At 65.9% G+C, this 57,671-nt stretch carries 53 protein-coding genes and 4 tRNA genes (1 of these 57 only partly in view); 10 read left to right on the top strand and 47 right to left on the bottom strand.

The features are described from left to right. Window positions 1-324: the 3' portion of an ArsR/SmtB family transcription factor gene (locus ACPXCG_RS14970; RefSeq protein ID WP_425792728.1), read on the top strand. 60 nt of this gene lie to the left of the window's left edge; only the last 324 of its 384 coding nucleotides appear in the window; its start codon lies off the left edge, out of view; the stop codon is at window positions 322-324. A 14-nt stretch (window positions 325-338) separates the two neighbouring features. Here the strand turns inward: ACPXCG_RS14970 and ACPXCG_RS14965 are convergent, their stop codons facing one another. The 6 genes from ACPXCG_RS14965 to ACPXCG_RS14940 all read right to left on the bottom strand — a co-directional run bounded on the left by ACPXCG_RS14965 (window position 339) and on the right by ACPXCG_RS14940 (window position 7,539). Next, entirely contained in the window at window positions 339-1,292 is a 954-nt protein-coding gene (locus tag ACPXCG_RS14965) for an esterase/lipase family protein (RefSeq protein WP_425792727.1), read from the bottom strand. Then, complete coding sequence (locus tag ACPXCG_RS14960) at window positions 1,289-2,422, bottom strand: DNA polymerase IV (protein WP_425792849.1); 1,134 nt, start codon at window positions 2,420-2,422, stop codon at window positions 1,289-1,291. The genes ACPXCG_RS14965 and ACPXCG_RS14960 overlap by 4 nt, the downstream gene beginning before the upstream one ends. Before the next feature lie 135 nt (window positions 2,423-2,557). Further along, window positions 2,558-3,769: an esterase/lipase family protein gene (locus ACPXCG_RS14955; RefSeq protein ID WP_425792726.1), complete on the bottom strand. Its 1,212-nt coding sequence runs from the start codon at window positions 3,767-3,769 to the stop codon at window positions 2,558-2,560. 147 nt (window positions 3,770-3,916) lie between these two features. Further along, a complete protein-coding gene (locus tag ACPXCG_RS14950) occupies window positions 3,917-4,648 on the bottom strand; it encodes a hypothetical protein (RefSeq protein WP_425792725.1) in 732 nt (243 codons plus the stop codon). 378 nt (window positions 4,649-5,026) lie between these two features. Beyond that, window positions 5,027-5,764 carry a carbon-nitrogen hydrolase family protein gene (locus tag ACPXCG_RS14945; protein WP_425792724.1) on the bottom strand — a complete coding sequence of 246 codons (738 nt, stop codon included), beginning with the start codon at window positions 5,762-5,764 and terminating at the stop codon, window positions 5,027-5,029. A 71-nt stretch (window positions 5,765-5,835) separates the two neighbouring features. Further along, entirely contained in the window at window positions 5,836-7,539 is a 1,704-nt protein-coding gene (locus tag ACPXCG_RS14940; protein ID WP_425792723.1) for a flavin monoamine oxidase family protein, read from the bottom strand. A gap of 120 nt (window positions 7,540-7,659) precedes the next feature. Here ACPXCG_RS14940 and ACPXCG_RS14935 point away from each other — a divergent pair, with 120 nt between their 5' ends. Next, window positions 7,660-8,025 (top strand): VOC family protein, encoded by a 366-nt coding sequence (locus ACPXCG_RS14935; RefSeq protein ID WP_425792722.1) that lies wholly within the window; start codon window positions 7,660-7,662, stop codon window positions 8,023-8,025. A gap of 114 nt (window positions 8,026-8,139) precedes the next feature. Here the strand turns inward: ACPXCG_RS14935 and ACPXCG_RS14930 are convergent, their stop codons facing one another. The 19 genes from ACPXCG_RS14930 to rplJ all read right to left on the bottom strand — a co-directional run bounded on the left by ACPXCG_RS14930 (window position 8,140) and on the right by rplJ (window position 32,779). Next, window positions 8,140-8,400, bottom strand: a complete 261-nt coding sequence (locus tag ACPXCG_RS14930) for a hypothetical protein (RefSeq protein ID WP_425792721.1) — start codon at window positions 8,398-8,400, stop codon at window positions 8,140-8,142. Between the two features lie 558 nt (window positions 8,401-8,958). Further along, the gene (locus ACPXCG_RS14925) at window positions 8,959-9,672 is read right to left on the bottom strand and encodes a hypothetical protein (protein WP_425792720.1); all 714 of its coding nucleotides are present in this window, start codon (window positions 9,670-9,672) and stop codon (window positions 8,959-8,961) included. Continuing rightward, the gene (locus ACPXCG_RS14920; RefSeq protein ID WP_425792719.1) at window positions 9,669-10,757 is read right to left on the bottom strand and encodes a hypothetical protein; all 1,089 of its coding nucleotides are present in this window, start codon (window positions 10,755-10,757) and stop codon (window positions 9,669-9,671) included. The genes ACPXCG_RS14925 and ACPXCG_RS14920 overlap by 4 nt, the downstream gene beginning before the upstream one ends. Before the next feature lie 9 nt (window positions 10,758-10,766). Then, entirely contained in the window at window positions 10,767-11,126 is a 360-nt protein-coding gene (locus ACPXCG_RS14915; RefSeq protein WP_425792718.1) for a WXG100 family type VII secretion target, read from the bottom strand. A 179-nt stretch (window positions 11,127-11,305) separates the two neighbouring features. After that, window positions 11,306-15,262: a DNA-directed RNA polymerase subunit beta' gene (locus ACPXCG_RS14910; RefSeq protein ID WP_425792717.1), complete on the bottom strand. Its 3,957-nt coding sequence runs from the start codon at window positions 15,260-15,262 to the stop codon at window positions 11,306-11,308. 45 nt (window positions 15,263-15,307) lie between these two features. After that, complete coding sequence (locus tag ACPXCG_RS14905) at window positions 15,308-18,796, bottom strand: DNA-directed RNA polymerase subunit beta (protein ID WP_425792716.1); 3,489 nt, start codon at window positions 18,794-18,796, stop codon at window positions 15,308-15,310. A 354-nt stretch (window positions 18,797-19,150) separates the two neighbouring features. Then, window positions 19,151-20,155 (bottom strand): hypothetical protein, encoded by a 1,005-nt coding sequence (locus ACPXCG_RS14900; protein ID WP_425792715.1) that lies wholly within the window; start codon window positions 20,153-20,155, stop codon window positions 19,151-19,153. Next, the gene (locus ACPXCG_RS14895; protein ID WP_425792714.1) at window positions 20,155-20,811 is read right to left on the bottom strand and encodes a hypothetical protein; all 657 of its coding nucleotides are present in this window, start codon (window positions 20,809-20,811) and stop codon (window positions 20,155-20,157) included. Before ACPXCG_RS14895 ends, ACPXCG_RS14900 begins: the two co-directional genes overlap by 1 nt. A gap of 76 nt (window positions 20,812-20,887) precedes the next feature. Further along, window positions 20,888-22,129: an MCE family protein gene (locus ACPXCG_RS14890; RefSeq protein WP_425792713.1), complete on the bottom strand. Its 1,242-nt coding sequence runs from the start codon at window positions 22,127-22,129 to the stop codon at window positions 20,888-20,890. Between the two features lie 67 nt (window positions 22,130-22,196). Then, window positions 22,197-23,585: an MCE family protein gene (locus ACPXCG_RS14885; protein WP_425792848.1), complete on the bottom strand. Its 1,389-nt coding sequence runs from the start codon at window positions 23,583-23,585 to the stop codon at window positions 22,197-22,199. A gap of 2 nt (window positions 23,586-23,587) precedes the next feature. Further along, window positions 23,588-24,925 (bottom strand): MCE family protein, encoded by a 1,338-nt coding sequence (locus ACPXCG_RS14880; protein WP_425792712.1) that lies wholly within the window; start codon window positions 24,923-24,925, stop codon window positions 23,588-23,590. Next, window positions 24,925-26,028, bottom strand: a complete 1,104-nt coding sequence (locus ACPXCG_RS14875; protein ID WP_425792847.1) for an MCE family protein — start codon at window positions 26,026-26,028, stop codon at window positions 24,925-24,927. Before ACPXCG_RS14875 ends, ACPXCG_RS14880 begins: the two co-directional genes overlap by 1 nt. A 78-nt stretch (window positions 26,029-26,106) precedes the next feature. Then, window positions 26,107-27,189, bottom strand: a complete 1,083-nt coding sequence (locus tag ACPXCG_RS14870) for an MCE family protein (protein ID WP_425792711.1) — start codon at window positions 27,187-27,189, stop codon at window positions 26,107-26,109. After that, the gene (locus ACPXCG_RS14865) at window positions 27,186-28,520 is read right to left on the bottom strand and encodes an MCE family protein (protein WP_425792710.1); all 1,335 of its coding nucleotides are present in this window, start codon (window positions 28,518-28,520) and stop codon (window positions 27,186-27,188) included. Before ACPXCG_RS14865 ends, ACPXCG_RS14870 begins: the two co-directional genes overlap by 4 nt. 3 nt (window positions 28,521-28,523) lie before the next feature. After that, complete coding sequence (locus ACPXCG_RS14860) at window positions 28,524-29,396, bottom strand: MlaE family ABC transporter permease (RefSeq protein WP_425792709.1); 873 nt, start codon at window positions 29,394-29,396, stop codon at window positions 28,524-28,526. A 2-nt stretch (window positions 29,397-29,398) separates the two neighbouring features. Further along, complete coding sequence (locus tag ACPXCG_RS14855; RefSeq protein WP_425792708.1) at window positions 29,399-30,205, bottom strand: MlaE family ABC transporter permease; 807 nt, start codon at window positions 30,203-30,205, stop codon at window positions 29,399-29,401. Between the two features lie 2 nt (window positions 30,206-30,207). Continuing rightward, window positions 30,208-31,437 carry an ABC transporter ATP-binding protein gene (locus ACPXCG_RS14850; protein WP_425792707.1) on the bottom strand — a complete coding sequence of 410 codons (1,230 nt, stop codon included), beginning with the start codon at window positions 31,435-31,437 and terminating at the stop codon, window positions 30,208-30,210. Window positions 31,438-31,774: 337 nt separating this feature from the next. Then, window positions 31,775-32,164, bottom strand: coding sequence for a 50S ribosomal protein L7/L12 (gene rplL / locus ACPXCG_RS14845; protein ID WP_425792706.1), 390 nt, complete (start codon window positions 32,162-32,164; stop codon window positions 31,775-31,777). A 90-nt stretch (window positions 32,165-32,254) separates the two neighbouring features. Further along, window positions 32,255-32,779 (bottom strand): 50S ribosomal protein L10, encoded by a 525-nt coding sequence (gene rplJ / locus ACPXCG_RS14840; RefSeq protein ID WP_425792705.1) that lies wholly within the window; start codon window positions 32,777-32,779, stop codon window positions 32,255-32,257. Between the two features lie 304 nt (window positions 32,780-33,083). On the opposite strand from rplJ, the gene ACPXCG_RS14835 reads away from it, so the two are divergent. Then, window positions 33,084-34,268: a glycoside hydrolase family 76 protein gene (locus ACPXCG_RS14835; protein WP_425792704.1), complete on the top strand. Its 1,185-nt coding sequence runs from the start codon at window positions 33,084-33,086 to the stop codon at window positions 34,266-34,268. A gap of 173 nt (window positions 34,269-34,441) precedes the next feature. Next, window positions 34,442-36,466 (top strand): CocE/NonD family hydrolase, encoded by a 2,025-nt coding sequence (locus ACPXCG_RS14830; RefSeq protein ID WP_425792703.1) that lies wholly within the window; start codon window positions 34,442-34,444, stop codon window positions 36,464-36,466. A gap of 15 nt (window positions 36,467-36,481) precedes the next feature. Here the strand turns inward: ACPXCG_RS14830 and ACPXCG_RS14825 are convergent, their stop codons facing one another. From ACPXCG_RS14825 to ACPXCG_RS14805, 5 genes are all read right to left on the bottom strand, one after another. Further along, window positions 36,482-36,991 carry a TIGR04338 family metallohydrolase gene (locus ACPXCG_RS14825; RefSeq protein ID WP_425792702.1) on the bottom strand — a complete coding sequence of 170 codons (510 nt, stop codon included), beginning with the start codon at window positions 36,989-36,991 and terminating at the stop codon, window positions 36,482-36,484. Continuing rightward, a complete protein-coding gene (locus tag ACPXCG_RS14820; RefSeq protein ID WP_425792701.1) occupies window positions 36,988-38,628 on the bottom strand; it encodes an ABC transporter permease in 1,641 nt (546 codons plus the stop codon). Before ACPXCG_RS14820 ends, ACPXCG_RS14825 begins: the two co-directional genes overlap by 4 nt. After that, window positions 38,625-39,572: an ABC transporter ATP-binding protein gene (locus ACPXCG_RS14815; protein ID WP_425792700.1), complete on the bottom strand. Its 948-nt coding sequence runs from the start codon at window positions 39,570-39,572 to the stop codon at window positions 38,625-38,627. The genes ACPXCG_RS14820 and ACPXCG_RS14815 overlap by 4 nt, the downstream gene beginning before the upstream one ends. A 62-nt stretch (window positions 39,573-39,634) precedes the next feature. Beyond that, window positions 39,635-40,912 carry a methyltransferase family protein gene (locus tag ACPXCG_RS14810; RefSeq protein ID WP_425792699.1) on the bottom strand — a complete coding sequence of 426 codons (1,278 nt, stop codon included), beginning with the start codon at window positions 40,910-40,912 and terminating at the stop codon, window positions 39,635-39,637. A 5-nt stretch (window positions 40,913-40,917) separates the two neighbouring features. After that, entirely contained in the window at window positions 40,918-42,051 is a 1,134-nt protein-coding gene (locus ACPXCG_RS14805; RefSeq protein ID WP_425792698.1) for a hypothetical protein, read from the bottom strand. Between the two features lie 140 nt (window positions 42,052-42,191). Here ACPXCG_RS14805 and ACPXCG_RS14800 point away from each other — a divergent pair, with 140 nt between their 5' ends. Next, window positions 42,192-43,160 (top strand): YhjD/YihY/BrkB family envelope integrity protein, encoded by a 969-nt coding sequence (locus tag ACPXCG_RS14800; protein WP_425792697.1) that lies wholly within the window; start codon window positions 42,192-42,194, stop codon window positions 43,158-43,160. Between the two features lie 4 nt (window positions 43,161-43,164). Here the strand turns inward: ACPXCG_RS14800 and ACPXCG_RS14795 are convergent, their stop codons facing one another. From ACPXCG_RS14795 to ACPXCG_RS14775, 5 genes are all read right to left on the bottom strand, one after another. Next, window positions 43,165-43,995: a DUF2786 domain-containing protein gene (locus ACPXCG_RS14795; protein ID WP_425792696.1), complete on the bottom strand. Its 831-nt coding sequence runs from the start codon at window positions 43,993-43,995 to the stop codon at window positions 43,165-43,167. A gap of 113 nt (window positions 43,996-44,108) precedes the next feature. Continuing rightward, entirely contained in the window at window positions 44,109-44,570 is a 462-nt protein-coding gene (locus ACPXCG_RS14790) for a VOC family protein (RefSeq protein ID WP_425792695.1), read from the bottom strand. Continuing rightward, window positions 44,567-45,031, bottom strand: a complete 465-nt coding sequence (locus ACPXCG_RS14785; RefSeq protein ID WP_425792694.1) for a helix-turn-helix domain-containing protein — start codon at window positions 45,029-45,031, stop codon at window positions 44,567-44,569. Before ACPXCG_RS14785 ends, ACPXCG_RS14790 begins: the two co-directional genes overlap by 4 nt. 22 nt (window positions 45,032-45,053) lie before the next feature. After that, the gene (locus ACPXCG_RS14780; protein WP_425792693.1) at window positions 45,054-45,323 is read right to left on the bottom strand and encodes an excalibur calcium-binding domain-containing protein; all 270 of its coding nucleotides are present in this window, start codon (window positions 45,321-45,323) and stop codon (window positions 45,054-45,056) included. A gap of 81 nt (window positions 45,324-45,404) precedes the next feature. Next, window positions 45,405-46,379 carry an L-lactate dehydrogenase gene (locus ACPXCG_RS14775; RefSeq protein ID WP_425792692.1) on the bottom strand — a complete coding sequence of 325 codons (975 nt, stop codon included), beginning with the start codon at window positions 46,377-46,379 and terminating at the stop codon, window positions 45,405-45,407. Between the two features lie 153 nt (window positions 46,380-46,532). Here ACPXCG_RS14775 and ACPXCG_RS14770 point away from each other — a divergent pair, with 153 nt between their 5' ends. Further along, on the top strand, window positions 46,533-46,997 hold the full coding sequence (locus ACPXCG_RS14770) for a hypothetical protein (protein WP_425792691.1): 465 nt from the start codon (window positions 46,533-46,535) through the stop codon (window positions 46,995-46,997). After that, complete coding sequence (locus tag ACPXCG_RS14765) at window positions 46,994-47,302, top strand: transcriptional regulator (RefSeq protein ID WP_425792690.1); 309 nt, start codon at window positions 46,994-46,996, stop codon at window positions 47,300-47,302. Before ACPXCG_RS14770 ends, ACPXCG_RS14765 begins: the two co-directional genes overlap by 4 nt. A gap of 215 nt (window positions 47,303-47,517) precedes the next feature. Here the strand turns inward: ACPXCG_RS14765 and rplA are convergent, their stop codons facing one another. The 6 genes from rplA to ACPXCG_RS14735 form a co-directional block, all read right to left on the bottom strand. Then, on the bottom strand, window positions 47,518-48,234 hold the full coding sequence (rplA, locus tag ACPXCG_RS14760) for a 50S ribosomal protein L1 (RefSeq protein WP_425792689.1): 717 nt from the start codon (window positions 48,232-48,234) through the stop codon (window positions 47,518-47,520). A 130-nt stretch (window positions 48,235-48,364) separates the two neighbouring features. Continuing rightward, complete coding sequence (rplK, locus tag ACPXCG_RS14755) at window positions 48,365-48,799, bottom strand: 50S ribosomal protein L11 (protein ID WP_164310977.1); 435 nt, start codon at window positions 48,797-48,799, stop codon at window positions 48,365-48,367. A gap of 86 nt (window positions 48,800-48,885) precedes the next feature. Further along, window positions 48,886-49,755: a transcription termination/antitermination protein NusG gene (nusG, locus tag ACPXCG_RS14750; protein WP_425792688.1), complete on the bottom strand. Its 870-nt coding sequence runs from the start codon at window positions 49,753-49,755 to the stop codon at window positions 48,886-48,888. Between the two features lie 71 nt (window positions 49,756-49,826). After that, the gene (gene secE, locus ACPXCG_RS14745) at window positions 49,827-50,273 is read right to left on the bottom strand and encodes a preprotein translocase subunit SecE (RefSeq protein WP_425792687.1); all 447 of its coding nucleotides are present in this window, start codon (window positions 50,271-50,273) and stop codon (window positions 49,827-49,829) included. A 38-nt stretch (window positions 50,274-50,311) separates the two neighbouring features. After that, a tRNA-Trp gene (locus ACPXCG_RS14740) sits at window positions 50,312-50,384 on the bottom strand. A 234-nt stretch (window positions 50,385-50,618) separates the two neighbouring features. Continuing rightward, entirely contained in the window at window positions 50,619-52,019 is a 1,401-nt protein-coding gene (locus ACPXCG_RS14735) for a PLP-dependent aminotransferase family protein (RefSeq protein WP_425792686.1), read from the bottom strand. Here ACPXCG_RS14735 and ACPXCG_RS14730 point away from each other — a divergent pair. Then, a complete protein-coding gene (locus ACPXCG_RS14730; RefSeq protein WP_425792685.1) occupies window positions 52,018-52,989 on the top strand; it encodes a DMT family transporter in 972 nt (323 codons plus the stop codon). The genes ACPXCG_RS14735 and ACPXCG_RS14730 overlap by 2 nt on opposite strands. Window positions 52,990-53,006: 17 nt before the next feature. Here the strand turns inward: ACPXCG_RS14730 and ACPXCG_RS14725 are convergent, their stop codons facing one another. From ACPXCG_RS14725 to ACPXCG_RS14705, 5 genes are all read right to left on the bottom strand, one after another. Continuing rightward, window positions 53,007-54,089, bottom strand: coding sequence for a fused (3R)-hydroxyacyl-ACP dehydratase subunits HadA/HadB (locus ACPXCG_RS14725; protein WP_425792684.1), 1,083 nt, complete (start codon window positions 54,087-54,089; stop codon window positions 53,007-53,009). Window positions 54,090-54,342: 253 nt separating this feature from the next. Then, the gene (gene rpmG / locus ACPXCG_RS14720) at window positions 54,343-54,510 is read right to left on the bottom strand and encodes a 50S ribosomal protein L33 (RefSeq protein ID WP_003929651.1); all 168 of its coding nucleotides are present in this window, start codon (window positions 54,508-54,510) and stop codon (window positions 54,343-54,345) included. A gap of 82 nt (window positions 54,511-54,592) precedes the next feature. Continuing rightward, window positions 54,593-54,666: transfer RNA gene (locus ACPXCG_RS14715), tRNA-Met, on the bottom strand. Window positions 54,667-54,687: 21 nt separating this feature from the next. Further along, window positions 54,688-54,760, bottom strand: a tRNA-Thr gene (locus ACPXCG_RS14710). Window positions 54,761-54,883: 123 nt separating this feature from the next. Continuing rightward, window positions 54,884-54,964: transfer RNA gene (locus ACPXCG_RS14705), tRNA-Tyr, on the bottom strand. A gap of 196 nt (window positions 54,965-55,160) precedes the next feature. On the opposite strand from ACPXCG_RS14705, the gene ACPXCG_RS14700 reads away from it, so the two are divergent. Next, window positions 55,161-55,652: a YajQ family cyclic di-GMP-binding protein gene (locus ACPXCG_RS14700; protein WP_267630108.1), complete on the top strand. Its 492-nt coding sequence runs from the start codon at window positions 55,161-55,163 to the stop codon at window positions 55,650-55,652. 91 nt (window positions 55,653-55,743) lie between these two features. On the opposite strand, the gene ACPXCG_RS14695 is transcribed toward ACPXCG_RS14700, so the two are convergent. Then, on the bottom strand, window positions 55,744-56,403 hold the full coding sequence (locus ACPXCG_RS14695; RefSeq protein ID WP_425792683.1) for a hypothetical protein: 660 nt from the start codon (window positions 56,401-56,403) through the stop codon (window positions 55,744-55,746). A gap of 97 nt (window positions 56,404-56,500) precedes the next feature. Here ACPXCG_RS14695 and ACPXCG_RS14690 point away from each other — a divergent pair, with 97 nt between their 5' ends. Further along, a complete protein-coding gene (locus ACPXCG_RS14690; protein WP_425792682.1) occupies window positions 56,501-57,430 on the top strand; it encodes an oxidoreductase in 930 nt (309 codons plus the stop codon). The last annotated feature ends 241 nt before the right edge of the window (window positions 57,431-57,671 follow it).

Genomic DNA, 57,671 nt, shown 5'->3' with positions numbered 1-57,671 from the left:
GCAAACCTGTTCAAAGCACTCGCCCACCCCGCACGCATCCGGGTTCTCGAGGTACTGAGCGCAAACGGGGACCCGACGGCGGTGAGCGAGTTGCTCACGATCACCGAGATAGAGCCGACCCGGTTATCGCAGCACCTTGCCGTGCTGAAGCGACATCACGTGGTGGCGACCGAACGGGTGGGCAATGCGGTGTTCTACGAGCTCGCCCATCCGGAGATCGCCGAACTCCTGGTGATCGCCCGGACCTTCCTCGCCGCCACGCTGGGCGCCCGCCGCGACCAGCTCGAAGCCATCGCATCCTTGCCGCCCCTGACCAGGTCGTGAGTGACCCAGCGGGGTCACGCACCGGTGAAGGGCGGGACGTAGAGACATGGGATCGGCGCACGCCTGCCCGGATCGAGTGCGTTCAGGACGAATCCCGCCGTACGCCGATTCGCGACGATCGAGAGGTGATCGGAGTGATCCTCCGGACAGCCTTGCTGCACAACGATATTTGTGACTTGCGTCCCGGGCGGGCCGGCGAGGAGGCCGTTGCTGTAGGGCGTCACGATCTCGTCGTCGCGAGTCGTGATGTTGGTGTATCGCACACCGCGGAGGTAGGGAGTCGGCGAACGGACTGCGCGATTGAAATCGGTGTCGACCGGTGGTGCAATGCATCCCGCGCAGGATGACGGTGTGAGGGGCGCGATCCCGAGCCCCCGCTGCACCGCGGCCACCATGTCACTGCGCTGATCGTCCTCGTCGGGCCCTTGCCGCCAGTACGGGGCCAGCGAGACATAGTTCGCCACCTTGCCACGGCCACCCAGGTATTTCATCCAGTAGGTCGGGATCTCGGTGCCCAGTGAATGGCCGACGATGTCGACCTGCTCGGCGCCGGTGGCGGCCAGAACACGAACGGCGAATGTCTTGATCTGCCAGGCACCGTCCTGCTTCACCCCGAGACCACCGAGTGCCGAGCCTGGCCACACTGTGGACAGCGCCCCGTAGGTCGGCGCGTACACACAGTAGCCGGCGTTGGCCAGTACCGGGGCGAGCGTCGCCCAGTTCGTCTGTCGGCCACCACCGCTGCCGTGCACCAGGATCACCGGGCGCGGATGCGCGCGCGACGGACGACACCGAAAGTTGTTCGTACCCGGTAACGACCCACCCGGGTTGCCGAGTTCCGCGGTGATCCCCGCGAGGAAGTCATAGGTCACCGGTAACGGTCCGGGACGCGCTGCTGCCTGCCCGGGCGCCGCGAGTCCGACGATCGACAGCAGCCCGGCGACCGTCCACACCCATCGCCACTTCATGATTCATCCTCCGCTTCATCCGTTTCGTCGGTGACCAGGTCCAACCGCACGCCGAGGAGGCGGACGGGTCGATCCAGTTCGAAGTCGTCCAGCAAGGAGACCACTATGGGCTCGATGTGGTCGTAGACGGTGGTCGGCCCGGCCAGCTTGCGAGACTTGGTGCGGGTGAAGAACGTCGACGTCCGCAGTGTCACCGCGACCCGGAACACCACCCGCTCCTCGGCCAGCACCTGGTCGAGCACGTCCCGGGCCAATACCTTTGCGGCTCTGCGCATCTCCTCCTGATCGACCAGGTCGACGGGAAACGTCCGCGACTTCGAGTGCGAACGGGCCGGCCATGGCTCCTCGGTGATCGTCGAATCGCCGCCCCCGCGACACAGCACGTACAGCCAGTTGCCCTGATGGGGACCGAAGGTCTCGATCAGACCCTCGCGAGAAGTCGCGATCAACTGGTTGACGGTGTCGACACCCTGTGCGGCGAGTTTTGCGGCGGTCTTCGGGCCGACACTCCACAGATCCCGACATGGTCCGTCGCCCATCAACTCCAGCCAGTTCCGGGAGTCGAGGAGGAACACCTTGTCGTCGGCGGACTTCTTGGCGAAGCCGGTGGCCATCTTCGCGCGTTGCTTGTTGTCGCTGATACCGATCGAAGATGCGAGTCCGTTTCTTCCCAGGATCGCCGCCCGGATCTCGTCGGCGATTCGGCGAATCCGCTCATCGTCGGTATCGGTGCCAACGGTGCCAACCGTGTCGTCGGCCGGGACCGGCTCGATGCCCACATAGGCCTCATCCCACCCCCACACCTCGACGGGATGTCCGAAACTCCGTAAGACCGACATCACCTCGCCCGAGGCGACGTCATAGGCCGGGATGTCCAACGGCAGATAGACCGCGTCGGGCAGCTTTCGATGCGCGGCTCGTAGCGGCATCCCGGCTCGCACGCCCGCATCGCGCGCCTCATACGACGCGCAGGTCACCACTTTGCGGGCCTCGGTGGGATCGCCGTTGCCGCCGACTATCACCGCGACGTCGACGAGCTCTGGGCTTCGCAACCGCTCGACCGAGACCTGGAACTGATCGAGGTCCACGTGGAGCAGCCAGCGGTACCGCAGTGGGGTGTCAGCCACGATCTCAGAGTACGACGCCGGGTAACTCCGACGGACCCACAGTGATCTTCGGGTCGGACCGGCCGTCGGTGGTGGTACTACCGACAGACCGACCCGACCCGACCCCGCGACGACGCCCTCCCCTGCGTCGACAGGCCTTTAGAAACTGAAGAACCACGGACTCGGTCCACACGCCAAGCGCGCGAACCGTTCGGGGTCGAGCGCGTGCAGAGCGATCGACATGGCCCGCGGCGAATAGGACATCGACAGGTGATCCGACGTGTCCTGTTCGCATCCATCCTGCAGCACAACGTTGTTCACACCCGGGCGACGGATGAAGGTGAGATCGAACGGCGTCGTCACCTCGTCGTATCGTGAGCCGACGATCGTGTAATCCACACCGGGGAACACCAGCTTCGACCGGTTGAGGTTCTTGATGAAGGGCGAGTCGACGGTCTGCTGAATCCCGGAGCGCCCGACCAGGATCTCGGTGACGCCGAGAACGTTGAACGCGGGGCCGAGATTGTTGATCCCGCGGCCGAGCGCGCCGATACCGAGCAGCGTGGTGCCCTTGTGGGTGGCTCCGTAGGTGATCAGCTTGCCGATCTTGGAACGCTCGGGATGGTCGTAGTCGGCGCCGCCGCCGAACTTCATCCACTGGCGAACCATCAGACCGCCTTGCGAATGTCCGATGACGTCAACCTTTTTCGCGCCCGTCGCCTTCAGGACCCGATCGACGTAGCCGCCGAATTGCGCGGCCGAGTACTCGATGGCCGCCTCACCGTTGGTGCCCGGCAGGATCACGCCGAGGCCGCCACCGTTGAGGAGATCCGTGCGCCCGTAGTTCGGCGCGAACACGCAGTAGCCTGCCTTCTCGAGAACCGGCGCGAAGGCGGCCCAGTTGTCGTAGGCGTTCTCCCAGGTGCCGTGCGCCAGGACGATGGGACGCTGCCCGGCCCTCGGCTTGCAGTTCCAGTTGTTGGCGCCGGGCGGTGCGACGTTCGGGTGAAACTGCGAGTAAGCGAAGGCCGGCCAGAACCCGCGCTGCGCGGGGCCAACCCCCTGGGTGTCGACGATGGGACCGAGCGGACGGGTGGCGACCTCCCGACGCAGAGCGTTGACCGCCCGCGGCGAACCGGGTGCGGCCTTCGCGTTGATGTCATCGGTGAGCCGTTGTGCCTGTGCGATCTCGGCCGGCGTGGGCTCGCCGACGGCATCCGCCGTACCTACCGTGGATTCTGCCGCACCGACCGTGGGCTGTGCCGAAACCGGAGCCGCACTGCTGATGGCGATTGCCGCCACGGTTGAGATGGCCGCGATCGCGGGCTTCACGAGCCGCGTGCGTACGCCCTTCCACCCAACATCACCCACTGAAAAATCCCCTCTGACATGCAACAACCGCGGTCTCCCGTCGGTTACCCCCGAGTAGGTTACTGACGCGTAAGCTACCGTAAGGTAAGTCACTCTCAGTTGTCCAGTGGTCTGTGACACTTTTTCCGCAGAATGTGATCCAGGCGGTCATTTTCGCGAGGAGATACGCAGTTCCTGCGGGTTGAGGCCGACGCTGCGGCACGCTTCGCGCAGCGCATCGGGGTTGTAGACGAGCAGTGACGACGCCGAGGTGTCACGCTTGCCGCCACTGAACGGGACCGACCATCGGACCGCGTCGGGATCGGAGAAGAAGACGCTGGCCTTGCTGATGTAGATCGACAACAGCTGGCGGGCGTTCGCGCCGAGGCCCGGTAGCGCCTCACCCAACACTCGGCGGAGAAGGGCCCGATCGTCGTGCAGCGGGCGCGGTCGCAGGTGCAGAGCCCGTGACGCCGTGCGGCAGTCGGTCGGGTCGGTCAGCGCATGGACTGCGACGAATGCGAACGCGATCCGGACCAGCGCGAGCCCTTCCGGATCCGCCGACCACCTGGGATATGCGACGATCGACTGCACCGCACGGACTGGCAGGGCAGACGGGATGTGCGCGAGATGCTGCGGACCACAGCCGCTTTCATCGAGAGCCTCGACGACCATCTGCTTGAGGATGCCGACCCGTTGCGCGTGCTTGCGCAGCATGCCGGACAACGCGATCGAGGATTCGAAGCTCAAGGCGAACTGCTGGGGCGCATCGAGTACGGCGTCGAGTCCGGGAATGACGACCAATTCCATGATCTCGATGGCCTCGAGCAGCTCCAGGGGCCGCCGGAAAGAATCGTCGGCCAGACCGCGCATGCGGATGGTGCTGAGTGTGTCGGGCATGGGTCCCCCTTGCGTTGGTTCTGCGGTGCGTTGGTTCTGCGGAGTGTGAGTGTTGGTTCTGCGGACGTCGCGTCATGACCCGCCCCGACACGTGAGGCATGACCGACGAACCTGCCGGCTCCGCGACCGGCACAGGATTATGAGTGGCTGATCGAAACCTCTTGCCGGAGATGACACCTCGGTCCGGTTGGCGACAGACGCCACCTTCCGGCCGAGATGAAAACCGACCCCCCAGCGCCCCTACTGCTCAGTAACTTGCGGACGCGTAACGCTACCGTAGGGTACGGACGCCTCGCTGTCCAGAGGCAAATCGGGCCACTACCTCGGGGTTCCGGCTATCGAACGTTCGGTCGCGAAGACGCCCAGCCGCTGTCCATCTCAGTACAGGTCCGGCCGGCGGTCGGCGAGATACGGGTAGCGCCCTCGCGACTCCACGAGGATCGAGTGGTCGAGATCGGCGACGACGATTTCCGGCGCGCGATCGGCAGCGGCCAGCACCTCCCCGGTCGGCGCCACGATCTCGCTACGCCCGCCGTAGACCAGATCCCCCTCCCTGTCACAGTAATTCGCGTAGGCGACGAACACTTGGTTCTCCAGTGCCCGAGCGCGGACGAGCACATCCTGGACTGCGTCGTACTCGATCATGTTCGCGGTGGGCACGCACACCACGTCGGCACCACGGACGGCCAGCGACCGGACCAGTTCCGGGAACTCCACCTCGTAACAGGTCAGGAGGCCCAGACGCCATCCACCGAGATCGACCACGGGGGGCATGGTGCCACCAGGTGCCACCATCGCGCGGTCGAGGTCCCCGAACAGATGGGTCTTGTGGTGCGTGGTCACCGCGGTCCCGGCCCGGTTGACGAGCCGGATGGCGTTGTACACCAACTCATCCCGTCCCCGCTCCGCACACCCGTACAGAACGCCGATACGGTGACGTCGCGCCATCGACCTGACCTGCTCGGCAATCGCGCCGTCCGGCGGATCCGCCAGCCGATTCGCCGCGTCGGCGTCGAGTTGATAGCCCGGGACGACCATCTCGGGCGTGACCAGAAGGTCCACCGACCGTCGGGCCGACTCTTCGAGCACCGCATCGAGACGCGCGAGGTTTTCCACGACCTCGCCGGTTCGAGATACGCACTGCCAGAGTGCTATCCGGAGGTTACGTGCTGGGCTGGTCAACTCTGTCACAGCCCGATGTCGATCGGACCGAGCTCGTCGTATCGGTCCCCGGGGCCCGGATTGTCGGGGTGCGACGACCCGCCGAAGTGGTGGATCACGCCCCATACGGCGTTGAGCGCGGTCTGCACGGCGCCCTCCACCCAGGCGGGCATGAACGACACGTCGTCGCCGGCGATGAAGATGCCGCGCTCGGCGGCGGGCAGTTGCTCCTGCCGGTGGAAGTGCCCGTACATGCGGGTGTTGTATCGGTAATGGCCGGGCAGCGCTCCCTTGAATGCGCCGAGGAAGTGCGGCTCGGCCTCCCAGGAGACGGTCAGGGGGCGACCCACGATGTGCTCGGCGATGTCGACGTCGGGGTAGATCTTGCGTAAAGCATCGAGTGCCAACGAGACTCGCCGGTCCACGGGATGTGGCAACACCTTGAGGGCGTCGCTCATCCATGTGTAACTGAGACAGATGACCCCCGGCCGGTCGGGCCCGTTGTCGAAGAGGTAGGTACCGCGCGTCAACCGGTCGGTCAGTGTCATGCTCATCGTGTCGCGGCCCGTCGTCGGGTTGCGATCGGTCCAGAACGGCCGGTCGACCATGACGAATGTCTTCGACGACTGCATGTATCGGGTCCGATCCAGCGCCATCCACAGTTCCTGGCTGAAAAGGCTCTCATCGCATTCGATCTCGGTGGACAGCAGCCATGCCTGGCAGGTGGCGACCACCGCCGGGAACTCGCGCGAATCACCCCAGTGGTCGACGACCTCGATGCGGTCGGGACCGAGACGCCGGATCGCAGAGACCCCGGCCCGCGGCACTCCGCTGTGCAACGACGAGAGGCTGGTGCCCACCGGCCAGTGCCGAATCTTGGCCGGACTGTCGGACCACAGTTTGCGCGGAACCTGCTCGGCCCCGCCGACGATGAGATGTTGCTCGGTGTCGCAGTTGGTCACCACCACCCGAAGGATCTCCAACATCGAATTCGCGAAGTCGGAATCCCAACCGCCGGTGCCGAATCCGACCTGCCCGAAAAGCTCACGATGGCGGAAGGACAGCGACCCGAACTCGTCGGAGGTGGCCAGGAAATCGTAGAAGCTCCGATCGTCCCAGTCGACGACGAGCCGGTTCCACAACTCCTTGAGTCGCGGGACGTCACGTTCCCGGATCGCGTCCTGCAACTCGGAGAAGCCGGCGACGCGTTCCAGCGCACTGTCCCAGGCGTTCTCGATCTCGGTGTAGATCGGCGGCAGGTCGTCGAGGGTGCGGGCGTACAGGGTCTCACCACCGAGGTCGATCACCGTGCTACCGGCGGCCTCGGTCAGCGGGTTGGGAAACGGTCGGCTGCGGAGGCCGAAAGTGTCCACGTAGTGGAAGAACGTCGACGACGACGCCGGGAACCGCATGCCGCCGAGTTCGGCGACCTCGGGCTCGCCCGGAACGAAATGCTCCGATCGCAGGCGGCCACCGATCCGCTCGGGTTCGTAGACCACCGGCCGCAGGCCGACCTTCATCAACTCGTACGCGGCGACCATCCCGGCCATCCCCGCGCCGATGATCGCGACCTCGGCACCCAGGGCGTCGGTCGGCACCGATCCGATGCCGGCGCGGTGTGTGATCCAGTCGTCGTGGGCGAACGGGAAGTCGGGACCGAAGATGGTCACGGGCCGGTCGGGCTGCACCGTCCCAGCGTATGGCCCACATCTGCTCGCCGCGCGACACATCGCGCGGCGGCGCGCCGGACCATCGTCGAACCACTTCGCGAATGAGGACGCGACCTGTCCGCTATGCAGCGCAGAATCATCTGCATCGGAGCTCGACCATCACCGCAGAGAGGGAAGATCATGGACTGGACACTCGAGGTTGCGTTTCTGCCGGTCACCGACGTCGACCGTGCGAAGGACTTTTACACGCGAATCGGTTTCAATCCCGACCACGACCAGTCCCCGACCGACGACATCCGGTTCGTCCAGATGACGCCGCCCGGATCGAACTGCTCGATCGCGTTCGGCAAGGGCATCGTCGACGCTGCACCGCCGAATGCCTCGCCCCTGATGCTGTGTGTTTCCGACATCGAGGTGGCCCGGAAGCAACTGCTCGACGCCGGTGTCGAGGCGAGCGACGTCGACATCCAGGCGTGGGGCCACTTCGTTTACTTCGACGATCCGGACGGGAATCACTGGAACGTGCAGTATCTGCCGTATCGGTAGGAACTGAGTGTACGGGGCCGGCTGCCTGTCACTAGCGTGTGGCAGCGGGCACCGCTCGCATGGCAGTGATCCGGATAGCGGCTGTCATTCTCGTTGCTATCGGTCGCGCTCGGGTTACTGCACCGTTGATGCCTGTCGGACCGCGCTGCTGATCAACCTGTTGAAGCTGGTCATGTCCGCTTCGCTGCCGAAGCCATCCACCTGTTCGTAGAACTCGATCTGGAGGCCGGGCAGGTCGGCGTATCCGATGACCGTCCGCCGTTGCGACCGCAACGCGTTGGACCCCGGATCGGGCTGGAAGGTCGTCGAGAACGTGAACACCAGAGTGTCGTCGGCTTTGACGTCGCCGGGCGCGGCGATCTGCTGTGTTGCCATCGCCATGGTCCCCTGTCCGGGAATTGTGGCGGTGTTGTCACCGCAACGATTCACCACCTCACGTCGATGCGGTATTGGTTCGGCCTGCCGGATGATGGTGTTGGAGTATCTGGGAAAGGACGGCTGATCCGGGTCCACAGCATTGATGCCTGAACGCCGGCTCTCCTTCGTGTATCGCGCTTGATTCGCGAAGAGCGCGGCGCATTCTGGGGGTTGATAGGCCCGACCGTCTACCGCTTGTTGCTGTGCCCTGCCGACGTCGCTCTTCGCCTGCACGACTTCATAACCGGGAGGAAAGTCCTCCGCCGTCAGGAGCAGGTCCATATCCGGGCTCTGCGACGCGGACGGGTCGGATGACTGTGTTGTCGTGCCGCAGGCAGCCAGCAATAAAAGCCCTGACACCAACAGCACAGCACGATATCGCACGCTGATCAGACTCCTGTTCACTGACTAGTTCGCGCCTGGATCCGGGAGGCGCACGCCCTTTTCAGCAAGGCTGACTATCTCTGATTGCGGCACCCAGTCGGTGATCTAGCGCTACGCACTCGCGCTCAGAAGTCAGGCGGTCGCTGCTCGGTCAACGGCTGCCGCGAACAGCGAATTGAAACTGTTGGCGTCAAGCGCGCTATCGAAGCCGTAGATCTCTTCATAAAATGTGACTCGTTTGCCGGAAACCTCGGCATGTCCGATAAGGCTCTTCTGCTGGGCGGCCACAGCGCCCTGGTTGGCCGGGTACGGGCTCGTGGTCACGGTGGTCTCGACCACAAATGCATCGGCATCCACGCTCGGAGGTGGATCTCTCTTCATTGTCGTCATCGAGATCTCCCCCTCTCCGGCCACAACTGCGGTGTAGTTCCCGCATTTGTCGTATACGTCGCGGGACTCCGCCAAGGTCTCGCCATCTCGGATGATGAAGTCACCGTAGGAAGGCTTGTACGGTTCGTCATGCTCCGCGTAGACACCGCGTCGTTGCGACGACGCTGTTCGGTCCGCCTGCATCGAGAAGACATCCGCGCACGCGGGCGGTTCAAAGGAACGAGTACTCACGTTCTTGCGCTGCTGTTCTGCCAAATCCTTTGACGTCGAACCAGGATGTAGTTGGTACCCGACAGGGAAGTCCGACACGCCGAGGAGTCCATTACCAGATGTTGTGGCAGACGATGTCGGACCCGTGAGAGATTCGGCGCCGGAACACCCCGAGATGGCGAGTGCAACGCAGCCCGCCACAAGCAGCAGCCTCGCCTTGACGATCAATCGCGGATGTAGCTTCACGAACCCGTCCTTCCGGGATCTGGCACCCGAACACCCTGCGAATGAAGTTTCGTCACATCGTTTCGGCTGATGGGCTCCCAATGGGGCGCGTTGTCGGTGGTGAGTTGGACACCATTTGCATCGACTCGTGTCACGCCAGAGACTTCGTAGTCGTACTCATACGTGACCGCGAGGTAGCTCACGCCGCCGATGTCCACGGAGCCAACCTGCGCCGGCTGAGCGCCGACAACGCGAAGTTCCTTCTGCTGAGTAATTCCGAGTTCGAAATTCTTGCCTTTGCCGAAGGGAACTGCAGCACCGCCTCCCATACCGTCGCCGGTCTCTGGGTTCTGTGGCAGCAAATTCTTCGACACTCCGCCACGCGCTCCTTGCGAGGTCGGAGTGATCGTGACGGGCAGAGCGTATCGTTTCGCAAGGTCTGAATTCATACTCGGGTCCTTCCAGCCCTTCGGTACACGTACCGGAAGCACCCTGGTACTGGACATCTTTGGGCTCGGATTCATTCCAGGAACGCCGGGGATGTGGCGCGGTTCATGCCCGGGAAGGTGATCTGGTTCCTCCGGTTTCGGTAGCGTTTGGGTATTCACCGCCGACGCCGGTACAGCGCCTATAGCCGCCTGGATCGTGTGCGCCAGAGCTCTATCGGCCGCATCTGCGTCCGCCATCACCTTGTTCACCATCGCCTGCGCGGTATCTCGATCGGCCACCCGATCGACGTTCATGGTTCCGATCTCCCACGCCGGCAGATCGACGTCTCCTGACGCATCGTCGATGACAAGACCGCTCGCCGCTGCGAAGTCACGCGCCGCCGCCAATTGACGTTTGACGGCCTCGACTTCGGCCTGCGCAACCGAAGCGGCTTGTGCGACAGCTGCAACCTCGGTGCCGTGGGCATCCAGATCCGCTCGCTTCTTGCCGGCCGCTTCGTCCGCGGCTTTCGCCGCGCTGCCGCCCCAGGTCTCGAACAGTTCCGGCGACTTCAGATGGTCGCCGGTGGTGGCACACACCTCTTTCCGCGCCTTGCACACGCGGAATACTTCACCGATTTGAGCCGGATCCCAGCGATCGATTTCTTCAGGGGTCATCCTGCACCCTCACTGGTCCAGCCGCAGCGGCACGTCCGGACCCGCTGTGCCACTCGCCCGGATCGCATCGCCGTTCGACCGATCCTCCGCGTCATAGCGAAGGGCAGCCGTTTCGATTCCCTCCGCGTGGTCCGCGACCGCCGTGACCATAGTGTCTGCGGCGCTACGCCAACGATCCACCAGCCCCGCGAACACGTCCTTTGAAGTGCCGGCCCAGCCACCGATCGCATCCTCGAGCCGGCCGTGGTCCAGATCGAAGGACCGTCGGGCTTCCTCTGCCGTACGGGCGATCGTGCTACTCACCGAGCGCATGATCTGCGTGTCCGCACGTGTTTCGGCACCGTGCGACTCGCCGTCATAGATCATCATTTCCCCCGTGGACTTCTTCGCGGCACTTTACCCATCGTGACTTTTGGACGCACACGTAGGCCGTGGGGTTCCCCTCTCGTACAAACGCAGATCGGCCCCCACGCTGAGCGTGGGGGCCGATCTGTGAGATTTCGTAGCAATAACACGCGGAAAACGCGTGTTATTGCTACGGATTCGGGCTAGCGGTAGTCGTTGGAGAACCCGTAGTCGTCCAGCGGCACTGCAGCACCGGCGGGGGCACCGAAGGTGCCGTCCGGGCTGTAGTACGTGTCGTCGTAGGACGGCACGGCGTAGGCCGCGGCACGCGCTTCCTCGGTCGGCTGAACCTGGATGTTGCGGTACCGGTTGATACCGGTACCGGCCGGGATCAGCTTACCGATGATCACGTTCTCCTTGAGACCGATCAGCTTGTCGCTGCGGCTGTTGATGGCCGCATCGGTCAGGACACGCGTGGTCTCCTGGAACGACGCCGCCGACAGCCACGACTCGGTCGCCAGCGATGCCTTGGTGATACCCATCAGCACCGGACGTCCGGCCGCCGGCTCGCCACCCTCGGTGACGACGCGACGGTTCGCGTTCTCGAACTCGGCACGCTCGGTGAGCGAACCGGGCAGGAACTCGGTGGCACCGGAATCGATGATCGTCACGCGACGCAGCATCTGACGCACGATGGTCTCGATGTGCTTGTCGTGGATCGACACACCCTGGCTCCGGTAGACCTCCTGGACCTCGTTCACCAGATGCACCTGCACCTGACGCGGTCCCATCACGCGGAGTACCTCGTGCGGATCGGCGGCACCTTCCATGAGCTGCTGACCCACCTCGACATGATCGCCGTCGGTGAGCAGACGCTCACTGCCGTCGTCGTGCTTGAAGACACGCAGACGCTGACGCTTGGAGATCTTGTCGTACACGACCTCCTCCGAACCGTCGTCGGGAACGATGGTGATCTTGTAGAAACGATCGTCGTCCTCGAGGCGAATCCGTCCGGAGACCTCGGCGATCGGAGCCTTGCCCTTGGGCACACGGGCCTCGAACAGCTCCTGGACACGCGGCAGACCACCGGTGATGTCCTCACCGACGCCACCCTGGTGGAACGTACGCATGGTCAGCTGGGTACCCGGCTCACCGATCGACTGCGCGGCGATGATGCCCACCGCTTCGCCGATGTCGACGAGCTTGCCGGTGGCCATCGAACGGCCGTAGCACATCGCGCACACACCGGTACCGGTTGTACAGGTGAGCACGGACCGAACCTTGACCTCGGTGATGCCCGCACCCAGCAGGGCCTCGATCGCGGGATCGCCGAGATCGTGACCGCGCTCGACGATCACGGCTCCGTTCTCGTCGACGGCGTCCTGGGCCAGCGTCCGGGCGTAGGTGGAGGTCTCCACGTGCGCATCGCGGATCAGCGTGCCGTCGGCCTGCTTCTCGGCGATGGTGGTGGTGATACCACGCTCGGTACCACAGTCGGTCTCGCGAACGATGACGTCCTGGCTGACGTCCACCAGACGACGGGTCAGGTAACCCGAGTCGGCGGTACGCAGTGCGGTGTCGGCCAGACCCTTACGGGCACCGTGGGTGTTGATGAAGTACTCGGCCACGGTCAGGCCCTCGCGGAACGAGGACTTGATCGGACGCGGGATGAACTCACCCTTCGGGTTGGTCACCAGACCCTTCATGCCCGCGAGCGAGCGGATCTGGGTCATGTTGCCCGCCGCACCCGACTTCACGATCATCGGGATCGGGTTGTCGTCCGGGTAGTGGGCCTCCATCGCCTGACCGACCTCTTCGGTGGCCTGCTTCCAGATCTCCACGAGAGCGTCACGACGCTCTTCCGGGGTGAGGGCACCACGCTGGAACTTGCGCTCCAGACCGTCGGCCCGCTCCTCGTACTTGTCGAGGATCTCCTTCTTGGCCGGCGGCACCAGCACGTCTGCCATCGAGATGGTCACACCCGAACGGGTGGCCCAGTGGAAGCCGACGTCCTTGAGCTTGTCGACGGTCTGCGCGACCACGATCATCGGATACCGCTCGGCGAGATCGTTGATGATCACGGCCTGACGCTTCTTCGGCATCTGCTCGTTGACGAACGGGTACTCGACCGGGAGCAGCTCGTTGAACAGCACGCGACCCAGAGTGGTCTCGAGCTGCCACGGCTGTCCGTACTTCCAGCCGTCGGGGAACTCCTCGGCCTCGATCTCGGCGGGCGGACGCTGATCGGTCAGCCGCACCTTGATCGCCGACTGCACGGTGAGTGCACCACGGTCGACGGCCATGATGGCCTCGGCCGGAGTGGAGTACACGCCACGCTCGACGTCGTCGGAGTTGGCCGCGCTGTACTCGCCTGCCGCACCACCGGTGAGGGTGGTCAGGTAGTACAGGCCGGTCACCATGTCCAGTCGCGGCATGGCCAGCGGACGACCCGAGGCCGGCGACAGGATGTTGTTCGACGACAGCATCAGGATGCGCGCCTCGGCCTGCGCCTCCGCGGACAGCGGGAGGTGGACGGCCATCTGGTCACCGTCGAAGTCGGCGTTGAACGCCTCACAGACCAGCGGGTGCAGCTGGATGGCCTTGCCCTCCACCAGCTGCGGCTCGAAGGCCTGGATGCCGAGGCGGTGCAGCGTCGGAGCGCGGTTCAGCAGCACGGGGTGCTCGGCGATGACCTCTTCGAGGACATCCCACACCGCGGGGCGCTGACGCTCGACCATCCGCTTGGCGGACTTGATGTTCTGCGCCTGGTTCAGGTCGACGAGGCGCTTCATCACGAACGGCTTGAACAGCTCGAGGGCCATCAGCTTCGGCAGACCGCACTGGTGCAACTTGAGCTGCGGACCGACGACGATGACCGAACGGCCCGAGTAGTCGACGCGCTTGCCCAGCAGGTTCTGGCGGAAACGTCCCTGCTTGCCCTTGAGCAGATCGGACAGCGACTTCAGCGGACGGTTGCCCGGTCCGGTGACCGGACGTCCACGGCGACCGTTGTCGAACAGTGCGTCCACCGACTCCTGCAGCATCCGCTTCTCGTTGTTGACGATGATCTCGGGCGCGCCGAGGTCGATCAGTCGCTTGAGGCGGTTGTTGCGGTTGATGACGCGGCGGTACAGATCGTTCAGGTCGGAGGTCGCGAAGCGGCCACCGTCGAGCTGCACCATCGGACGCAGCTCCGGCGGGATCACCGGGACGGCGTCGAGCACCATGCCGAGCGGCGAGTTGCCGGACTGCTGGAACGCCGCGACGACCTTGAGACGCTTGAGCGCACGCAGCTTCTTCTGGCCCTTGCCGCTGCGGATGGTCTCGCGCAACGAGTCGGCCTCGGCGTCGATGTCGAAGGTCTCGAGGAGCTTCTTGATCGCCTCGGCACCCATCGCACCGGCGAAGTACTCGCCGAAGCGCTCGTCGAGCTGGCGATAGAGCTTCTCGTCGATGATCAGCTCGCCCGGGCTCAGCTTGACAAAGCGGTCCCAGATCTCCTCGAGGTCGTCGAGCGCACGCTGAGCATGATCGCGCATACGACGCATCTCGCGCTCCGCACCGTCACGCACCTTGCGACGCACGTCGGCCTTCGCACCCTCGGCCTCCAACTCGGCGAGATCCTGCTCGAGCTTCTGCTGACGCTCGTTCAGGTCGACGTCGCGCTGGTCGGCGACAGCCTTCTTCTCGACCTCGATCTCGGCCTCACGGGTCGAGAGCTCCGCGTGGCGCAGCTCGTCGTCCACCGAGGTGATCACGTAGGCGGCGAAGTAGATGATCTTCTCGAGATCCTTCGGCGCCAGGTCCAGCAGGTAGCCGAGGCGGCTCGGCACACCCTTGAAGTACCAGATGTGGGTGACCGGGGCGGCCAGCTCGATATGGCCCATCCGCTCACGACGCACCTTGGCGCGGGTCACCTCGACGCCGCAGCGCTCACAGATGATGCCCTTGAAGCGCACGCGCTTGTACTTGCCGCAGTAGCACTCCCAGTCGCGAGTCGGTCCGAAGATCTTCTCGCAGAACAGGCCGTCCTTCTCGGGCTTGAGCGTGCGGTAGTTGATGGTCTCCGGCTTCTTGACCTCACCGTACGACCAGTTGTGGATGTCGTCGGCCGTGGCCAGGCCGATCTTCAGTTCATCGAAATAGTTGACGTCGAGCACTTGTTACCTTTCGAGCTCTTCTAGTCAGTTGTGGTCGGCGGCTGATCAGTTGGCGAGGTCGTCGACCGTCGCGGATTCGTTGCGCGACAGGTTGATTCCCAGGTTCGCCGCAGCGCGCTCGAGGTCCTCGTCGTCGGTGTCGCGCATCTCGATGGCGGCGCCATCAGAGCTGAGCACCTCGACGTTGAGGCAGAGCGACTGCAACTCCTTGAGCAACACCTTGAACGACTCCGGGATACCGGGTTCGGGGATGTTCTCGCCCTTGACGATCGCCTCGTACACCTTCACGCGGCCGACCACGTCGTCCGACTTGATGGTGAGCAGCTCCTGCAGGGTGTAGGCGGCGCCGTAGGCCTGCATGGCCCAGCACTCCATCTCACCGAAGCGCTGACCACCGAACTGCGCCTTACCACCGAGCGGCTGCTGCGTGATCATCGAGTACGGACCGGTCGAACGAGCGTGGATCTTGTCGTCGACCAGGTGATGCAGCTTGATGATGTACATGTAGCCGACCGACACCGGGTACGGGAACGGCTCGCCGGAACGGCCGTCGAACAAGGTCGCCTTGCCGTCGCCGTTCACCATGACCTCGCCGTCGCGGTTCGGCAGCGTCGAGGACAGCAGTCCGGTCAGCTCCTCCTCGCGGGCGCCGTCGAACACCGGGGTCGCGGTGTTGGTGTTCGGCTCCGCCGCGTACATCTCCTCCGGCAGCTTCGACGCCCAGTCGGGCACGCCGCCGGCCACGTTGATGTTCCAGCCTGCCTTGGCGACCCAACCGAGGTGGGTCTCCAGGATCTGACCGATGTTCATACGACGCGGCACACCGTGGGTGTTCAGGATGATGTCGACCGGGGTGCCGTCCGGCATGAACGGCATGTCCTCGGCAGGCAGGATCTTGCCGATGACGCCCTTGTTGCCGTGGCGCCCGGCCAGCTTGTCGCCGTCCTGGATCTTGCGCTTCTGGGCCACGTAGACGCGGACCAGCTCGTTGACGCCGGGCGCGAGATCGTCGTCGTCGTCGCGGCTGAAGACGCGGACGCCGATGACCTTGCCGGTCTCACCGTGCGGCACCTTGAGGGAGGTGTCGCGGACCTCGCGGGCCTTCTCACCGAAGATGGCGCGCAGCAGGCGCTCCTCCGGGGTCAGCTCCGTCTCGCCCTTCGGGGTGACCTTGCCGACCAGGATGTCGCCGTCGCGGACCTCCGCACCGATGCGGACGATGCCGCGCTCGTCGAGATCCGCGAGGACCTCGTCGGAGACGTTCGGGATGTCCCGGGTGATCTCTTCGGCACCGAGCTTGGTGTCGCGGGCATCGATCTCGTGCTCCTCGATGTGGATCGAGGTGAGCACGTCCTCCTCCACGAGCCGCTGGCTCAGGATGATCGCGTCCTCGTAGTTGTGACCCTCCCACGGCATGATCGCCACGAGCAGGTTCTTGCCCAGGGCCATCTCGCCGTTCTCGGTGCACGGACCGTCGGCGAGGACCTGCCCGGTCTCGATGCGCTGACCCTCGTCCACGATCGGACGCTGGTTGGCGCAGGTGCCGTGATTGGAGCGGGCGAACTTGCGCATCCGGTAGGTGTCGCGGCTGCCGTCGTCGGCCATCACGGTGATGTAGTCGGCGGAGACCTCCTCGACCACACCGGTCTTGGTGGACAAGACCACGTCGCCGGCATCAACCGCGGCGCGCAGCTCCATACCGGTGCCGACCAGCGGCGACTCGTTACGGACCAGCGGCACGGCCTGACGCTGCATGTTCGCACCCATGAGGGCACGGTTGGCGTCGTCGTGCTCGAGGAACGGGATCATCGCGGTGGCGACCGACACCATCTGGCGCGGCGAGACGTCGAGATACTCGACGTCGCCGATGCCCACGAACTCGACCTCGGAGCCCTTCTTGCGGACCAGCACGCGCTCGTCGGTGATCCGACCTTCGAGGTCGTAGGCGGTGTTCGCCTGACCGATGAGGTAGCGATCCTCCTCGTCGGCGGTCATGTACTGGATGTCGTCGGACACCACACCGTCGACGACCTTGCGGTACGGGGTCTCGATGAAGCCGAACGGGTTGACCCGTGCGTACACCGACAGCGAACCGATGAGACCGATGTTCGGGCCCTCAGGGGTCTCGATCGGGCACATGCGGCCGTAGTGCGACGGGTGCACGTCGCGGACCTCGAGGCCGGCGCGCTCACGGGACAGACCACCGGGGCCCAGCGCCGACAGACGACGCTTGTGGGTCAGACCCGACAGCGGGTTGTTCTGGTCCATGAACTGCGACAGCTGCGAGGTGCCGAAGAACTCCTTGATCGCCGCCACGACGGGACGGATGTTGATCAGGGTCTGCGGGGTGATCGCCTCGACGTCCTGGGTGGTCATGCGCTCACGCACGACACGCTCCATACGCGACAGACCCACGCGGATCTGGTTCTGGATCAGCTCGCCCACCGTGCGCAGACGACGGTTGCCGAAGTGGTCGATGTCGTCGACCTCCACCGGGACCTCCACGCCGCCGGGGACGGTCATGTAGCTGGTGGTGAACGGGTCGGCCTCGTGCAGACGCACGAGGTACTCGACGGTCGCGACGATGTCCTCGCGCGTCAGCACCGAGTCGCCGTTCATCGGGTTGGCGGCCAGGCCGAGCTTCTTGTTGACCTTGTAACGGCCGACCTTGGCCAGGTCGTAGCGCTTCTCCTTGAAGAACAGGTTCTCGAGGAGATTCTCCGCTGACTCACGGGTCGGCGGCTCGCCCGGGCGCAGCTTGCGGTAGACCTCGAGCAGCGCCTCGTCCTGATTGGCGGTGTTGTCCTTCTCAAGCGTGGACATCATGATCTCGGAGAAACCGAAACGCTCGGCGATCTCCTCGTTCGTCCAGCCCAGCGCCTTGAGCAGCACGGTGACCGGCTGGCGGCGCTTGCGGTCGATGCGGACGCCGACGGTGTCGCGCTTGTCGACATCGAACTCCAGCCACGCACCGCGACCCGGGATGACCTTCACGGTGTGGAGGGTCTTCTCGGTGGTCTTGTCGATGTTGGAGTCGAAGTACACGCCAGGGCTACGGACGAGCTGACTCACCACGACACGCTCGGTGCCGTTGATGATGAAGCTGCCCTTGTCGGTCATGATCGGGAAGTCGCCCATGAAGACGGTCTGCGACTTGATCTCGCCGGTGTTGTTGTTGATGAACTCCGCGGTGACGAACAACGGCGCCGCGTAGGTCATGTCCTTGTCCTTGCACTCCTCGACCGAGGCCTTGACCTCGTCGAAGTGCGGATCGGTGAAGGACAGCGACATCGAACCCGAGAAGTCCTCGATCGGGGACAGTTCGTGAAGGATGTCCTCGAGGCCGCCGGTGGGGTTGTCGTCGCCGCGGGCGATCGCCTTGGCACGCCACTCCGGCGTACCGACGAGCCACTCGAAGGAGTCGAGCTGGAGGTCAAGGAGGCCGGGGACCTCCAGTGGCTCACTGATCTTTGCAAAGGATGCGCGCTTGGGCGCGCCCGGGATGGTTGAGGTGGACTGGCGGTCGAGTGCCAAGATCTGTCCTTCCAACACGAAGTGTTCTACCTAGCTCGGTGCTTGGCTTGATGGGCCGTTCGCTGGTGACACCCTGATTTCGGCGATCACCACGAGCACACACAACAAAGGTGGCTTGAGGAAGGATCGAGAGGTGGACAGGAGGCAGCCAGCGCAACGTCCAACTGTAGCAGAAAATAGACGTACTTTGTCAAGCCACGTCTGGAAGCGAGTACGCGCTGATGGCTGCCTGCACGTCATTCACTGGTGACAGCCTGGCCCGACAACGCTATTTCGTCAAGCGCTACGCGCATCTTTTTGCCGAAGATTTGCCGACCGGACGCACAGGCACGCGAGACAACCGGATGTCGCAGGTCAGAAGGCTTCCACTTGACTGATGAGCCAGTCGTCGCCGTGCTTGACCATGGAGAACTGATACCTGGGCGCCGCGCTCTGGCCGGCGACGCCGGCCTGTTTCTGGCTGACGATCAGGTTCGCCACCACGCGTGCGGTGGCGCCGTCGCCGCCGCCGGAGAGGTCTGCGACACCGACCGATTCGACCCGACAATCCGCGACCTGCTTGGTCTGGTTGAGGATGTCGCGCTGCTGCGGCAGGTACTTGTCGAACTCGCTGCGCGCGCTGCCGGTGAGCACCGATCGAGCCTTGCCCGCCCATTTGTCGACGTCGAGCGTGTCGACGGTCAACGAGCAGGCCTTGCTCTGCACCTGAGACGTGAGTTCGGTGGTGGCGGGCTGATCGACGAAGGCCTTGTTGGCGCCGATCGACGCCCCGGGATGGAGTCCCGCGATGAGGGCGAAGACCCCGAGCACGACGGCGACACCGATCAGGATGCCGATACCACGGCGGCCGAACGGGAACAGGCCCGACGTCGAGGGCTTCTCGGTCGCGTTCTTGTCCGTCGTGGAGGCGCGGGTCGTCGAGGACGCGGCATCACCGGTCCGCAGCGTGGAGACGCGTGCGACCGGGCGCGTCTTGCCGGCCGGCTTGGGCTTCTCGACGGGCTCGGCGGCGGCGTCGGCGGAATCCGTGGTGCTGTCGACGGGATCCGTGGTGCTGTCGACGGGAACCGGGTTGCTGTCGGCGGGATCCGTGGTGCTGTCGACGGGATCCGTGGTGCTGTCGACGGGATCCGTGGTGCTGTCGACGGGATCCGTGGTGCTGTCGGCGGAATCCGTGGTGCTGTCGACGGGATCCGGGTTGCTCTCAGCGGAATCCGGGTTGCTGTCGGCGGGATCGACGGCCTTCGATTCGGTCTCCGGGGCCGAGTCGGTGGGACGCTGACCACTGCCGGCGATACGCGGGGAGTAGGGCTTGCGTGCGGTCTTCTTACGCGGCGGGCGCGGGTTCTGCGGCGCCATCAGTTACCTCCCCCTGGTGTGCCCGACGGAGCCGTGCCCTGACCGCCCGCGGCGTCGCCGCCGGCGCCCGGATCCTGGTACGACAGCGACTCGAGTGGTGCGATGTCGTCGGCCTTCCACATATCGCCCTCCTCGGTCATCGAGACCGAGAACCCCATCGTCTGGGTGACGCCCGCTTCGTTCTCGCGCTTCGACGTCGCGGCGACGTAGACGAGCACCTTGGCTTTTCCGTCGTCGGCGTCGACCTCGGTCGGCGCGCTCCGGAGCAGTCGTGAGGTCAGCGACGCGGCCTGCGGGCCCGCCTGCGTGATCATCGAGTTGAGGTTGGTGACGTCCTGGCTGGTGATCTGTTCACGCGCCTTACCGGTCAGCGAGCCGTCGACGCGACGCTTCCATCCCGCGGTGTCCTTCGGATCCACGGTCGTGACGTTGATGATCGCCTGTTCCGCCCCGTCGACGGCGCCGTCGCGCGCGTCCTGGATCGGCTTCTGCACGAAGTACGCCTGGTACCCCTGGTAGCCGAACCATGCGGCACACGCGGCCGCCACGACCACGAGGAGCAGAGCCAGCACGCTGGCCACCGTCCGTCCGCGGTTGCGACCGCCGGTCGAGGCTGCGGAATCGTCGCGGCTGGCTTGGGTTGTGTCGCTAGTCATCGGCCGTCACTGTAGTGGTTGGCACCTGAGAGGAGGCAAAGCGAGCTGCGCCCGCGGGCCCCCTGACGTGGTGAGATCACTTCGGATGGACTCCCATCAACGCCGCCAGCTGCGTTGCCAGCGGGTTGAGGTTCAACTTGTCCGGGTCCTTCTTCGGGGTGTTGTCCCACGGTTGCTTGTATGCGGGATTCGCGAGCGCCGCACGATTGGCACTGCGCACCCCGGTCGGGTTGCCCACCGGCACCGAACACTTCGCGCTCGTGTTGAACGGGAAATCGTCGTAGTGGATGTCGAACGACGGATCCTTGCGCTTCATCTCCCGGATCATCGCGTCGGTGCTCTCATAGCCCCGCGTACACGGCGCCGGGTTGTTCGTCTCCAGGACGATGCCGAAATGGATCTGACCGTCACCCGGCGCGGGCGAATGGCTGCCGGCCGAGAGCGCCGACAGCATCGCGAAGGTGGTCGACGTCGCGAAACTGGTCGGTTCGATGGTCCGCAACGTGCTGGACAACTGCTTGACGACGGTCGAGATGTCGCCACCGCTCTTCTGCAGCAACGCCGAGATCTGCGTCGCCGACGCCGTACCCGTCGTCAACAACCGTCGCAGATCCGGATCCGACGACGCCAACGTCGCCGTGATCAGATCCAAATTGTGCGACCACGACAAAATCGCGTCCGACTGATCAGCCTGAGTGGCCAGCACCACATTCGAATTCTGAATCAACGAAATCGTCTGATCCAACGAGTCATAACCCGACCGCGACAACTTCGACAACGAATCCACCAACCGGGTCAGATTCTCACCCTGACCGTTGAATGCCTTACCCAACTCCGTGATCACCGTATGCAGATCATCCACCGGAATCGACGATGTGAAATCAATCGCCGACGACACCACGTCCTCCAACGGCGGCGGCACCGACGTCTTCGTGATCACCGACCCGTCCGACAAGAAGGGCCCCTCCGACGACGTCGGCTGCAAATCCACATACTGCTCACCGATCGCCGACCGATTCGCCACCACCGCCGTCGCCGACGTCGGGATCTCCGGCCCCCCCGAGTTCAGCTCCAACGCGACGTCCACACCCGAACGAGTCAACGTCAGCTTCCCGACCCGACCCACCGGAACACCCTGATACGTCACCTCGGCATTGGTGAAGATCCCACCCGAATCCTTCATCGACGCCGTCACCGTGTACTGGCCGATACCGGCGAGCCGGTCGAGCCTGGCGTATTTGCCGCCGACGTAGACGAGCGCCACCAGTCCGACGATGACGAACACGATCAGCTGAATCCTCGCGACCTTCGACAACATCACTTGGCTCCGATCCGTGACACCGAGATGATCGGGAGCCCGGTTCCGGCGATACGTGCGGTGTGGTTCATCCCTGGGCTCCGATCATGCTGAGCGGACCGTCGATGAACCGCTGTCCCGGCTGTGCCGGCGGCATCAGGGTGTACTGCTGATCGTCGTCACGCTTCTTCTGCGTCTTCGCCGATGCCGGCGCCTTGGCGGAGCCGGATGCGGGGTTCATCGGATAGGTGCCACCCGACGGCGGGGTGTTCGGCCCCGGCCGTGAGTTCGCCGCCGGCGGGAGCAGTGTGATGGTCGGCCAGCCATAGCGCGGGCCGTTGCCATCGATATACGGGTTACCCGGGTTGACCGGCACCTTCACGCGTGCCGGCGGCGAGTACTTCGGGGTGCCCTGACCGACGCCCAATGCCTCGAGCTGGTTCAGCGTCCGCAGATCCAGCGTCATGAACAGGTTGGTCGCGTCGCCCTTCACGCCCGGCAACAGCCAGTCCGGGAACGGGACGGTCAGCATCAGCGGCGCAGCCGTGATGAGTTCCGGGGCCGCCTTGGACAGCTGGGTCAGCACCGGGCGCAACGCCTTGAGATCGGTGATCAGCGCAGTCCGCGACTTGCCGAGGACGTCGGTCCCGACCTTGCCCAGGTCGTCGAGTTTGGTGAGCAGGTCCACCAGTTGAGGACGCTGCTCTTCCAGCACCGCGACACCGGCAGGCAGCTCCTTGAGGATCCGGTCGATCTGCGTCTTCTGATTCGACGCCCGCGTCGACAGCCGTGCGAGGCCGTCGATGGCGTTGACGATGTCGTCGCGCTGGCGGTTGAGACCGGTGATCAGGGTCTGGCTCTGTTCCAGCAGACTCCGGAACACCGGGCAGCTCTGTCCCTTCGGGGCGACATCACACGGCTGGCTCGTGGATCCGGCCAACGCCTTGTTCAGTTCCGTCACGATGGGTTCGAGCTGGTTGATGCCGCCACCGTTGAGCAACATCGACAGCGCGCCGAGAACCTGCTCGATGTCGGTGGCCGTGCGGGTGCGATCCAGCGGGATCGGCTGCGCCGGATTCTGTCGCGGCAACGACTCGCTGTCCTTCGGCTCGCTGAGCGCGACGAACTTCTCGCCGAGCAGCGACGTCTGCTGCACCGCCGCGATCGACTTGGCCGACAGGTCGACGTCGTTCTTCACCTTGATCTTGACCTGGGCGTACCACTCGTTGTCCGGTACCGCGACCGACTCCACGCGTCCGACCGGGACACCGTCCTTCTTGACCATCGACTGCGGGACGAGGTCCAGGATGTCGGCGAACTGGATCTGATAGGTCCGTGCGTTGTCGCCGGTGTCCACCCCGCCGGGCAGCGGGATCGACTGGATCCCGTTGCCGCACCCGGACACCGCGAGGACTGCGGAAACCATGGCCGCGGCGAGCACGGCGCGAATCGACTTACGCGACAGAAGTTCTCGCATCATCAATGCCCACCTGTCCCGGAACGTGCAGACGGTCGCGTCGTGGTCGGCGCGTTCGACGGAGTCTTCGGCGTCGAACCGGGGCCGGTCTCCAGATTCGGATCCGGGTTGCCCGGATTGGTGCCCGGCGCCGGATAGCGCTGCAGCTTGTTGTTGCTCATGATGCCGAAGGGCAGCACGGGCAGCAGCGGATCGAGGACACCCTTGGTGATCTGCTGGCCGAGGTTCTCACACTGGCTGATCAGCGGACTCAGCGTGGTGCTGAACTGCTTCGCCTGCGGGTTGCCGGGCAGCACCTTGCCGAGGTCCAGCAAGCGGCACTGGGCGCCGATCAGATCTTGCAGTTCCGGGATGTCCAGGTGCATGGCCAGGGTTCCCGACTCCGCGTCGTAGGCGTTGATCAGGTTGTTGATGGTCACCGGCAGGACCGTCAGGACCTCCTTCAGGTGATCCTTGGTGTCGAGCAGCGCCTTGGTGGTCGGTTGCAGATCCTTGACGGTCTGCCCGAGTTGGTCGCGGTTGTCCTCGACGAACGTCGCGACGTCACCGAGCGCGACGGACAGCTTGTTCAGCGACGTGGAGAGCTGGGTCCGCTCCCCCGCCAGGAACTTGTTGAACGACGCCATCTGCGTGTTGAACTGACGGACCTGGGAGTCGTTCTCGCGCAACGCACCCACGAACACGTTCAGGTTCTTGACCGTGTCGACGATGTTGCCGCGGGAGTTGCTCAGTGTGGTCGACGCCTTGGAGAGCTGTTCGATGGCGTCGCCCAGCTTGGCGCCATTGCCCTTCAGATTGTCCGCGCCGGTGGCGATCACGTCGCTGACCGCGCCGTTCTTGTTCGCCCCCTCGGGCCCGAGCGCCTCGGACAGCTTCTGCACGCTCGAGTAGATCTGGTCGACCTCCACCGGGACCATCGTCTGGTCCTCGGAGAGGGTGATGTCATGAGGAGCCTTCTCGCCGCCCGTATAGGCCGGCGTGAGCTGCACATAGCGGTCCGCGACGACCGACGGGATGATCTGGACGGCGCGGACGTCGGCGGGCAGGTCGATCCCGCGGTCGACCGTCATGGTCACCTTGACGGTCTTGCCCTGAGGGGTCACCTTGTCGACCTTGCCGACCGGCACACCCAGCACGCGGACATCAGAACCCGAGTAGATGCCGACGCTCCGGGCGAAGGTGGCGGTGATCTTGGTGGTGCCCATGAGCGAGAACGCCCACCACAGGACGCCTGCCGCGATCAACGCAAGGATCAGGCCGATCACCAGCATCACGATGTGACGCGGGGTGAACCACCGGCCGGGGCCGGAGGTGCCGCTGAGGTCGGGAGCTGTGGTCATCAGCCGGCCTCCGTTCCGCCGTTGTTCTGGAGCTTCTGCTTGTTGGGCGGACGCGTGGTGTTCTGCTGCGGCAGAGCAGGCGGCAGCAGGTTGGTCACCACGGACTCGAACCAGCGTCCGTTACCCAAGACGTTGGCGTAGAGCCGATAGAACGGCGCCATGTAGGTGATGGTCTTGCGCAGATTGTCGTTCTGGGAGATCAACAGCTTGTTGACATCCTGGAGCGAGTCAAGTGCGGGACCGATCTGCGCCTGGTTGTCGCGCACGATCCCCGACAGCGAATCCGACAGGGTCGTGGTGGTGGACAGCAGCGTCGAGATGGCCTTCTGCCGGTTGTTCAGCTCGTCGAGCAGCTGACCCGCACCGGCGATGAGCCGGACGAACTCCTGATTCCGGTCGGCCAGGATCTTCGACGTGTCCTTCGTCGCCTCGAGGAGATGCTGGACCTCCTGATCGCGGCTGGCGATGGTCTGCGACAACCGCGACAAACCGTCCAGTGACGGACCGATGTCGCCCGCCGTACCGGAGAACGCCTCCGACAGCGTCTCCATCGAGTGCGCGAGCTGGTCGGTGTTCAGGTCGTCGATCTGATCGGCCGCATCGGAGAACGCCTCGATGACGTCGTAGGGCGAGACCGTGTCGGTCAGCGGGACGTCGGGATCGGCGGGATCGCTGCCGCGCGGGTTCAGGGCCAGGTACTTCTGGCCGAGAATCGTCTTGATCTGGATCGACGCCTGCGTCTGGTTCCCGATCCAGGTGTTGGTCACCCGGAACTTTACGTTCACGCGGTCGCCGTCGAGCGTCACGCCGTCGACCTCCCCGACCTTGACGCCCGCCACGCGCACCTCGGCACCGGACTTGAGTCCGGCCGCCTCGGTGAACTTCGCTGTGTAGCGCGCGCCGGCACCGACCAGCGGGAGCTGATTGAGGTAGAACGCCGAGATCGCCACCATCAGCAGCACCAGGATGCCGATGGCACCGATGCTCACCGGGCTTCGACGCCCAGCGAATCGACGACGGGAGCTCTGCGGCGGCGGTGCGCCACCGTCATCCGAGCCGGCCTTGCCGTCCGCGGCGTCGGCCTGCGCCGCCGCGTGACGCACCTCGTCACTCGAGAACTGCTCGGTCCGGGCATCGTCGCCCTCGGGCTGAGCATGCCGGTTCTGTTCGTCAGCCACAGATCAGCCCCCCGGCCTTTCGTCTTTCCAGCAACGGGTGGCCGCACTGGTGTACAGCACATGGTTGATGTCGGGCAGCGGGACCACCGGCTGTGTCAGCATCGTGGACTTGCCGTTGCCCGCGACGACATCGATACCGCAGAGGTAGAACTGGAACCAGGAACCGAAGGTCGCCGCCCGGCCGATCTTCTGCAACTTGACCGGCAGGTTCGTCAGGATCTGTTTCACATCCTCGTCGCGGGAGTTGATCTGATCCGACAGCGACTTCAGTCCGGCGATGTCCCCCTGGATGGCAGGTCGGGTCGGCTGCAGGATCGACGCGGTCACCGAGGTCAGGTTGGACACCGAGCTGATCGCCGAGCCAACCGAACCGCGCTGCGCGGCAAGGCCGGTGACGAGCTTCTCGGTGTTGTCCAGCAATGCGGTGAACTGCTTGTCGTTGCGATTGACCGTATCCAGCACGGTGCTCAGGTTGGTGATCAGCTGACCGATCACCTTGTCCTTGTCGGCGATCGCGTTGGTCAGATCGGCAGTGCTGCTGATCAGCTGCGAGATCGTACCGCTCTCCCCCTGGAAGACCTTGATGATCTCCTCCGACAGCTTGTTCACATCGTCGGCGGACAGCTCCCGGAACAGCGGCTTGAAACCGTTGAAGAGTTCGGTGAGGTTCACCGCGGGGTGGGTGTCCTGGTGCGTCGGATCAGTGCCGAACGTGTGTCCGGTTTTGACGGTTTGGTCGGGATCACCAGCACCCTTCTCCAGCGCCAGATACCGCAGACCGGTCAGATTTCGGTAGCGGATGTAGACCTGCGTGCCCTCGGGCAGCTGATCACGGTTGACGTTGAACGAGACCAGCGCCTGATTGCGGTCGTGCACCTTGACGTCGGTCACCTGCCCGACGCGAACGCCCGCGATGCGAACGTCGTCGCCCTTGTTGAGCAGCGCGGCGTCGGAGAACACGGCCTTGAAGTCGTTGTTGCCATCGCCGCCTGCGTTGGCGATCGTCAACGCCAGCAGGCTGGTGGCGACCACGGTCACCACCGCGAAGACGATGAGTTTGATCAGTGGTCCGGTGATGGATTTCATCGGATGGTGACCTGCGCTCCCTGTAGCGATACGCCGCCGATCGTGGTGACCCAGGTCGGAACCTTCTCAGGGTCGGTGCCGTTGGCGCCGCCGTAGATGACCTTCAGTTGCTTCACGTAGTCGGGATCGTCGAACGGGTTCGACCGGATATTTCCCGCCGGGGTGGCGGAGAACTGCGGTTGCGGCAGCTCCGGCATCGTGCGCGGTCCCGGGTTACGCGACGGTGGCTGGTACGAGCCGTCGGCGAGACCGCCTCCCGGGTACTGCGGGAACGGGCGTCCGTTTGTCGGCGGGTCGTAGCAGACGGCCGGCGGATCGGTGTCGAGCAGTCGCGGCTCGTCCTGGTTCGGCAGGTAACGACCGCGCGGGTTGACGAACTGGAGGTTCACCCGCACACCCGGATTCGCGGTGCCCTGGCCCACGATCTTGCGCGACTCGGGGATCAGCGTCGCGAAGTTGTGGGCGGTGCACACGAACGTCGGCGACTGCTTGGCCAGGCCCACCAGGAACGGTTCCGAATCCACTGCGAGGTCGATCAGGTCGGCCCGGTTCTGCTGCAGGAACTTCGTCGTATCGGTCGCCGCCACACCCACGGTCGAGATGAGGGTGCGTAGGTCGCCCTGACGCTCGACGATGGTCTTGCTCGTGGTCCGGAAGTTGTCGAGAGCGTCGATGACGTCCGGCAGCGCGTCGGAATAGGTCTTGGAGAAGCTGGCGAGCCCACGCAGCGTGCCCTGGAGTTCGGGCATGTTGTCGTTGACGCGCGTGAAGATCTTGTTGAGCTCGTCGAACGTGACGCCGAGCTGGTGGCCCCGTCCGGCCAGCGCCTGCGACAGGGAGGTCAGCGTGACGTTCAGGTCCTGCGGCGGGATCGCCTTGAGCACCGGCAGCAGCTTGTCGAAGAGGTCCTGGACCTCACGTGCGTTGCCGCTCTGGTCGGTGTAGATGGTGTCGCCGTTGGCGAGAGTCGCGCCCGATGTGTCGTCGGTCGGGACCTGCAGCGCCACATACCGTTCACCGAACAAGGTCTTCGGGAGGATGCGCGCGGTGGTGTTCTGCGGCAGCTGCGACGCCATGTCGGGGGTCAGTCCCAGCGTGACCGCGACGCTGCCGTCGGCGGCGGGTTCCACGTCGCGGACCTCGCCGACGACGACGCCGCGCGCCTTCACGTCGGCGTTGGTCGGCAGTGCGTTACCGGTGGAGTCGGTTTTCAGGGTCACGTCGGTGAACGTCGTGAACCCGTCGTTGAACTTCGTGACCGTGACGACGAAGAACAGCGCAACCACGACAAAGAACACCAGCCCGAGCAGCCGGCGACGTAACGTCGACATCGGTCAGCCTCCCACTCGCACAGTCGTCGTGGTGCCCCAGATCGCGAGCCCCAGGAAGAAGTCCAGCACCGCGATCAGCACGAGCGCAGCACGCACGGCGTGTCCGACCGCCACGCCGACGCCCGCTGGGCCGCCGGACGCGTAATAGCCGTAATAGCAGTGCACGAGGATGATCACGAAGGCGAAGACCAGCACCTTGCCGAACGACCACAACACGTCGCCGGGTGGCAGGAACAGATTGAAGTAGTGGTCATACGAACCGCCCGACTGCCCGTTGAAGACAGTGGTGATGACCCGAGACGCGAGATACGCGGAGAGCAGACCGAGCACGTAGAGCGGGATGACTGCGACGAAGCCGGCGATCACGCGCGTGGAGACCAGGAACGGGATCGACGGCACCGCCATCGATTCGAGCGCGTCGATCTCCTCGGAGATGCGCATGGCACCCAGCTGCGCGGTGAATCCGCATCCGACCGTGGCCGAGAGCGCGAGGCCGGCCACCAGCGGCGCGACCTCACGGGTGTTCACATATGCCGAGAGGAAGCCGGTCAGCGCCTGCGAACCGATCTGGTCGAGCGCCGCATACCCCTGCAGCCCGACGACGACGCCGGTGAAGCCCGACATCAGCACCATCACGCCGATCGTGCCGCCGATGACCGCGAGCCCGCCGGACCCGAAGGCGACCTCGGCCAGCAGCCGCAGCACCTCACGGGTGTAGTGGACCAGCGTCTTGGGGATCCACGCGAGAGTGCGCCCATAGAACGACATCTGCTCGCCTGCGCCGTCGAGCAACTTGAGCGGCTTGCGCAGTTGCTTACGGGCCTCGTACAGGTAGTACTCGGGCCGCGACTTGGAGATCGTCACACCACCGGCCATCGCTAGCTTCCCTTCGGCGGAACGATCTGCAGGTAGACCGCAGTGATGATCAGGTTGGCGAGGAACAACAAGAGGAAGGTGATGACCACGCTCTGGTTGACCGCGTCACCGACACCCTTGGGCCCGCCCTTCGGGTTGAGTCCCTTGTACGCGGCGATGACACCTGCGAGCACACCGAAGATGGCGGCCTTGAGCGTGGACACATAGAGGTCCGGGAGTTGCGCCAGGGCACCGAAGGAGGCGAGGTAGGCGCCGGGGGTGCCGCCCTGGACGACGACGTTGAAGAAGTAGCCACCACCGATACCGACGACCGCGACCAATCCGTTGAGCAGCATCGCCACCAGCACCATCGCGATGACGCGCGGAACCACCAGGCGCTGGATCGGATTGATGCCGAGCACCTCCATCGCGTCGATCTCCTCGCGAATGGTGCGGGACCCGAGGTCTGCGGCCACCGCGGAGCCCGCGGCGCCGGCGATCAACAGCGACGTCACCAGCGGTGATCCCTGCTGGATCACCACGAGCACGCTCGCCGCACCCGTGTACGACTCGGCGCCGAGCTGCTTGATCAGCGAACCGGTCTGCAGCGAGACGATCGCGCCGAACGGGATCGCGATCAGAGCCGTCGGCAGGATCGTGACACTCGCGATGAACCAGGCCTGCTGGATGAACTCACGCCACTGGAACGGACGCACGAAGGATTGACGCGCGACGTCGACGAAAAGCTGCACGATGTTGCCGGTCTGGGCGAGCGCGCCCGTTCCGGCCTGAGCTATCCGATCAACGCCACGCGTGGTGGCACTGGTCATCCTTACGAACTCCGACCGTCGTTGGGCTGCTGGAACTGGCCGGTTTCGATTGGCTGGGTGACGGTGTTGTCGTTGGCGCCCTGGCCGGCCGGAGGTGTCGCCCAGCTCTGGGTTGGTGCGTCACTTCCGGCGTAATCGCTGCCGGCAGCATGTGCCGGTGTCCACTCGCCCGCCGCGTGAGCCGCTCCGACCGGCACGTTCTCGGTGTCCTGGTCGGCGGCATGTGCGTCGGCCTCGGAGCGCATCCGGTCTTCTTCGTCCATGCTGCGGCGGATGGCTTCCTGGGCATTCGGCGGCATCGTGTGCAGCATCTCGTGTACGCGCTGACGGTGGCGGGCGACGGCCTTGCGTTCGGGCATGCCCGGATTGGGCTGCACCTGCGGGATGATCTCGGAGAAATCGTCCTTGGTACCACCGCCACCGATACCGGCGGCCTGCATGGCCTCCTCGGCCTTCTGCACGCCCTCGTCCTTCTCCTCCGACATCCCGATCGGACCGAACCGATCCCCGGAGAGGAACTGCTTGACCACCGGCTGCTCCGAGGTCAGCAACTGCTCACGCGGACCGAACATCACCAGCTCCTTACGGAACAACATGCCGATGTTGTCCGGAATCGTGCGGGCGATGTTGATGTTGTGCGTCACGATCATGATCGTCGCGTCGATCTGGGCGTTGATGTCGATCAACAACTGCGAGATATAAGCCGTACGCACCGGATCCAGACCCGAGTCCGGCTCATCACACAGGATGATCTGCGGATCCAGGACCAGAGCACGAGCCAGGCCGGCACGCTTACGCATACCACCGGAGATCTCGCCGGGCAGCTTGTCCTCGGCACCGGTCAGACCGACCAGGTCGATCTTCTCCATCACGATGTCGCGGACTTCGTCTTCCTTCTTCTTCGTGTGCTCACGAAGCGGGAACGCCACATTGTCGAACAGGCTCATCGACCCGAACAGGGCACCGTCCTGGAACAACACCCCGAACAACTTGCGGATCTCGTAGAGCTCCTTGGCCGAACACTGGGTGATATCGGTGCCGTCGATGATCACCGACCCCTGCTCGGGATGCAACAAGCCGATCAACGTCTTCAGGAACACCGACTTACCGGTACCCGACGGACCCAACAACGCAGACACCTCACCGGTCGGCAACGTCAACGACACGTCACGCCAGATGTTCTGCGATCCGAATGACTTGGTGAGCCCCTCAACACTGACCTCTACACCCACTGCATCCTCCCAGACATTCGCTGCCCCCTGCGGCGGTCAGGGCGACCACTCACGATCCGGTGGCATTGTGGTTGGGGTCACTGTAGCGGACGCCCGCTGATCCCCACACCCGCCTGCGCCCGTCGATCCCCCATCGAGACATAGGCGCTCGGCGATTCCTTACCCACCGGTAACTTCCCTGCCGAATGAGCGTAGCCCATGCCACGCGGTTCGCAAAGTGCGCCGACCATCACAGTCCAGGCACAACAATGGCCCGTGGGGTATCTCACCCACGGGCCATTGTCAGCGTGCTTGCCGATCCCAGAGGAAGGGCCTGCGAGCTCGGTCGGAGACCGTCTTACTTGACGGACACCGAAGCGCCGGCCTCTTCGAGCTTGGCCTTGGCAGCCTCGGCGGCTTCCTTGTCGACCTTCTCCAGGATCGGCTTCGGAGCACCCTCGACGAGGTCCTTGGCTTCCTTCAGGCCCAGGCCCGAGACGATCTCACGGACCACCTTGATGACCTGGATCTTCTTGTCGCCCGCACCCTCGAGCACGACGTCGAACTCGTCCTGCTCGGCAGCGGCCTCGGCGCCACCGGCAGCCGGAGCGCCGGCAGCGGCAACGGCGACCGGAGCGGCCGCGGTGACCTCGAAGACCTCTTCGAACTTCTTCACGAAATCGCTGAGCTCCAGCAGGGTCAGTTCCTTGAACTGATCGATGAGCTCGTCAGCGGTGAGCTTCGCCATGGTGGCGTCCTTCCTGTCAGTCCCCAGACGGGGCTTGGTTCATCCCGGCACGGAATCGCCCGCCCAAGGATTGGTGTGTTGCGGCGAGAATTACTCGCCGGCTTCGTTCTTCTTCTCCTGCAGGGCCGCGGCGAGGCGCGCCACCTGCGAAGCCGGCTGGTTGAACAGACCGGCAGCTTTTGCCAAGTTGCCCTTCATGGCACCGGCGAGCTTGGCCAACAGAACCTCACGGGTCTCCAGGTCGGCGATCTGTTCGATCTCCGCCACGGACAGCGCGCGGCCGTCCATGGTGCCGCCCTTGATGACCAGAGACTTGTTGTCCTTGGCGAATGTCTTGATCGCCTTTGCGGCCATGACCGGCTCGCCTTCGATGAAGGCGATCGCGGTCGGACCGGTGAACAGCTCGTCGAGCCCTTCCACGCCCGCCTCGGCGGCGGCACGCTTCACCAGGGTGTTCTTGGCGACGGAGTAGGTTGCACCCTCACCGAGGGAACGACGCAGCTCGGAGATCTGCTTGACGGACAGGCCACGGTATTCCGTGACGACCGTCGCCGTGGATCCCTTGAACTGCTCAGCGATCTCCGCGACTGCGGCGACCTTTTCGGACTTGGCCATACTTCGCCTCCTCTCTCATCACTAGAGTTGGGTCGGGCCCAACCTGAGCCGAGAGGGGCGAGGTGACGTAGAGAACGACTGCCATCCATGCAAAAACGCCCCGGCACGCAGAAGGTCCGGGGCGTGAACAGGCGCCGGAGCGCTCTGTCAATCCTCGTTCTCCCTGCGTGGGCCGCCGACCTCGTCATCGTCGATGACGTGAGTCGGACCTTCGGTCGGGATCTCTCCCGACGACCGACGGTCTCTGGTTGAACCGATACGGCACACGGTTGTGTGCCACACCAAGCGGAAAGGTTACCCGACCGTGGCGGATGCAACCAAATCAGCGGCCGATGGACCTGCGGCGACGTCGCCGAACGACCGCGCCGCAGCGGCCGCCGCGGCGGTCACCGACCGCCATCTGAGGCGGATGTTGTGGACACCCGGCACCCGGCTCGCCACGGTTGCGTGGCCGAGCGGGGCGGTCGCGGGGCGCTTCGGCATGTGGCACTACTGGTGGCATGCCCACCTGGTGGACCTGCTGGTCGACGCGGCCGTCCACCGCCCGGGCGACGATACCGCCGATGTGGTGAGCCTGCTGTTGCGCGGTATCCGCCTGCGCAACCTGGGCAAATGGACGAACAACTACTTCGACGACATGGCCTGGCTCGGCCTCGCCATCGAGCGTGCGGACCGTCACCTCGGGCTGAGTCACGACCGGGCCGTCCGCACTCTCTCCGGCCGCATGGTCGACGCCTGGGTCCCGCACCTCGGTGGCGGCCTCCCGTGGCGCACGATGGACCTCTTCTTCAACGCACCGGCAAACGGCCCCGCGGCCGTCCTGCTGGCGCGGACCGGCCACGTAGAGCGGGCGGCGGCGATGACGGACTGGATGGACGCACATCTCGTCGACGACGAATCGCACCTGATCATCGACGGCATCAAACCCGCCACCCGGCCCGGCGAGATGGAACGGGTGACCGCGATCTACACCTACTGCCAGGGCGTGGTGCTCGGAGCCGAGCTCGAACTGCTCCGGCGCACCCGGCGCGAGGTGCATGCCGAACGCATCGACCGACTCCTCCGCGCCGTGCAGACACGGATGTGCCCCGACGGCGTGATCCCGGGAGCCGGCGGCGGAGACGGCGGCCTGTTCGCGGGCATCCTGGCGCGCTACCTGGCGCTGATCGCCACCGACCTGCCGCCGATCATTCAGGGGGCAGACGACCTACGCCGACGAGCAGCGCAGATCGTGACCACGAGCGCCGAGGCCGCCTGGCTCCACCGCGCGGACACCGAGAGCGGCCCGGTGTTCGGCGCCGATTGGCGGAAACCGGCGAGCCAACCGGCGAGCGAGGGCACGAACGCCCAGTTCATCGAGGGTGCGGTCAATTCGTCGCAGTTCCCAGAGCGCGACCTCTCGGTCCAGCTCTCGGCCTGGATGGTGCTCGAGGCGGCGGCCGCCATCGACCTGCGGTTACCGGAGCATGTCCAAAACGAGGCTACCTAGTTAGCAATCCGATATCGGGGCTGAGATACCCTCGTCCGGCGAGGTGAGGAACGCCACATGTGTAACGTCCGTCACCTGGTGGCCGACACGAATGGTGTCGGGGAATCGAGTTTGGCGACGATGCCCACGTGCATGACCTGAGCGGGCACCGAGCCTGGGCAGGGTGATGCACCATGACGTACCAGTTGGACCAACCCGCGCAACCACGCCGCGGACGCACCGCCGCACGACCGGTCGGCACTGGCAGCGCACCGCATTTCGGCTCGCTCCCGCTCGGTGACCCCACCGGCGGCTCCGACGGCATCCGCTGGCGTGAGCAGGTCGACGGCAAGCAGTTGTATCCGCGGGTGGCGATCGACCGGGACGTCGTCCTCACCATGAGCGACGGTGTGCGACTGCGCGCGACCGTGGTCCGCCCGGCCAACCGGTTCGGCCAGACCGTCTTGACCCCCTACCCCGCGATCCTCAACATCAACCCGTACAACCGCGTCGCGATCGACGCGCTCGACCACGCGCTGCACGCACCCGGCCTCGGCAAGGCCCTGCACATCGCGTCGGCGTCGATGGACGGGACGGGAACGGGACTCGAAGGCCTGACCACGCTCACCAAGACCCTGTCCGGCGGCGTGTTCGACGTCTTCGGGATCAATCGGAACCTCGTCCGCAGCGGTTATGTGCAGATCATCGTCGATGTCCGGGGAACCGGCGCGAGCCAGGGCAAGTGGCAGATCCTCGGTGCCCGCGAGCAACAGGACTCGGTGGAGATCATCGACTGGGCCGCGGAGCAGGAGTGGTGCAACGGTGCCGTCGGGCTGGCCGGCTGGTCGTACTCGGCGATCAACTCGCTGCAGGCTGCGGACAAGCGCCTGCCCGCGGTCAAGGCCGTGTTCGCGGTCGAGGGCTGCGACGACATCGTCCGCGACATCTACATCACCGGCGGCATGCCGTCGGCGTTCATCCCGACCTGGCTGTCGGTGGTGAATCTGCTGAAATGGCTGCCGAATCCGTCGAGCCCGGTCCGTGACGTCTTCCGCGGTGACACCGCGCGCTGGCTGCGGGACCGATTGAAGTCGCCCGCCACCGAGATCACGTCGCTGCTCTGGGGATTCCTCACCGCCCGCGACGACCGCATCTTCGACGACCCGTATTTCGACGAGCGCGATCCCGTGGTCGACCGGATCGCCGCCCCCACCTTCACCGTCGGCGCCTGGCACGACCTCTTCGGGCGCAGCGCGACCGGCGTCTACGAACGACTGCAGATGGAACCCGGCCGCAAGCAGATGGTGGTGGGCGACGGCTATCACGTCGACGTCGGTTCGGGATACGGCGGCAAGTTCGCGCCACCCCGTCTCGACGTGCTCGAACGTGCCTGGTTCGACCGCTGGCTCAAGGGTCACCGCAACGGGATCGAGTACTACGGCCCGGTCACAATGCTCCAACAGGGCGGCGCGTGGACCTCCGGTCCGAGCTTCCCCCGGCCCGGGGTGGTTCCGCGGCGGCTCCACCTGACCGAGCGCCCGTCGGGCACCGCCGATCACGCCACCCACGACGGCTCGTTGGCCACCATGCCCGTCGAACACCTGTCGTCGCTCACCGTCCACCCGGATGCGCGGGGCGCCGTCTCCCGCGACATGACGCAGGTGACCGCGGGCGCGGCGATGGTCTTCGGACGCTCGTTCACGGCCGACGCCCGCTTCCAGGAACGAGGTGGGCTGTCGTTCACCACCGAACCGGTCAGCGAGTCGACGACCATCAGCGGTCCGATGAACCTGCGGCTCAACGTGGCCACCACAGGTCACGAGGCGATCTGGGCGGTCACCGTCAACGACGTCGCGCCGGACGGGACCTCGACCGTGCTGACCAACGGCGCCCTGTCGGCGTCGAACCGGGCCCTCGATCCGTCCGAGTCGACATACGCCTCTGACGGCAGCCTGATCTCGGCCCATCACTACCTGTCACGCAAACGGAAGCTGCCGGTGCCGGCGGACGAGGGGGTCCGCATCGACGTGGACCTGGTCCCCACCGACGCCGTGCTCGAGCCGGGCCACCGGCTGCGCGTCGACGTCTATGCGGCCAGTTTCCCGCGCTACCTCACCGTGGTGCCCGATCTGATCAAGGCGCGTGGTCGTCGTCAACGGCTGGTGCTCGATCCGCGTCATCCCAGTTATCTGACCTTCCTGACCAACGGGGAGTTCTGAATCGGGCCCAGCAGGTCAGGCGCCCACACCACTGTCGGCGAACACGACCCGGTAGACGAATGCCGCCTCGGGGCCCATCACGCGACCCACCAACTCGATCAGGGTGATCACGAACCCGCGACCGTGGGACGCGTCCGTCGAGTCGTCGAGGTGGTGTGCGATCTCGTGCAGGACGACGAGTTCGCGCAATGCCCAGCGCCCCTCCGCCGACGTCGGCACCGCGATCTCGGCTCCGTCAGGGGTTCGGCGATACTCCGCCGAGCGGTGACCGCGTCGTCGTCGCACCCGCACCGGTAGGGCGGCCCGCGCGAACTCTTCGGACACCGCGGGCAACGTGAGCACCCGCGTCACGTAGTCGGCCACCGACTCCACCGACGCGAACGACGCCTCCGAAGGCAAGGTGACCCGAGCGCCGGCCAGCTCCACCATCCGTCCGTTCGCCGCGCTGCCCGCGTGGTCGAACATGCGGTGCACGATCCGCTCGGCCGCATACATCTGGGCCCGGCCGGTGTCGCGCGGGGTCATGCGGGGATGTCGCGGCGGCCGAAACCGACCATCGACACACCCACCAGGAGGACCGCGACGACCGCGAGTACCAGCACACCGGTGACCGACACGTCGTCGAGTGGGACGTCGCCGACCGAGTACATCGGTGACAGCCGCAGCACCGCATCGGGCAGGTCGAGGATGCCGCCGAGGAATGCGATCGCCGTGGTGTAGCCCAGCAACAGCCAGGCCAGCGACTGCCACCGCGGCAGCCAACCGAACAGCAGCAGAGCGAAACCCGCGAGTACGGCGATGGCAGGCAGGTAGTCGATCCCGGCCATCAGTATGTGGCCGATCTCCGATCCATCCGAGAGTTGGCCGGCCACCACCAGACCCAGGGCCAGTACCGGCACCAGCGTGACGACGACCATGCCGAGACCGATCACCAGGATCTCGGCGCCGAACCATGCCGGTCGACTGATCGGCTGAGCCAGCGTCGTCTCCAGCCGGCCACCCGTTTCGTCGGCGCGCAGCCGCCCGACCGCCGAGATCACGAAGCCGCCGGCCATCAGAACCAGGATCACGACGGTCAACGCCACGTACAGGTCGACGGCCTGTCCCCGCGCGCCACCGTCGCCGAGCGCCTCGCCGATCGACGGATTCCCGGCGACCGCGTCACTCACGTCGTGCACGAGCGCGCCGAACACGATGGCGACGGCCAGTCCGCCGGCGGTCCATCCGAGGATCGACCCACGATGCTCGGCGATCGCGCGGCCGACGGTCGAGCCGGCGATCAACCCCGCGCGTTCGCCGCCCGGTCGGCTGGTGAACAGCCCCGAGCCGATGTCGCGGGTGGCCGCCTGCCACCAGCCGACCGCGATGAGCGCCACCGCAACCGCGAGGGCCAGAGCCAATGGCCACCAGCGGGCATCGGGGGCGAACGGGCGGGTCTCCTGCTGCCAGGCCAACGGCGACAGCCATTTCCACGCTGTGTCACGGACGTCGCCGATCGCCCGGAACCCGTAGGCCGCCCCCAGCACCACGAGGCTGGTGGCGTACGCCTTACCGACGCGGCGCACCCACTGGGCGATGCACAATGCGACCCCGGTCCACACCGTGCCGAGACCGGCCAGCGACCACGCGTACAGGGCGGAGCTACCAGCGCTGACGCCGTAACCGAGCAGGCTGAACCAGACACCGAAGGCCACCAGCGCGAACGCGCCCAGCGCCAGGATCGTCGCGGCGACGGCCGGAGCCCACCGGGCCACACACCGCGACCGTACGAGTTCGAGCAGACCGGACTCCTCCGGCCCGCGGGTGGCCCGCAGAATGAGGTGCGTCGCCATCAGCGGGAATGCAAGAGCCGCGATGAAGGCGAACTCGTTCGCCGATACACCACCAAGAGTCGTTGCACCGTAAGGTATTCCGTTGATCGCGGCGAGCGCCTTGTCGCCGGCGAAGGTGGCACCGTAGGACTCGAACTGCTCGGCGGTGGTGAAGGTCGAGTCGATCGCGGCGACGGTCGCCAGGTAGCCGACGACTATCGATACCACCCAGATCGCATAGGGCTTCCACCCGGTGCGCAGCGTCAGGCCGATCATCGTCACCACGCCGGCGTTGCGACCGGCCGATGTGGTGGGCCGGCCGATCGCCGGAACGGTGGTGGCAGCGGTCATGACGCGCCGGCACCGTCATCGGCAGTCGCGGACTCGCCGGCCGCCTCATACGAGCGCAGGAACAACTCGTCGAGGCTCGGGGGACGCACGGTCAGCGAGTCGATACCCACCGACACCAGCATCCCGACCGCGTCATCGAGGTCCGCGTCGCCGACATCGAAACGCACGTCACGTTCCTGGGCGTGCTCGCCACCGACGGCGGTGACCTCGAGATGGCCGATGCCCCGCATCGCCGACAGGCCATCGGGGTTACCCCGGGTGCGCGCATGGACCTTGCTTCGCGACCCACGGCGCAGCTCGTCGAGACCGCCGGACCGCACCGTCTGGCCGGCCCGGATGATGGTGACGTCATGGCTGAGCGTTTCCACCTCGGCGAGGATGTGACTCGACAACAGCACCGTCACACCGTCGTTCACGCGTTCGCGCACCGACTCCTGGAACGCCTCCTCCATCAGCGGGTCGAGCCCGGAGGTCGGTTCGTCGAGGATCAGCAGGTCCGCGCGTGACGACAGGGCCGCGATCAGCGCCACCTTCTGCCGGTTGCCCTTGGAGTAGTCGCCCGCCTTCTTGGTGACGTCGAGTCCGAACCGGTCGACGAGGTCGGTACGGCGTCGTTCGTCGAGGCCGGAGCCGGCCGAGGCGAGCACGTCGATGCACTGCCCGCCGGTCAGGTCCGGCCACAGCGCGACATCACCGGGCACGTACGCCAACCGCTCATGCAACGCGACCGCGCGACGCCACGGGTCCTCGCCGAACAGTCGCGCGGTACCGCCGTCGGCACGGATGAGTCCCAGCAGCACGCGGATCGTCGTGGACTTGCCCGCCCCGTTGGGCCCGAGAAATCCGTGCACCCGACCGGTGCGCACCCGCAGGTCCAGACCGTCGAGCGCCTGCGTACGACCGAACCGCTTGCGTAATCCGGCGACTTCGATGACGTTGTCCACGGCAGCCCCTTTCTCGTGTCACTGTAATTCGGCGACGAGCCGCCCCCACCTCCGACACGAGGTCAATCTCGTGCGATGTCGCGGGGCGCTCCCCCGGACACATCGACCAGTACCTGCAGCACGTGCGAGATACCCGGCGTGGCGATGACCCACCCGGCGAGCGCCCATGCCAGGTTCAGGTGGGTCAGCACCAGGCCGAACGCCCGCACTCCGTCGACCACCACTGTCGGCGACTGATATCGCATGCGCCGCAGCTCATCCTGATGGTCTTCGGCCGGCAGCACCTCGAGGCCCACCGGTGATCGCTCGACGATCCACGCGGTGAGTTCGCTGCACGGGTCACAACCGCGCGCGAGATGCACCCGCGCCGGCTCGCCATAGGTCACCGGGTGCCGACGCGGCCACCACGGCCGCACCGCCCGTCGGTAGTCGGCCCAATCACCACCGAATCGGGTTGCCAGTGAATCGTTTTCGACATAGGCGGCGAGACCGGAGGAGAACGCGGCAGCAATCAGCGCGGCACCGGCCAGCAGTGGCAACCCGGTGATCACCGCCAACAGGACCAGCAGCAGCGTGCCGCACAATTGCATCGGGTTGCGTACGTACGCATACGGCCCCGACGTCACCAGGCGATCCGGCGCATCCCACGGGTAGGGCGTCCCGCCGTGCCGCGCGAACTCCACCACTGCCGCCACCGCCACCAGCGCGACGACCCCGGCGACCTGCATCAACGCCAGGTCGAATGGTCCGCCGACCTGGTCGAGCACCGCCTCGGCCGAGCGTCCGGACATCGTCGCCGCAACAGCCGGAATGGCCACCAGCAGGATCGCGGTGAACAACACGACCTGCAGACAGACCCGCAGGCGCAGGCGTCGTCGGCGGGCGGTCAGTTCACCGAGCAGCACGCCCGGGAGCAGGCAGGTGATCACGGCGACCACCTCACCCCACCACCAGTGCGGCGAGAGGCGGACGGCGGGATCGAGGACCGGCATCAGATAGATGTCCAGCAGGATCAAACCGACCACCGCGTAGCGGGGCGCGATCCATTGTCCGGCGAGCACCGGGATCAGCGACCACAGCACGGCCCACGCGATGATCAGGTCCGCCGGAACCCCGAACCATTCGCCGCCGGTGGTGCCGAACGACCACCACCCGACCTGCACGGCGAGAACATTCACCGCGGTCAGACCGATCAGATTCCACAGCAGCGCCGGCACCGCCGAAGCGCGGCGCGCGATGTCGGGCACCGCAAACCACAGGGCGGCGGCACCGAGCACCGGCAGCATCGTCGCCAGCGCGGTGATGGTGGCGGCGTCGAGCCAGGTACCGGCGGCGGGCATGCCCATCACCGGTGCGCGTGGGTGTCGGTCGCACCCGCGGCCGGCGGTGTCACCGACACGTCCTCGAGTTCGATGGTCCGGATCAGGTAGTCGGCGGCGCGCCAGGTGACGAGGCGTTCGATGGGACCGAAATACCAGGAGGGTGACAGCAGACGGGTGTAGCCCAGTTCCCACCGGACCTCGGTGTGGGTGGCGTCCACGGCCCGCCAACGCACGCGCATCTCGTCCCACCGCAGCCATGTGGCCAGGGGGCTCGTGTCCGCGACGCGGCGGAAGGTGACCGATGTTCGGGTCCGTTCGTCGACCACCAGATGCAGCGCCGAGGATTGTTCGCCCCAGTGGTGCGCCGACACCGGGCCCGACCGGTGATGCGCGCCGGCGAAGGTGATGGTGCGGCGTTGCCCGAGGCCGAGTCCGCCAGAGTCTGCGACGGGTCGCGGAAACCCGATCGCCAGCAGACCGTCGGGACGGGTCGCCTCCAGCCGCAGCGGCGCTGCCAACGCCGCCGGCATCTGTGCGGCCGGGAGGTCGATGTTCCGGGTGGCCGACGACGTCGCGTCACCCGGCACGGTGAGCACCGGAGCCGTGCCCTCCAACGCCAGGAGAGCCAACAACGCCGGCCCGACGAAGACCGCCGGACCACGACGTTTGGCGTCTCGCGCCGACACCGACACCCGCGCACCGAGATACACGAACAGATAGAAGATCGGTGCCGCCATCAGCACGCAGCAGGCACCCTCACCCAGTACGGGAACCGACAACAACAGCAGAATCGTGGTCACCTTCATCGCCATGCCCGCCGGACGCCTGGCCGGCGAACCAAGGGTGAGGACCACGGCCAGCACGAGCGGGATGCCGATGTAGAGGGCGGCCGACTGTCCCAGACCCACGCCCTTGATCAGCCGGTAGAGGCAGAAGCCCACGCCGAACGCCACGATCGCGGCCGCCACCCCCCATTGTTGGGCAGTGGGCCGATACCGACTCTGGGCACCGTCGCCGGGATCTGCCGACGGCGGGCCGGTGTCCGCGCCGCTGTCGTCGGGCACGTGCTCCGGGGACGGATTGTCGCCGCGGTCGCCGTCGCCGTCGCCGTCGCCGTCGCCGTCGGAACCGTGCGCGCCATCGGGTGGCTCCGTCAACTCCCGCCCCCTTTCCGCGCCATCCGCGCGGGTACACCCGGGATCGGATGGACATACGCTACCGAGACGGCATCCGGCACGGCCACTAGGATTCGACCGGCAGCCGTAGGCCACCGCCCGCGGGAAGGGAGACGTCTGGGGTGAGTTCTCCGTCGCTGAGTACCCGGGTGCGTGAGCGGGGTGTCACTCTCGCCAACCGGGCCCGCGTGATCCCTGGCGCGTACCTCGTCATCCGCATCATCCGTGACCTGGCCGTCAACGACGTGACCGACCGGGCCATGACACTGGCGGCCCAGGCATTCACCTCCATCCTGCCCATCGTCATCCTGTTGACGGCGTTGCCCGACCAGACCTTCATCACCACAGCGTTGAGCGGTCTGGGCGTCGATCCCGACCGGGTGGATCTCGTCTCCGATGCCACCCCCGGCTCGGCGACCGCGATCGGGGTGCTCGGCGCGCTCATGACCATCGCGGGCGCGACGTCGCTGTCGCGGGCGCTCGGCCGGATGTACGTGTCGGTGTGGCAGGTGACCAAGCTGCCGATCTCGGGCTGGTGGCGTTGGGTGGTGGTGATCTTCGTCTTCCCCGTCGGGGTGGTCCTCCAAGGCCTCGCGAGTTCGCTGCACCACGTCACGTTGAACGGTCGCACGCTGTTCGGTGGGTACAGCATCGTCGGCCTCGCACTGGAGGTCGTGGCGACCTTCCTCATCTGGACCCTGCTGTGGACCGTCGTCCCGCGGCTGCTGGTGTCCGCACAGGTACCGATGCGGTTGCTGGCCCTCGACGGTGTCGTCTCGGGGTTGTTCATCACGATTCTGCTCATCGGCAGTCGCCTCGCCCTGCCCACCATTCTCAGTGAGACCACCAAGCACTACGGCACGCTCGGGGCCGTCTTCGTCGCGATCAGCTGGCTGTTCTTCTACGCCGCGATCGTGGTGGTCAGCGCGATCGTGGTGCACACGCTGGTCACCGACGACGGTTTCGTGGGTGCCTGGATTCGCCGCCATGCCGGCACCACCCATCCCTTTCCGGTCCGGCCCAGCGAGTTCCTTGCCGACGACGCGTTCCGCATCGATCCACCCGTCCACGACGCCCCCGCCGAACGGTGAGGTCTCACTTGTCCAATGCGCCACGGGCCGAGCCGAACTCTCGGTCCGCACCGATCTTGGCCCGTCGGCCCGCCCGATCCCCCGCCTTGCGGGCCGCCTCGGAGTAGCCGGCCGACGCGCTCGACGGCCGCCAGGTGCCGCGCGCCTTGGATTCCGCACGATAGAAGTCGGTGACCTCGATCTCCTTGTTGCGCAGGGCCAGCGCGGTACCCGACGGTCGGTCCGCGTCGTCGGTGTCGGCGGTGAGCGCATCGGCCCGGGCCTGTTCGCGGGCCTCGTTCAGCCGCTTGCCGATCCGTTCGGCGAACGCGGACTGGAAGTTGAGCCGGGCGGTGATCGGCGAGAGCGGCTTGGTCTCCACGACCCGCCGCGTCCGCCACCCCGATCCGCGGCTGACCACCCGCGAGAACTCCTCACCCTTGTAGGCGCCCGACCGCAGGTAGGCGTCGCTGGCCGCGACCATCTGCACCACCAACGACGTGTAGAGGGTCTCGCAGGTGTCGATGTCGGCGGCGTAGCCGTAGGCCATGACGAACGTGGAGTTGCCGGCCACGTCGACGGTGATGTCGTTCGCCCGTGCGATCGCCACGAACAGCTGCACGTACGTCTTGAGCCCACGTTTGCCTGCCGCACCGATGGTGATCTGCCGCGAGATCGGTGTGGTCTTCTGCCGGCCCGCCGGGTCGTGCGCCCGGGCGACGGCCAGGTCGATCGACGCCGTGGTCGCCAGACGTTGCGCGGCCTGCATGAACGTCTCGGCCTCGTGCGGGTTGTCGGTGCCCTCGGCCTGTCGCAGCAGCGCCGAGATCTTGGAGAGCAGCTTGTCATCGCGCATATGGATCAGACTATCCAGCGGCCCGTTTGGTTCCGTTCCGTCGCGAATTCGTCGCAGGGCGACACGATTGCCACGGTGCCACTGGTTGAACAGTCCACGGCCTCCGACACGGCTCAGGAACCGTCAGGCGCCCACCGGGAGAGGTCGTCGTCGGTGATGTCCCGATCCGTGGCGGCGCGTTGGGTCATCCGGATCTGGTTGCCGAACGGGTCGCGGAATGCACAGTCGATGCCGTACGGCTGGTCTTCGGGTTCCTGGGTGAACTCGACGCCCTTGGCCAGCAACTCGGCGTAGGTGCCACGACAGTCGTCGGTGGTCAGGATCGTCGTCCCCAGCGCACCCCGGGTCAGCAGATCGCGAACGGTCCCGGCCGCGTCGTCGGAGATCGAGGGCGGGCCGGGCAGCGACAACAGGATCTCGCGGTCGGGCTGACCGGGCGCGGCGATGGTCAGCCACCGCATGAAGCCCATGTCGACGTCGGTGGTCACCACGAATCCGAGTCTCCCGACATAGAACTCGAGTGCGGCGTCCTGGTCGAGGACGTAGATGGAATGGATGCTGATGCCGTTGATCATGTGCCCGACGATACGACGATCGGACGTGGCCCGGCTTCTCCGAAACTGCTCGGATCCGCTCGGCTCGGATCGTGTCGGGGGCGGGTCCAGTCCCTCACGAAGCACGACGGCACCGGCGCAGGCGCCGAGTTCCGGCGGTACTCCGTCGGACTGCGCCCGATGATCGCGGTGAACGTGCGTCCGAAGGTGCCGAGACTCTCGTATCCGACGGCGCCGGCCACCTCGGTCACCGGGAGTTCGGTGTTGCGCAGCAGCGCGCAGGCCCGTTCGATGCGCCTGCGCTGCAGGTAGCGATGCGGCGTCTCGCCGAACACGTCCCGAAACCGTCGGGTGAAATGCGCCGGGGAGATCAGCGCGATGCGCGCGAGGGTCGCGACGTCGAGAGGTTCGGCGTATGCGCGGTCGATGGCATCCCGCGCACGCAGGAGTCGCCGGTTCTCGTCCTCACGTGGGGTGAACACACCATTCAGTGTTGCTCACAGGTCAGTGTCGCTCGCAGGCGATGCCGTCGTTGTCCCCGTCGTGCGACGATTCCTGACTGTAGAGATTGTCGTTCACCGTGAAGTTCGTGACCGGTGTCCCGGATGTCGAGTCCACGGCCCCGGACTTTCCGACACCGTGCGGGTAGTCGGCGTTGAGGGCCTTGCAGTTGCTATACGCCGATGCCTCCGCCGGCGCTGCGACCGCCAACGGTGCCACGACGAGTGTTGCCGCGGCGAGCATTCCGACAAAGATCTTCCGTGAGCACCGCATGATTGCCTCTTCCCACATTCCTCGATGAATGCGGTGACGGTAGCCCCGCCCGCGGCGTCCCGGGTCCCGAATCGAACCGGGTTACTCCGAACGACCGAACGGCTGGAGCCCGAACTTCGCCTGCATCCCCCGCAGGGTTTCCGCCGAACGCATCAGACCCGACAACTCGTCGTCGGACATCGGCATCTCCAGGCGGGTCCGGGCTCCCCCGCGGTCGACGATCGTCGGCAGCGAGAGGCAGACGTCGTCGAGGCCCTCGTAGCCCGTGGCGACCGTCGACACCGGCAGCACCCGGTGCTCGTTGTTCAGCACCGCCTCGACAATACGGGTGGCGGCCAGACCGATCGCGTAGTTGGTCGCGCCCTTGCCCTCGATGATCTTGTACGCGGCGTGGACCACCTCGTGGTGGATTCGTTCGCGAGCCGCCGCATCGATGGCCTCCCCCGAGCCCAACGGCTTCCAGTGCAGCAGTGGCACGCCGCCGATGCTCGCCGAACTCCACAGCGGGATCTCGCTGTCACCGTGTTCGCCGACGATGTAGGCATGCACGTTCTGCACCGCGACGTCGCAATGCTGCGCGATCAGGAACCTCAGTCGTGACGAGTCGAGCACGGTGCCCGAACCGAACAGCTGACTATTCGGCAGACCACTGTATTTCAGCGCCGCATAGGTGACGATGTCGACCGGGTTGGTGACCATGATGTAGACGGCGTTCGGGGCCACCTCGAGCACCCCGGGCATGATCTTCTTGGTCAAACCGATGGTGGCCTCGGCCAATTCGAGTCGCGACTGCCCGGGCCGCTGCTTCGCCCCGGCGGTGAAGACCACCACGTCGGCGTCGGCGCACACCGACACGTCGTCGTCGCCGATGATGTCGGCGCGCGGGACGAACTCCAGTCCGTGCGACATGTCGAGGACCTCGGCGGTCACCTTCGCGGTGTTGATGTCCATCAGCGCGATCGTCCGTGCCACGCCCCGGATCAACGACGCATACGCGACGGCGGTGCCGACCGCTCCCGCTCCGATGATCGCCAGCTTCGTCGGTCGTACGTCCATCAAGTCACCACCTGATCTCGTTGGCCCGCCCCTGCCGGCGATTATTCCTGCATCGCCAGGGGGTTGCAGCGTTCTGAGCCGACGGTTGACTTTCCCGGCAGGAAAGTGGACGATGACTTTCCAAGTGGGAAAGTCAAACCGGCGGAGGAGCCGATGACCGACATGACGCCCGAACAGGCGCGCGCCGCCCTGGCCGCGGCCGATCGCGCACGACGCGACGTCGCCGAGGAGATCGGGCTGCCCCGGGCCTACTGGTGGGCCATGGCCTGCGGTTGGCTCGTGCTGGGCCTGCTGGGTCAGTTCGCGCCGTGGTGGGTGGTGACCGTGGCGACGGTGGCGTTCGGCGCCGGTCATGCGACGGTTGCCTCTCGCCTGCTGGACGGCCGACGTCGCAGCTCACGACTGCAGGTCAGCCGCTCGGTCGCCGATCGCCGGATCCCGTTGATCGTCATCGCGATTCTGCTGACCGCGGTGGCGTTCACCATCGCGCTCGCGTTCGCCCTGCAGGCCGACGGCGCCGGACATCCTTCGTTGTGGGCGGCGGCAATCACCGCGCTCGTCGTCGGGTTCGGTGGCCCCGAGGTGTTCACGAGCACGCGCCGATGGATCGGTGCATGACCGCCGAAGCCGACGGCGCCGCCCGTTTCGACGAGCTGATCCATCCCAGCACCCGCCTGGCACTGGTCGCCACACTCGCCGCGGCCGATTGGGCGGAGTTCGCCTTCCTCAAGGAGCAGCTGGCGCTCTCGGACTCGGCGCTGTCCAAGCAGTTGTCGACGTTGGAGGAGGCGGGATATCTCAGCATGGAGCGCCGCCTCACCGGCCGACGACGAACCGTCCGGGCTCAGCTCACCGCGGCCGGCCGCGACGCCTACACCGGTCACATCGCTGCGCTGCGGGCCATCATCGGCAACACGACCTGACATACGACCCGCGGTACGACAAAAGCCCCCGACCACGACAGTGATCGGGGGCTTTGAGTCTGCGAGCGTCGCGCCCTGAGGAGCGCCCTTCGTGACACTCCGCTAGCGCTCCGTTCCTCAGGGACCGCCACGGCTAGCGCCGCGCCCCGAAAAGCGAGCTTGCGAACGCCCCTCACCCGCCCCCTGAGGAGCGAGCTTGCGAGCGTCTCGAAGGGTCAGCCCTGCGGGGCCTCGGTGAAGTTGCGGGTCACCAGCGGGTCGACCGGGATGCCCGGGCCCGTGGTGGTGGAGACGGTGACCTTCTTGACGTAGCGTCCCTTGGCCGCGGACGGCTTCGCACGCATGATCTCGTCGTAGGCGGCGCCGTAGTTCTCCGCCAGCTTCTCGACGTCGAACGATGCCTTGCCGATGACGAAGTGCAGGTTGGCGGCCTTGTCGACGCGGAAGTTGATCTTGCCGCCCTTGATGTCGTTGACGGCCTTGGTGACGTCGGTGGTCACGGTGCCGGTCTTCGGGTTCGGCATCAGACCACGCGGGCCGAGCACACGCGCGATGCGGCCGACCTTGGCCATCTGGTCCGGGGTGGCGATCGCCGCGTCGAACTCCAGCCAGCCGCCCTGGATCTTCTCGATCAGGTCCTCGGCGCCGACCTCGTCGGCTCCGGCCGCGGTGGCCTCGGCGGCCTTGTCGCCGGCGGCGAACACGATCACGCGGGCGGTCTTACCGGTGCCATGGGGCAGGTTGACGGTGCCGCGGACCATCTGGTCGGCCTTGCGCGGGTCGACGCCCAGCCGGACCGCGACCTCGACGGTCGAGTCGGTGTTCTTCGACGACGTGTCCTTGGCGAGCTGCGCAGCTTCCAGCGGGCTGTACAGCTTGCTCTTGTCGACCTGTTCCGCGGCGGCGCGGTAGGCCTTGCTCTTCTGTGCCATTGCTCTGTTCTTTCTCCGTGAATGATGTTCGGGTTAGTGGTTGCTGGGCCGAGCGGGCCCTCCCACGTTTCCCGCCGGTCGAGTAGCCCGAAGCGCTAGCGCAGGGCGTATCGAGACCAGCGGCAGATCGTCAGCCCTCGACGTTGATCCCCATCGACCGTGCAGTACCGGCGATGATCTTCGCGGCCTGATCGATGTCGTTCGCGTTGAGGTCTTCCTGCTTGGTCTTCGCGATCTCACGGACCTGGTCCATGCTGACCTTGCCGACCTTGTTGGTGTGCGGCTCGCCGGAGCCCTTCTGCACACCGGCAGCCTTGAGCAGGAGCTTCGCAGCCGGCGGGGTCTTCAACTTGAAGTCGAATGAACGATCTTCGTACACGAAGATCTCCACCGGGATGACGTTGCCGCGCTGCGACTCGGTCGCCGCGTTGTACGCCTTGCAGAATTCCATGATGTTCACGCCGTGCTGACCGAGCGCCGGACCCACGGGCGGAGCCGGGTTGGCCTGGCCTGCCTGGATCTGGAGCTTGATGATCCCGGCGAGCTTCTTCTTCTTGGGAGGCATCTAATTGTTCCTTGCTTGTCTTCTTGCAGATCCACGCCCGCTGGAGACGTGAAAGTTCGTGGTCGCCCACCGTCGGTGGGCGTTGGTCAGATCTTCTCGACCTGATTGAAGCCGAGTTCGACCGGTGTCTCGCGACCGAAGATCGACACCAGCACCTTGACCTTGCGCTGCTCGGCGTTGACCTCGCTGATGGACGCGGGCAGGGTCGCGAACGGGCCGTCCATGACGGTGACCGACTCGCCCACCTCGAAGTCCACCTCGATGACCGCGGTCGCCGCGGCGGCAGCCGCCTCGACACCCTCGGCCCCGGCCTTGGAGGCAGCGGGCTTCTTGGTCTCGACGCGCGGCATGAGGAACTGCAGCACCTCGTCGAGCGACAACGGCGACGGCTTGGAGGTCATCCCGACGAAGCCGGTCACGCCCGGCGTGTTGCGCACCGCGCCCCACGAATCGTCGTTGAGGTCCATGCGCACCAGGATGTAACCCGGCAGCACCTTGCGGTTGACCTTCTTCGGCTGGCCGTTCTTGATCTCGGTGACCTCTTCGGTCGGTACCTCGACCTGGAAGATGTAGTCGCCGACATCGAGATTCTGCACACGGGTCTCGAGGTTGGCCTTCACCTTGTTCTCGTAACCCGCGTAGCTGTGGATCACGTACCAGTCACCGGGAGCACGACGGAGCTGCTTGCGCAGTTCCTCGACCGGATCGGCGTCCTCGGCGGGTGCTTCTTCGGCAGCGACCTCGTCCGCCACGTCGACTTCGTCTGCGACCGCGTCCTCGATGGCTTCCTCGACGACGGACTCGCCGCCCTCGACGGCTGCTGCGTCATCCTCGGCGGCCTCGACCTGTGCCTCGACACCGGGATCGTCGGTCTCGTCGGCGGTATCCACCGCCGACGTGTCGACCACACCGATCGACTCTGGGGTCGGTTCGATCTCGTTCTCCGGGGTGCTCACTGCAGCCCACGCTCCTCTTTCGGTTCCGGTTGTCCTTGGCCTGGGCCTGCGCCCCACTGGTCTGGGTGGCGTCAGCCGAACAGCCAGAGAACTCCCTTGGCGAAGGCGATGTCGAGGCCGGAGATGAATGCGGTCATCACGATCACGAAAATCAGCACGACAATCGTGTAGGTGATCATCTCACGGCGGGTCGGCCAGATGACCTTCTTCAGTTCGGCGACGACCTGCTGCAGAAAAACCCACAACCGAACGAACGGATTGCGACTCTCGCCGGCAGGTGCCTTCTTCTTGCGTTCCTTGACCGCGACCGCGGATCCGGTGTCGGAGTCCGCGCCGCCGTCGGTGCTGGAGGCACTTGTCGATGAACGACGACCCCTCGACGAGCGTTTGCCCGACGGACGCAGTTCACCCGACTCCGCGCCGTCGACGTCATCGCGACTTTCGAGCTCCCCCACCGACTCGGCGGAGGTGTCCTCCGCGGCATCTTTGGCGCGGGCAGCTCGATCTCGCTTGCTCACCTTCGAGGTCCTCTCGTCTACGTGTGCCCTCACCAGGGCAGGGGCGACAGGACTTGAACCTGCAACCTGCGGTTTTGGAGACCGCTGCTCTGCCAGTTGAGCTACGCCCCTTTGCGACTGTGCGTGGCTGATAGCCACGGTACAGCTGCCTTCTCGACCTCCTCAGATCGGAAAACTCCCGACAAAACCAACGCGCCACCCTATGGGCAGCGCGCAAGTCTGAGTCAATCCAGACACTTCAGTGTAGATCACTGCCCAGGACAAACCCAAAACGGGTTCCTGCCGCCACCTCAGAGGTTGCTCATCGACGCGGTGGGCGCACCCATCAGCGACCTTCACCCGCGACTACAACGCGCCCGCCAGGATCTCCACCGCTTCCGCGTATCGATCCGGCGCTGCGGCGGCGAAGTTGAGCCGGATGAACGGTCCGGTCGGCTCGGTCGGAAACCATTCCCCGCCGGCCGAGATCGACAGTCCGCGAGCGAGCGTGCGGGCCGCGACCAGCTCGGCGTCGGTCGGTGTCCCGTCGGAGCCCTGGCCGGGCAGGGCGGCCCACAGATTCAGCCCGCCGCGCGGTACGCGTTCCACCTCGATCATCGGCGCACCGGCGGCGAGCTCCCCGACCAATGCGTCTCGACGCGCCTGCAGCGCGCGGCGCAGGCGCAGCAGATGAGTGCGCCACGTGGGCCTCGACACCACATCGAGGGCCACCGACTGCAGGACCGGCGCGACGTAGAGATCCGACACGGTCAACGCGTTCTCGATCCGGGTCCGAGCGGGTCCGCGCGCGAGCAGCGCGGCCACCCGGACCGTCAGCGACAGGCTCTTGGTCAGCGATCGGATGTAGACGACGTGCCCGTCGGTGTCGGAGCAGACCAGTGGTCTGGGACCGGCCTCCATCGCGAAGTCGTGTGCCCAGTCGTCCTCGACGACGAAGGCACGGTGCGCACGGACGACCGCCAGGACGTCGTCGCGCTGGGCCGCCGTCCACACGTCACCGGTCGGGTTCGCAAACGTCGGCTGCACGTACGCGAGGCGCGCTCCCGACGTCGCGAACGCCTCGTCGAGATCGACGGCCGACGGCGCGCCGCCGGTGCGTGGCACGGGGACGGTGATCAGCCCGGCCTGGCGCGCCGCCGCGATCGCACCCCAGTAGGTCGGCGACTCCATCACGATGGGATCACCGGGTGCGGCCAGGGCGCGGAACGTCGCCGCGAGCGCCGCCTGACCGCCGGAGGCGATGACCGCGTCGGTGTCCCGCCAACCGTCCGCCTCGAGCTCGTCGACGAACCAGCGGCGCAGGTCGGGTAGCCCGGCCGTCGGTGGGCGATGAAAACTCTCCTCGCGCCGCACAACGCGAGCGAAAGCACTGCGGACCTCACGGACAGGTAGGAGCTCGATGTCGGGGTAGCCGCTGTGCATCGCGATGGTGTCGTGCGGGATCTGACGCATCGTCGAACCGATCGGCGACGCACCCGCACGTTCGGGACCGAGCGCGGCGGTCTGCCACGCAACGTCGGCCCGATCCGAGCCGACGTGTCGTCGCCGCACGAATGTGCCGGAACCGGATCGGGTTTCGACGACGCCCTCGGCCACCAGCTGCGCGAGAGCGCGCTGCACCGTCACCGGGCCCGCGCCGAACCGCGATGCCAGTTCGCGCGTCGAGGGCAGTCGACCACCGGCCTCGGCGGCCGCGGCGACAGAACGGAGGTGTTGCGCGATCCGCTGGCTGCTATCGTCGGACATGAAAGCCAATAGTAGCGCTATCGGCAACCCTCCTCCGGTGCTATCACAGCCGGGGATGCTGTGGGGTCTCCTCGGCGTCGTCGCCTTCTCGTTCACCGTGCCGTCCACCCGGGTCGCCGTTGCGGGACTCGACCCGTTGTTCATCGGTTGCGGTCGCGCCGTCGTCGCCGCCGGCCTGGCCGCGATCGCCCTCGCGCTGGGACGCGCCCGGCTCCCGACCACCAGACAGCTGATGAGGCTCCTGCCGGTGTCGATCGGCGTGGTGGCGGGATTCCCCATCCTCACGTCGCTCGCGCTCCGCGATGTCGGGGCCGGACACTCGGCGGTGGTCATCGGTGTGCTTCCGGCGGTCACCGCGGTCGTCGTGGCGGTGCGTACCCGAGAACGACCCAGCCGTCGGTTCTGGGTGGGCGCCACGCTGGGTGTGGTGGCCACCGGCGCGTTCACCCTCGCCGGACACGGCGCTCTCGGCACCGCGGGCGCCAGCGATCTCTACCTGCTCGGTGCGGTCGCGCTCGCGGCGATCGGCTACGCACAGGGCGGTTTGATGTCACGTGAACTCGGGGCGTGGCAGACGATCTGCTGGGCGCTGCTGTTGGCGTCGCCGGTCATGCTGGTCGCCACGGTCATCGTGAGCGATGGTCGATTGCCGCACGCCACGACCGGCCAGTGGGCGGCGTTCGCCTACCTCAGCGCCGTGAGCATGTTTCTCGGCTTCTTCGCCTGGTACCGGGGGCTGGCGATCGGCCCGATGACCACGGTCAGTCAGATCCAGCTCGTCCAGCCGGTGCTGACCGTCACGTGGGCGGTACTGCTACTCGGCGAACGGCTGACGGTGTCGCTGGTGATCGGCGGTGCCGCGGTGATCGGTTGCGCCGCGTTCACCGTGCGGAGCCGGGTCGTGGCGCCGTCAGCCGACACGACGGCGCGACGCGAGGCGGATGATCCGTCTCGCGCCGCGCTGCGGTGATGTGTGGTCGGGTCCGCTCAGTTGAACTGAACGTGCGCCTGGGCGCGCCCGAAGATCTTGCGGTCACCCTGCTTGGCGACCATGGCGATCACGCCGCGGCGCGTCTCCGGGTCCAGCGACTTGATCTTGCCGGTGAAGTCGACCTGGGCGTAACCCTCCGCGGGCACATAGACCGGGCTGGTGAATCGCACGTTGTACTCGTAGATCGCTGCCGGGTCGCCGACGAAGCTGCTGATGAAGCTCGCGCCCAGACCCATCGACTGCATTCCGTGGGCCACGCAGGTCTCCAGGCCGATCACCTTGGCGACCTCGTCGGAGAAGTGGATCGGGTTGGGATCGCCGGCCACGCCCGCGTAGTTGACGAGGTTGCCGCGGGTGAGGGTCTTGGTGACGGGCGGCAGTTCCTGACCGACGGTCAGATCGTCGAAGTTGATCGCGGCGTATGGCTTCGGTTCCACCTGCGGATCCGGCAGGTCGTAGCGGTCGAACGGCCCGTGCACCGTGTTCGGCATGTCCGGCTCGCTGTCGACCTTCATCATCACGTGCTCGAGCTTGTCGAGGACCTCGGGATCGGCCTCCACCGCGGCACGGGCCACCAGGCTGGTCCAGGTGGTCATCACCGGCTCTTCGCGCTGGTTCCAGATGATGTTCTTGGTGATCATCACGTCGGTGCCGGCCATCTGGCGGAATGAGTCGAGCGAGACGTCGCAGACTAGCTGGTCGCCCACCTTGATCGGCTGGTGGAACACCAGGCGCTGATCGGTCTGCATGATCTGCCACAGGTCGTACCCGGTGACGACGTCCTCGAACAGACGACGCTGGGCGATGATCCCGAGCACCGACACGAACGTGGGCGCGGCGATGAGGGTCTCATGGCCCATTTCCTGGGCGGCCTTCTCGTTCCAGTGGACCGGGTGGTCGTCCTGCACGGCGCGGGCGTGCTTGCGGACCTCTTCACGCCCGACCTCGTAGTAGTCGTCGACCGTGTAGTTGAAGCCCACCATCTCCCTGGTGTGGGCAGCGATCTCCTCTGGACTGAGTTTCACACCCTTCTTCAACGCGTCGATCCGTTCCTGAACCTCGGCCTCGCTGACTGACATCGGATGCCGCTCCTTTGCTCGACCAATCCGCAGATGGTCGGGATCTCGTGGACGGTCCCTCGACTGCCGAGGGGTTCGGGCGTGGTCCACGGCGGTAAGCGTCGCGTGGAGGGCAACTCCCATCGCTACCGCTCGTTGTGTGGTGCCGTTCCTGCTCTCAGGGGGTCCGGTGACGGAGTCCCCTTGCCACGGTAATGGCTGCGGGCCACCTCATCAGAGGTAGCCCGCGTAATTGCCATTTTCCGCTGAACGCTCAGCGCGATTCCTTGTGCGCCTGATGCTTGCCACAGTTCGGGCAGAACTTCTTGATCTCGAGGCGATCGGGATCGTTGCGACGGTTCTTCTTGGTGATGTAGTTGCGGTGCTTGCACACCTCGCACGCCAAGGTGATCTTGGGGCGAACATCTGTTGAGGAGGCCACTTCGTTGCCTTCTTTCGGGTGGTACGTGGCGGGCTCGGCATGCCCTTTGCGTGTCGGGTCCGAGCTGGTCGGCACCGATGTGTAGCGGTGGAGGGACTCGATCCCTCGACCTCACGATTATGAGTCGTGCGCTCTAACCAGCTGAGCTACACCGCCATGTGGACTGGAGGTCCAGCGAGCCCCCTAACGGAATCGAACCGTTGACCTTTTCCTTACCATGGAAACGCTCTACCGACTGAGCTAAGGGGGCGTGCCCGAACGAACCCGTGAGCTGTTCGAGAGCCTTAACGAGGTTACACACGAACCCAGGCGCTCACCAAATCGCTGGTCAGCGACCGGTGGCGAGCGCCGGAGTTCAGCGTGGACCACGTCGTGGCAGGTATAGGATTCGAACCTATGTAGCTTGCGCGACGGATTTACAGTCCGCTCCCTTTGGCCGCTCGGGCAACCTGCCGTGCCGTCCGTCGGGCCGGGTCATCGGCCGTAAGAACAACGCCGTGAAGAATACAACGAACTCTCGGTGTCGACGCAAACCGGCTGCTCAGCACGGCCTCCCAGGTCCGCACCCGGCCTCCTTCGTGGCGGCTCGAGTAGTTGTTCGACCACCGCACCCCACAGGAGCGCACGGCCGGGCCGATAGGGTGTCACCCATGGCTGATTCATCGTTCGACGTGGTGAGCAAGGTCGACCGCCAAGAGGTCGACAACGCCCTCAACCAGGCCGCCAAGGAGCTGTCGCAGCGCTACGACTTCCGCGGCACCAACACCGGGATCGAGTGGTCCGGCGAAGAGAACATCGTGATCACCTCGGACGCCGAGGAGCGCGCGCAGGCCGGCCTCGACGTCTTCAAGGAAAAGCTCATCCGCCGCGACATCTCGCTCAAGGCGTTCGACGCCGGCGAGCCCGCCGCATCGGGCAAGACCTTCAAGATCAGCGGCAAGATCGTCGAGGGCATCGATTCCGAGCACGCCAAGAAGATCTCCAAGAAGATCCGCGACGAGGGCCCCAAGGGTGTCAAAGCACAGATCCAGGGCGAGGAGCTCCGGGTGTCGAGCAAGAAGCGCGACGATCTGCAGGCCGTGATCTCGCTGCTCAAAGGCGAGGACTTCGGGATCGCGTTGCAGTTCGTGAACTACCGCTAGCGGAGGTCCCCGCCCGCCGATCGAGCCTCGTCCCCTTCCGCCGATCGAGTAGCGGCGACGAAGGAGCCGCGTATCGAGATCACCGCACCCGCTACACGATGCCCAACTCGCGCGCCCGCACACCGGCCTGGAACCTCGACTGTGCGCCGAGCGACGACATCAGGTCGGCGACCCGGCGTCGGTAGGTACGCACACCGAGGCCGAGGCTGCGCGCCGCCGATTCGTCCTTGACGCCTCGGGAGAGCAGGTCGAGCACCTGCGGCGCGAGCCGGCGGATGTCCGCGATCCGCGCGTCATAGGCGGCGAGGTCCGTCGCCGATCGCCAGGCGGCCTCGAACAGCGACGACACCCCCTGCACGGTGTCGGCCTGGGTGATGACGCTGTAACTGCGCCCGCCTGCGGTCCGATCGCCGGCGAGGATGACCAGCCGACGGTCCACAATGATCGTCTCGTTGATCTCGTCGGTGGTGACGCGAATCTCCGCGCCGAACTGGTCGCGGCGCTTGGCCAACTCGTGTGCCGCCACCGGATCGAGGAGGGTCCCGGCCTGGTAGATCTTGCGGACCCGCTGATCGGGCCTGCGTTGCTGCGCCGCCGAGTCCGCGAGTTCCCCCGCGCCGTGTGACCATGCGAAGGTCCACAGATCGTTCGCCGCACAGACGACCTCGGCGGCCGACGCGAACAGATGTGCTGTCCGCTGGAGCAGTTCCTCCTCGCCACGCACGACGGTGACGGAATCAGTGCTGTGCATGCCACATATTGTGCGCCGACCCGGCCCGTCTCCGCAGGCGTGGCAGCTTGTTGCCATCGGCGGCCCCGTCGTCGGCGGCGGAGCCATGCTGGATTCCATGACCACTGATTCGACATCCACAGCCACCATCCCCACCGCCGACGCAGCCGGAACCTGGCAGCTCGGCGACCGCACCGTCAGCCGCATCGGCCTCGGCGCCATGCGCCTGGGCGGCATGCCCTGGGAAGCACCCCGGAGCCGCGACGACGCGCTCGCCGTCCTCCGTCGAGCCATCGAGCTCGGCGTGAACCACATCGACACCGCCGCGTTCTACTTCACTACGACGCGCTCCTCAAACGAACTGATCAGCACGGCCTTGCAGCCCTACCCGGACCATCTCGTGATCACCACCAAGGTCGGACCGAGTCAGTCCAGGGACGGCGAGTTCGAGCCGATGGGTCGTCCCGACCAGTTGCGCGGCCAAGTCGAGGAGAACATCCGTCAGCTGGGCCTCGACCAGCTCGATGTGGTCAACCTGCGCTGGGGCACCACCATGGAGAAGACGGAAGGGTCGCTGGCCGACCACCTCGAGGCGCTGGTCGAGCTGCGCGACGCGGGCCTGCTGCGCAACATCGGCATCTCCAACATCACGGCCGACCAACTGACCGAGGCGATGACCATCACGCCGGTGGTCAGCGTGCAGAACCGATACGGCCTCACCGACCGCGACGACGACACCCTGCTCGAGCTATGCCGTGAACACGGCATCGCATTCGTACCGTTCTTCGCCGTGGCCACCTCCACCTGGGCCTCCCCAGAGGGACCTGACGACACCGGAGAATCCGAGATCGCGACCATTGCCGAAGCACACGGCGCCACCCCGGCGCAGGTCCGATTGGCGTGGACCCTGCAGCGCGGTGCGCATGTGCTCGCGATCCCCGGCACCGGCAACCCGGCCCACCTGGAACAGAACGTCGCGGCCGGCGGCCTCCGACTGACCGCCGACGAGGTCGCCGTGCTCGACCGCATCGCGCCTGCCCGCAGGTAGGACGACGGGCCGGCAGGGCAGTCCCTGACCTGGGACTAGACTGACGATGTCGCGGTTGCGGCGAGCATCCGGAAGGTCACCATCAGCAATTCCCCCGCCCCGATCGACGTCCTCCGTGCACCCCAGCAGGAGTCCCTCCACACCGCTGTACGTGCGAAGACCCCCGCCGAGCGCAATCCACGCGAACCCGATGTGGTCCGATTCAACGGCCGCCTCGCGTTGGTGAACACGAGCACCACAC

This window comes from Gordonia sp. DT218, from assembly GCF_049847105.1.
Lineage (GTDB): Bacteria > Actinomycetota > Actinomycetes > Mycobacteriales > Mycobacteriaceae > Gordonia.
This window is presented reverse-complemented; position numbering and strand designations above follow the sequence as displayed.

Coding starts and splice junctions, on each gene's coding strand:
- ACPXCG_RS14965 (WP_425792727.1), bottom strand. CDS start 1,292: ATGAAGTGGCGATGGGTGTGGACGGTCGCCGGGCTGCTGTCGATCGTC.
- ACPXCG_RS14950 (WP_425792725.1), bottom strand. CDS start 4,648: ATGCCCGACACACTCAGCACCATCCGCATGCGCGGTCTGGCCGACGAT.
- ACPXCG_RS14940 (WP_425792723.1), bottom strand. CDS start 7,539: ATGTGTCGCGCGGCGAGCAGATGTGGGCCATACGCTGGGACGGTGCAG.
- ACPXCG_RS14935 (WP_425792722.1), top strand. CDS start 7,660: ATGGACTGGACACTCGAGGTTGCGTTTCTGCCGGTCACCGACGTCGAC.
- ACPXCG_RS14930 (WP_425792721.1), bottom strand. CDS start 8,400: ATGGCAACACAGCAGATCGCCGCGCCCGGCGACGTCAAAGCCGACGAC.
- ACPXCG_RS14920 (WP_425792719.1), bottom strand. CDS start 10,757: ATGACCCCTGAAGAAATCGATCGCTGGGATCCGGCTCAAATCGGTGAA.
- ACPXCG_RS14915 (WP_425792718.1), bottom strand. CDS start 11,126: ATGATGATCTATGACGGCGAGTCGCACGGTGCCGAAACACGTGCGGAC.
- ACPXCG_RS14900 (WP_425792715.1), bottom strand. CDS start 20,155: ATGGCGCCGCAGAACCCGCGCCCGCCGCGTAAGAAGACCGCACGCAAG.
- ACPXCG_RS14895 (WP_425792714.1), bottom strand. CDS start 20,811: ATGACTAGCGACACAACCCAAGCCAGCCGCGACGATTCCGCAGCCTCG.
- ACPXCG_RS14890 (WP_425792713.1), bottom strand. CDS start 22,129: ATGTTGTCGAAGGTCGCGAGGATTCAGCTGATCGTGTTCGTCATCGTC.
- ACPXCG_RS14885 (WP_425792848.1), bottom strand. CDS start 23,585: ATGCGAGAACTTCTGTCGCGTAAGTCGATTCGCGCCGTGCTCGCCGCG.
- ACPXCG_RS14880 (WP_425792712.1), bottom strand. CDS start 24,925: ATGACCACAGCTCCCGACCTCAGCGGCACCTCCGGCCCCGGCCGGTGG.
- ACPXCG_RS14870 (WP_425792711.1), bottom strand. CDS start 27,189: ATGAAATCCATCACCGGACCACTGATCAAACTCATCGTCTTCGCGGTG.
- ACPXCG_RS14865 (WP_425792710.1), bottom strand. CDS start 28,520: ATGTCGACGTTACGTCGCCGGCTGCTCGGGCTGGTGTTCTTTGTCGTG.
- ACPXCG_RS14860 (WP_425792709.1), bottom strand. CDS start 29,396: ATGGCCGGTGGTGTGACGATCTCCAAGTCGCGGCCCGAGTACTACCTG.
- ACPXCG_RS14855 (WP_425792708.1), bottom strand. CDS start 30,205: ATGACCAGTGCCACCACGCGTGGCGTTGATCGGATAGCTCAGGCCGGA.
- rplL (WP_425792706.1), bottom strand. CDS start 32,164: ATGGCGAAGCTCACCGCTGACGAGCTCATCGATCAGTTCAAGGAACTG.
- rplJ (WP_425792705.1), bottom strand. CDS start 32,779: ATGGCCAAGTCCGAAAAGGTCGCCGCAGTCGCGGAGATCGCTGAGCAG.
- ACPXCG_RS14830 (WP_425792703.1), top strand. CDS start 34,442: ATGACGTACCAGTTGGACCAACCCGCGCAACCACGCCGCGGACGCACC.
- ACPXCG_RS14825 (WP_425792702.1), bottom strand. CDS start 36,991: ATGACCCCGCGCGACACCGGCCGGGCCCAGATGTATGCGGCCGAGCGG.
- ACPXCG_RS14820 (WP_425792701.1), bottom strand. CDS start 38,628: ATGACCGCTGCCACCACCGTTCCGGCGATCGGCCGGCCCACCACATCG.
- ACPXCG_RS14810 (WP_425792699.1), bottom strand. CDS start 40,912: ATGCCCGCCGCCGGTACCTGGCTCGACGCCGCCACCATCACCGCGCTG.
- ACPXCG_RS14795 (WP_425792696.1), bottom strand. CDS start 43,995: ATGCGCGATGACAAGCTGCTCTCCAAGATCTCGGCGCTGCTGCGACAG.
- ACPXCG_RS14790 (WP_425792695.1), bottom strand. CDS start 44,570: ATGATCAACGGCATCAGCATCCATTCCATCTACGTCCTCGACCAGGAC.
- ACPXCG_RS14780 (WP_425792693.1), bottom strand. CDS start 45,323: ATGCGGTGCTCACGGAAGATCTTTGTCGGAATGCTCGCCGCGGCAACA.
- ACPXCG_RS14775 (WP_425792692.1), bottom strand. CDS start 46,379: ATGGACGTACGACCGACGAAGCTGGCGATCATCGGAGCGGGAGCGGTC.
- ACPXCG_RS14770 (WP_425792691.1), top strand. CDS start 46,533: ATGACCGACATGACGCCCGAACAGGCGCGCGCCGCCCTGGCCGCGGCC.
- ACPXCG_RS14765 (WP_425792690.1), top strand. CDS start 46,994: ATGACCGCCGAAGCCGACGGCGCCGCCCGTTTCGACGAGCTGATCCAT.
- rplA (WP_425792689.1), bottom strand. CDS start 48,234: ATGGCACAGAAGAGCAAGGCCTACCGCGCCGCCGCGGAACAGGTCGAC.
- rplK (WP_164310977.1), bottom strand. CDS start 48,799: ATGCCTCCCAAGAAGAAGAAGCTCGCCGGGATCATCAAGCTCCAGATC.
- ACPXCG_RS14730 (WP_425792685.1), top strand. CDS start 52,018: ATGAAAGCCAATAGTAGCGCTATCGGCAACCCTCCTCCGGTGCTATCA.
- ACPXCG_RS14735 (WP_425792686.1), bottom strand. CDS start 52,019: ATGTCCGACGATAGCAGCCAGCGGATCGCGCAACACCTCCGTTCTGTC.
- ACPXCG_RS14725 (WP_425792684.1), bottom strand. CDS start 54,089: ATGTCAGTCAGCGAGGCCGAGGTTCAGGAACGGATCGACGCGTTGAAG.
- ACPXCG_RS14700 (WP_267630108.1), top strand. CDS start 55,161: ATGGCTGATTCATCGTTCGACGTGGTGAGCAAGGTCGACCGCCAAGAG.
- ACPXCG_RS14695 (WP_425792683.1), bottom strand. CDS start 56,403: ATGCACAGCACTGATTCCGTCACCGTCGTGCGTGGCGAGGAGGAACTG.
- ACPXCG_RS14690 (WP_425792682.1), top strand. CDS start 56,501: ATGACCACTGATTCGACATCCACAGCCACCATCCCCACCGCCGACGCA.